Source organism: Pseudohaliea rubra DSM 19751, from assembly GCF_000764025.1.
Classification (GTDB): Bacteria; Pseudomonadota; Gammaproteobacteria; order Pseudomonadales; family Halieaceae; genus Pseudohaliea; species Pseudohaliea rubra.
The window spans coordinates 1-56853 of sequence record NZ_KN234760.1; the positions used below are offsets into that span (position 1 = coordinate 1).

At 68.2% G+C, this 56853-nt stretch carries 56 protein-coding genes and 2 pseudogenes; 22 read left to right on the forward strand and 36 right to left on the reverse strand.

Annotated elements, in window-relative coordinates; translation table 11 throughout:
* Positions 1–729: pseudogene (locus tag HRUBRA_RS15405) on the forward strand (hypothetical protein); the annotation flags it as partial.
* A 23-nt stretch (positions 730–752) separates the two neighbouring features.
* On the opposite strand, the gene HRUBRA_RS07490 reads toward HRUBRA_RS15405, so the two are convergent.
* The 13 genes from HRUBRA_RS07490 to gyrA all read right to left on the reverse strand — a co-directional run bounded on the left by HRUBRA_RS07490 (position 753) and on the right by gyrA (position 17070).
* Positions 753–1367, reverse strand: a complete 615-nt coding sequence (locus tag HRUBRA_RS07490) for a class I SAM-dependent methyltransferase (protein WP_035516019.1) — start codon at positions 1365–1367, stop codon at positions 753–755.
* A gap of 19 nt (positions 1368–1386) precedes the next feature.
* A complete protein-coding gene (locus HRUBRA_RS15815; RefSeq protein WP_035516020.1) occupies positions 1387–1863 on the reverse strand; it encodes a cold-shock protein in 477 nt (158 codons plus the stop codon).
* A 136-nt stretch (positions 1864–1999) separates the two neighbouring features.
* Positions 2000–2212, reverse strand: a complete 213-nt coding sequence (locus HRUBRA_RS07500; protein ID WP_035516021.1) for a cold-shock protein — start codon at positions 2210–2212, stop codon at positions 2000–2002.
* A gap of 71 nt (positions 2213–2283) precedes the next feature.
* Positions 2284–5052 (reverse strand): valine--tRNA ligase, encoded by a 2769-nt coding sequence (locus HRUBRA_RS07505; RefSeq protein WP_035516022.1) that lies wholly within the window; start codon positions 5050–5052, stop codon positions 2284–2286.
* Between the two features lie 48 nt (positions 5053–5100).
* Positions 5101–5520 carry a DNA polymerase III subunit chi gene (locus tag HRUBRA_RS07510; protein ID WP_035516023.1) on the reverse strand — a complete coding sequence of 140 codons (420 nt, stop codon included), beginning with the start codon at positions 5518–5520 and terminating at the stop codon, positions 5101–5103.
* Positions 5517–7013, reverse strand: a complete 1497-nt coding sequence (locus HRUBRA_RS07515) for a leucyl aminopeptidase (RefSeq protein ID WP_035516025.1) — start codon at positions 7011–7013, stop codon at positions 5517–5519. The genes HRUBRA_RS07510 and HRUBRA_RS07515 overlap by 4 nt, the downstream gene beginning before the upstream one ends.
* 439 nt (positions 7014–7452) lie before the next feature.
* Positions 7453–9126: a 30S ribosomal protein S1 gene (gene rpsA, locus HRUBRA_RS07520; protein WP_035516026.1), complete on the reverse strand. Its 1674-nt coding sequence runs from the start codon at positions 9124–9126 to the stop codon at positions 7453–7455.
* Between the two features lie 127 nt (positions 9127–9253).
* Positions 9254–9952: a (d)CMP kinase gene (gene cmk / locus HRUBRA_RS07525; RefSeq protein WP_035516027.1), complete on the reverse strand. Its 699-nt coding sequence runs from the start codon at positions 9950–9952 to the stop codon at positions 9254–9256.
* The gene (aroA, locus tag HRUBRA_RS15630) at positions 9949–11274 is read right to left on the reverse strand and encodes a 3-phosphoshikimate 1-carboxyvinyltransferase (protein ID WP_035516029.1); all 1326 of its coding nucleotides are present in this window, start codon (positions 11272–11274) and stop codon (positions 9949–9951) included. Before aroA ends, cmk begins: the two co-directional genes overlap by 4 nt.
* Positions 11275–11289: 15 nt before the next feature.
* A complete protein-coding gene (locus HRUBRA_RS15635; protein WP_035516031.1) occupies positions 11290–12198 on the reverse strand; it encodes a prephenate dehydrogenase in 909 nt (302 codons plus the stop codon).
* Positions 12199–12206: 8 nt separating this feature from the next.
* A complete protein-coding gene (gene pheA / locus HRUBRA_RS07540) occupies positions 12207–13325 on the reverse strand; it encodes a prephenate dehydratase (RefSeq protein WP_035516033.1) in 1119 nt (372 codons plus the stop codon).
* A 10-nt stretch (positions 13326–13335) separates the two neighbouring features.
* The gene (gene serC / locus HRUBRA_RS07545; protein WP_035516034.1) at positions 13336–14415 is read right to left on the reverse strand and encodes a 3-phosphoserine/phosphohydroxythreonine transaminase; all 1080 of its coding nucleotides are present in this window, start codon (positions 14413–14415) and stop codon (positions 13336–13338) included.
* Positions 14416–14433: 18 nt separating this feature from the next.
* Entirely contained in the window at positions 14434–17070 is a 2637-nt protein-coding gene (gyrA, locus tag HRUBRA_RS07550; RefSeq protein WP_035516036.1) for a DNA gyrase subunit A, read from the reverse strand.
* 279 nt (positions 17071–17349) lie between these two features.
* On the opposite strand from gyrA, the gene HRUBRA_RS07555 reads away from it, so the two are divergent.
* From HRUBRA_RS07555 to HRUBRA_RS07570, 4 genes are read left to right on the forward strand one after another with little or no spacing between them, the layout of a single operon-like run.
* Positions 17350–18717, forward strand: coding sequence for a TRZ/ATZ family hydrolase (locus HRUBRA_RS07555; protein WP_052094511.1), 1368 nt, complete (start codon positions 17350–17352; stop codon positions 18715–18717).
* Positions 18714–19424 (forward strand): bifunctional 2-polyprenyl-6-hydroxyphenol methylase/3-demethylubiquinol 3-O-methyltransferase UbiG, encoded by a 711-nt coding sequence (ubiG, locus tag HRUBRA_RS07560; protein ID WP_035516038.1) that lies wholly within the window; start codon positions 18714–18716, stop codon positions 19422–19424. Before HRUBRA_RS07555 ends, ubiG begins: the two co-directional genes overlap by 4 nt.
* Positions 19421–20122 carry an HAD family hydrolase gene (locus HRUBRA_RS07565; protein ID WP_035516039.1) on the forward strand — a complete coding sequence of 234 codons (702 nt, stop codon included), beginning with the start codon at positions 19421–19423 and terminating at the stop codon, positions 20120–20122. Before ubiG ends, HRUBRA_RS07565 begins: the two co-directional genes overlap by 4 nt.
* Positions 20119–20877 (forward strand): YciK family oxidoreductase, encoded by a 759-nt coding sequence (locus tag HRUBRA_RS07570; RefSeq protein ID WP_035516040.1) that lies wholly within the window; start codon positions 20119–20121, stop codon positions 20875–20877. The genes HRUBRA_RS07565 and HRUBRA_RS07570 overlap by 4 nt, the downstream gene beginning before the upstream one ends.
* Before the next feature lie 8 nt (positions 20878–20885).
* Here HRUBRA_RS07570 and rluB read toward each other — a convergent pair whose 3' ends face one another.
* The 5 genes from rluB to HRUBRA_RS07595 all read right to left on the reverse strand — a co-directional run bounded on the left by rluB (position 20886) and on the right by HRUBRA_RS07595 (position 25099).
* The gene (gene rluB, locus HRUBRA_RS07575; protein WP_052094512.1) at positions 20886–21839 is read right to left on the reverse strand and encodes a 23S rRNA pseudouridine(2605) synthase RluB; all 954 of its coding nucleotides are present in this window, start codon (positions 21837–21839) and stop codon (positions 20886–20888) included.
* Positions 21832–22602 carry an SMC-Scp complex subunit ScpB gene (gene scpB / locus HRUBRA_RS07580; protein WP_035516041.1) on the reverse strand — a complete coding sequence of 257 codons (771 nt, stop codon included), beginning with the start codon at positions 22600–22602 and terminating at the stop codon, positions 21832–21834. Before scpB ends, rluB begins: the two co-directional genes overlap by 8 nt.
* Positions 22602–23456 carry a segregation and condensation protein A gene (locus HRUBRA_RS07585; protein WP_052094513.1) on the reverse strand — a complete coding sequence of 285 codons (855 nt, stop codon included), beginning with the start codon at positions 23454–23456 and terminating at the stop codon, positions 22602–22604. Before HRUBRA_RS07585 ends, scpB begins: the two co-directional genes overlap by 1 nt.
* A gap of 171 nt (positions 23457–23627) precedes the next feature.
* Positions 23628–24248: an L-threonylcarbamoyladenylate synthase gene (locus HRUBRA_RS07590; RefSeq protein ID WP_035516044.1), complete on the reverse strand. Its 621-nt coding sequence runs from the start codon at positions 24246–24248 to the stop codon at positions 23628–23630.
* On the reverse strand, positions 24245–25099 hold the full coding sequence (locus tag HRUBRA_RS07595) for a PHP domain-containing protein (RefSeq protein ID WP_084592526.1): 855 nt from the start codon (positions 25097–25099) through the stop codon (positions 24245–24247). Before HRUBRA_RS07595 ends, HRUBRA_RS07590 begins: the two co-directional genes overlap by 4 nt.
* Before the next feature lie 89 nt (positions 25100–25188).
* On the opposite strand from HRUBRA_RS07595, the gene HRUBRA_RS07600 reads away from it, so the two are divergent.
* The 6 genes from HRUBRA_RS07600 (at position 25189) to HRUBRA_RS07625 (ending at position 28926) form a co-directional block, all read left to right on the forward strand.
* Complete coding sequence (locus tag HRUBRA_RS07600; protein WP_035516046.1) at positions 25189–25803, forward strand: inner membrane-spanning protein YciB; 615 nt, start codon at positions 25189–25191, stop codon at positions 25801–25803.
* 16 nt (positions 25804–25819) lie between these two features.
* Positions 25820–26119 (forward strand): YciI family protein, encoded by a 300-nt coding sequence (locus HRUBRA_RS07605; RefSeq protein ID WP_035516048.1) that lies wholly within the window; start codon positions 25820–25822, stop codon positions 26117–26119.
* 70 nt (positions 26120–26189) lie between these two features.
* Complete coding sequence (locus HRUBRA_RS07610) at positions 26190–26867, forward strand: TIGR04211 family SH3 domain-containing protein (RefSeq protein WP_236629812.1); 678 nt, start codon at positions 26190–26192, stop codon at positions 26865–26867.
* Positions 26868–26896: 29 nt separating this feature from the next.
* Positions 26897–27478: a peptidylprolyl isomerase gene (locus tag HRUBRA_RS07615; protein WP_035516050.1), complete on the forward strand. Its 582-nt coding sequence runs from the start codon at positions 26897–26899 to the stop codon at positions 27476–27478.
* Positions 27475–28242, forward strand: coding sequence for a pyridoxine 5'-phosphate synthase (locus HRUBRA_RS07620; protein ID WP_035516051.1), 768 nt, complete (start codon positions 27475–27477; stop codon positions 28240–28242). The genes HRUBRA_RS07615 and HRUBRA_RS07620 overlap by 4 nt, the downstream gene beginning before the upstream one ends.
* 24 nt (positions 28243–28266) lie before the next feature.
* The gene (locus HRUBRA_RS07625) at positions 28267–28926 is read left to right on the forward strand and encodes a pseudouridine synthase (protein ID WP_035516053.1); all 660 of its coding nucleotides are present in this window, start codon (positions 28267–28269) and stop codon (positions 28924–28926) included.
* Positions 28927–29056: 130 nt separating this feature from the next.
* Here HRUBRA_RS07625 and HRUBRA_RS07630 read toward each other — a convergent pair whose 3' ends face one another.
* On the reverse strand, positions 29057–29866 hold the full coding sequence (locus HRUBRA_RS07630; RefSeq protein WP_035516055.1) for a sulfurtransferase: 810 nt from the start codon (positions 29864–29866) through the stop codon (positions 29057–29059).
* A gap of 74 nt (positions 29867–29940) precedes the next feature.
* On the opposite strand from HRUBRA_RS07630, the gene HRUBRA_RS07635 reads away from it, so the two are divergent.
* The 4 genes from HRUBRA_RS07635 (at position 29941) to HRUBRA_RS07650 (ending at position 33123) form a co-directional block, all read left to right on the forward strand.
* Positions 29941–30444, forward strand: coding sequence for a DUF2244 domain-containing protein (locus HRUBRA_RS07635; protein WP_035516057.1), 504 nt, complete (start codon positions 29941–29943; stop codon positions 30442–30444).
* Between the two features lie 82 nt (positions 30445–30526).
* Entirely contained in the window at positions 30527–31840 is a 1314-nt protein-coding gene (gene rimO / locus HRUBRA_RS07640; protein WP_035516058.1) for a 30S ribosomal protein S12 methylthiotransferase RimO, read from the forward strand.
* A gap of 22 nt (positions 31841–31862) precedes the next feature.
* Positions 31863–32582, forward strand: a complete 720-nt coding sequence (locus HRUBRA_RS07645; protein WP_035516059.1) for a 16S rRNA (uracil(1498)-N(3))-methyltransferase — start codon at positions 31863–31865, stop codon at positions 32580–32582.
* A gap of 88 nt (positions 32583–32670) precedes the next feature.
* Positions 32671–33123 carry a CBS domain-containing protein gene (locus HRUBRA_RS07650; RefSeq protein ID WP_035516060.1) on the forward strand — a complete coding sequence of 151 codons (453 nt, stop codon included), beginning with the start codon at positions 32671–32673 and terminating at the stop codon, positions 33121–33123.
* 24 nt (positions 33124–33147) lie between these two features.
* Here HRUBRA_RS07650 and msrA read toward each other — a convergent pair whose 3' ends face one another.
* Entirely contained in the window at positions 33148–33810 is a 663-nt protein-coding gene (msrA, locus tag HRUBRA_RS07655; RefSeq protein ID WP_035516061.1) for a peptide-methionine (S)-S-oxide reductase MsrA, read from the reverse strand.
* A gap of 132 nt (positions 33811–33942) precedes the next feature.
* Between msrA and HRUBRA_RS07660 the strand changes: the two genes are divergently transcribed.
* The 7 genes from HRUBRA_RS07660 (at position 33943) to cls (ending at position 40201) form a co-directional block, all read left to right on the forward strand.
* Entirely contained in the window at positions 33943–34629 is a 687-nt protein-coding gene (locus tag HRUBRA_RS07660) for a hypothetical protein (protein ID WP_035516062.1), read from the forward strand.
* 7 nt (positions 34630–34636) lie between these two features.
* Positions 34637–35377: a J domain-containing protein gene (locus tag HRUBRA_RS07665; RefSeq protein WP_035516063.1), complete on the forward strand. Its 741-nt coding sequence runs from the start codon at positions 34637–34639 to the stop codon at positions 35375–35377.
* A 38-nt stretch (positions 35378–35415) separates the two neighbouring features.
* The gene (locus HRUBRA_RS07670) at positions 35416–35655 is read left to right on the forward strand and encodes a hypothetical protein (RefSeq protein WP_035516064.1); all 240 of its coding nucleotides are present in this window, start codon (positions 35416–35418) and stop codon (positions 35653–35655) included.
* A 73-nt stretch (positions 35656–35728) separates the two neighbouring features.
* Positions 35729–36613, forward strand: a complete 885-nt coding sequence (gene htpX / locus HRUBRA_RS07675) for a protease HtpX (RefSeq protein ID WP_035516095.1) — start codon at positions 35729–35731, stop codon at positions 36611–36613.
* Positions 36610–37329, forward strand: a complete 720-nt coding sequence (locus HRUBRA_RS07680; protein ID WP_035516065.1) for a DUF1499 domain-containing protein — start codon at positions 36610–36612, stop codon at positions 37327–37329. Before htpX ends, HRUBRA_RS07680 begins: the two co-directional genes overlap by 4 nt.
* Before the next feature lies 1 nt (position 37330).
* Positions 37331–38392 carry a S1C family serine protease gene (locus tag HRUBRA_RS07685; RefSeq protein ID WP_035516066.1) on the forward strand — a complete coding sequence of 354 codons (1062 nt, stop codon included), beginning with the start codon at positions 37331–37333 and terminating at the stop codon, positions 38390–38392.
* A 354-nt stretch (positions 38393–38746) separates the two neighbouring features.
* The gene (gene cls, locus HRUBRA_RS07690; protein WP_236629813.1) at positions 38747–40201 is read left to right on the forward strand and encodes a cardiolipin synthase; all 1455 of its coding nucleotides are present in this window, start codon (positions 38747–38749) and stop codon (positions 40199–40201) included.
* Between the two features lie 20 nt (positions 40202–40221).
* Here cls and HRUBRA_RS07695 read toward each other — a convergent pair whose 3' ends face one another.
* From HRUBRA_RS07695 to gspC, 16 genes and pseudogenes are all read right to left on the reverse strand, one after another.
* Positions 40222–41619, reverse strand: coding sequence for an alanine/glycine:cation symporter family protein (locus HRUBRA_RS07695; protein ID WP_035516068.1), 1398 nt, complete (start codon positions 41617–41619; stop codon positions 40222–40224).
* A 2-nt stretch (positions 41620–41621) separates the two neighbouring features.
* Positions 41622–42977 (reverse strand): sodium-dependent transporter, encoded by a 1356-nt coding sequence (locus HRUBRA_RS07700; protein ID WP_035516070.1) that lies wholly within the window; start codon positions 42975–42977, stop codon positions 41622–41624.
* A 94-nt stretch (positions 42978–43071) separates the two neighbouring features.
* Positions 43072–44850 carry an aminopeptidase P family protein gene (locus HRUBRA_RS07705; protein ID WP_052094514.1) on the reverse strand — a complete coding sequence of 593 codons (1779 nt, stop codon included), beginning with the start codon at positions 44848–44850 and terminating at the stop codon, positions 43072–43074.
* A gap of 51 nt (positions 44851–44901) precedes the next feature.
* A pseudogene (locus tag HRUBRA_RS07710) lies at positions 44902–45075 on the reverse strand (rubredoxin); the annotation flags it as partial.
* Between the two features lie 22 nt (positions 45076–45097).
* Positions 45098–45838, reverse strand: a complete 741-nt coding sequence (gene gspN, locus HRUBRA_RS07715; RefSeq protein WP_052094515.1) for a type II secretion system protein N — start codon at positions 45836–45838, stop codon at positions 45098–45100.
* Between the two features lie 6 nt (positions 45839–45844).
* On the reverse strand, positions 45845–46315 hold the full coding sequence (gene gspM / locus HRUBRA_RS07720; RefSeq protein WP_035516074.1) for a type II secretion system protein GspM: 471 nt from the start codon (positions 46313–46315) through the stop codon (positions 45845–45847).
* A complete protein-coding gene (gene gspL / locus HRUBRA_RS07725) occupies positions 46315–47517 on the reverse strand; it encodes a type II secretion system protein GspL (RefSeq protein WP_035516076.1) in 1203 nt (400 codons plus the stop codon). The genes gspM and gspL overlap by 1 nt, the downstream gene beginning before the upstream one ends.
* 73 nt (positions 47518–47590) lie before the next feature.
* On the reverse strand, positions 47591–48613 hold the full coding sequence (gene gspK / locus HRUBRA_RS07730) for a type II secretion system minor pseudopilin GspK (protein ID WP_161787606.1): 1023 nt from the start codon (positions 48611–48613) through the stop codon (positions 47591–47593).
* Positions 48594–49256, reverse strand: coding sequence for a type II secretion system minor pseudopilin GspJ (gene gspJ, locus HRUBRA_RS07735; protein ID WP_035516077.1), 663 nt, complete (start codon positions 49254–49256; stop codon positions 48594–48596). Before gspJ ends, gspK begins: the two co-directional genes overlap by 20 nt.
* The gene (gene gspI, locus HRUBRA_RS07740; protein ID WP_052094516.1) at positions 49240–49647 is read right to left on the reverse strand and encodes a type II secretion system minor pseudopilin GspI; all 408 of its coding nucleotides are present in this window, start codon (positions 49645–49647) and stop codon (positions 49240–49242) included. Before gspI ends, gspJ begins: the two co-directional genes overlap by 17 nt.
* Positions 49640–50251 (reverse strand): prepilin-type N-terminal cleavage/methylation domain-containing protein, encoded by a 612-nt coding sequence (locus HRUBRA_RS07745; protein ID WP_035516078.1) that lies wholly within the window; start codon positions 50249–50251, stop codon positions 49640–49642. Before HRUBRA_RS07745 ends, gspI begins: the two co-directional genes overlap by 8 nt.
* 2 nt (positions 50252–50253) lie before the next feature.
* On the reverse strand, positions 50254–50727 hold the full coding sequence (gene gspG, locus HRUBRA_RS07750) for a type II secretion system major pseudopilin GspG (RefSeq protein ID WP_052094517.1): 474 nt from the start codon (positions 50725–50727) through the stop codon (positions 50254–50256).
* Positions 50728–50731: 4 nt separating this feature from the next.
* A complete protein-coding gene (gene gspF, locus HRUBRA_RS07755) occupies positions 50732–51964 on the reverse strand; it encodes a type II secretion system inner membrane protein GspF (RefSeq protein ID WP_035516080.1) in 1233 nt (410 codons plus the stop codon).
* A gap of 7 nt (positions 51965–51971) precedes the next feature.
* Entirely contained in the window at positions 51972–53498 is a 1527-nt protein-coding gene (gene gspE, locus HRUBRA_RS07760; RefSeq protein WP_035516081.1) for a type II secretion system ATPase GspE, read from the reverse strand.
* On the reverse strand, positions 53485–55509 hold the full coding sequence (gene gspD / locus HRUBRA_RS07765; RefSeq protein WP_035516082.1) for a type II secretion system secretin GspD: 2025 nt from the start codon (positions 55507–55509) through the stop codon (positions 53485–53487). Before gspD ends, gspE begins: the two co-directional genes overlap by 14 nt.
* The gene (gene gspC / locus HRUBRA_RS07770; RefSeq protein ID WP_052094518.1) at positions 55509–56564 is read right to left on the reverse strand and encodes a type II secretion system protein GspC; all 1056 of its coding nucleotides are present in this window, start codon (positions 56562–56564) and stop codon (positions 55509–55511) included. Before gspC ends, gspD begins: the two co-directional genes overlap by 1 nt.
* Positions 56565–56853: the final 289 nt, after the last annotated feature.

A 56853-nucleotide genomic window follows, 5' to 3' on the forward strand; every position in this document is an offset into this window, starting at 1 on the left:
GGCGATGGCAGCCGGCGCCTGCTCGCGCTACTCGATGACGGCGGAGCGCTCCTCGACCGTGCCGCCGAAGACCCGGCGGCGGCCTGGCCGGCCCGCCGCGACCTGGCGCTTTCACAGCTGCGCAACCTGTACCTGCTGGAGGAGCGCGTAGCGCCGCCACTCGAAGACTACCGGGGGCTGCGCAATCCCGATCCCTACCGGCGCAACGAATTGTTCACCGGAGACCCGCAGCTGGACCGGCTGCAGACGCTGCGGCGCACGGCGCAGGGGGATGGAAGCCGCCTGCTGGAGGAGCTGGCCGCCTCGGCTCCGGCTCCCGAGGCCCGGGCGGAGGTGCTGGTGGCTCTCGGCGACTGGCAGCAATGGCACGGCCGCGAGGGGCCTGCGCGGGCTGCCTGGCAACAGGCTGTCGCTGCCCTCGAGGCTGCCGGTGCCCCGGAGCGTATTGCGGCGTTTTTCGGGGAGCCGCGGGAATTACCGGATAACGGTGTGTTCTGGCAGCCACCGGACGCCGATCTGCAGGCGCCCCGGCCGCTGGTAACCGCGCGTTTCGAGGTCAACGCCCGGGGTCAGGCGAGGCAGGTAGACGCACAGACCGCGAGCGGACGGGAGAGCGCCTATATCGGCGTGGCCCGCGCTCTGCGGCGGTTGCGCTTCCGCCCGCGTTTTACCGGCGGGGAGCCAGTGGCGACGCCGGGCGTGGAGCGCCGCTACGAGGTCTATGACTAGGGTCCGCTGCCCGCTGAAGGGCACTAGCGGTTGTTAATGTGCAGCAGCGTGCCCCGGGCGGCGAGAGCACCGCGGGTGCGCCACTCGAGCAACTCGCCACCATGACGGTTGATGCAGCGCTCGGCCATTGTCAGGAACGGCGCGCGCTCCGGATCGCCGATAAGAAGCTCCCCGACGCCCGCCTTGAGAGCCCGGTTCACGAGGTTGGCGACGGGGGCAGCCAGTTCGTCCCAGAAGCAGATATCGGCGCCGATGAGCAGGTCGTAGCCTGCGAGCTCCCGGGTGCTGATGCGCTCGAAGCGCCGTATCAGATGCTCCGTGCGCACCCCGTTCAGGTCGGCGACCACGTCGAGGTAGGGGAAGACATTCGGGTCTGCGTCCACGGAAGTGACCGCAGCGCCGAAGCGCTTCGCACACCAGATACCGCCGATGCCCCAGCCGCAGCCCACATCAAGGACCCGCTGGCAGCTCTCCGGTGGATGACGGTGCAGGTAGTCGATGACCAGGCAGCTGGACTTCCACAGCTTGTTGCCATGGATCGCCGGTGCATCACTGCGCCGGCGCACGGCGCGGATGGCCGGGTGGGCCGCCGTTGGGAAGAGGGCGCCGCGGAAGCGGCGCGTGTGCTTGACGGCCATGGGCTGCCCTCGCGACGGTTCAGTCCAGGGGGTCGACGTCTTCGGCCTGTGGGCCCTTGTCGGTATCGGCGACGATAAAGCTCACGCGCTGCCCATCGCGCAGGCTGCGGCGGCCCTCGCCACGGATCGAGCGGAAGTGAACGAAAACTTCCCGACCGTCCTCCAGCGTGAGGAAACCGAAGCCCTTGGCGGCGTTGAACCACTTGACGCTGCCCTCCTGTCGCGGACCTGCGGAAGGGGCGGGGGCGGGCTTCTTCGCCTTTGGCGCCGCAGCTTTTTCGCGCCGCGGTGCCTGCCGGCCCTCGGGGCGCGCCGCGGGCGCAGTGGCCGGGGCGGCGAGAGGACGGTGGGTTGCCAGGGCTGTACCTGTTGTTGCGACAACAAAGAGTGCCGCGAGCAGTGGGTTGAAGGTGCCGCTCCCGGTGAGAAGGGCCGCGATGACGGCCGCGACGAGGCCTATGGCAATGGCGATGACAAGTTTACCGGCGATGGACATGGTACTCCTCATTTGATGACGTACTAACGATTGGACCGGTCGCCTCGCGACCGGCCGGGAGAGAGGCGGCCTGACGTCGGCGACCGGCCGCCCTTGGCGATGCTCCGGGAGACTCCCGGAGCGCCGGGAGAGGTCGCTAGACTTTGGCGACGTCCTCGGCCTGGAGCCCTTTCGGGCCCTCCACCAGGGTGAATTCTACCGCCTGGCCCTCATCAAGGGTGCGATAGCCGTCGCCCTGGATCGAGCGAAAGTGCACGAATACGTCACCTTCGCCTTCTTCTCTGGTAATGAATCCGAACCCCTTGGCGTTGTTGAACCACTTCACCGTGCCGCTGACACGTTCGTCCATACCACTTCCCTCGGTGTTTTCTTTCTTATTGTCCGGCAGCCTCAGATGCCGCCACCTATGAGCGCTGCGCGCTACATGTCTTCCAGAGCCTGACGCTGTGCCTCGAGACGGGCCTGCGCCTGTTCCTGTGCCGCCAGCTTCTCGCGCTCCCGCTCGACCACCTCGGCAGGCGCCTTGGCGACAAAGCCCGGGTTGTCGAGCTTGCCGCGCAGGCGCTTCAGCTCTCCTTCAATTCTGTTCAGTTCGCGCGTCAGCCGGCCCAGCTCAGCCTCCCGGTCAATGAGCCCGGCAAGGGGAACGAAAATCTCCAGATCACCCGCAAGAGCGGTTGCTGCGGCGGGAGCGCTCTCGCCGTCTGCCAGAAAGCGTATGCTACCGAGCCTGGCGAGTTGCATAAGGAAAGTTTGATTATCGAGCAGCCGTTTTTTATCGTTCTCTGTGCCGTTGCGCAGCAGCGCGTCAACTGTTTTCCCGGGGGCGACGTTCATCTCACCCCGGATATTGCGCACGCCCAGCACAATAATCTTCAACCATTCTAGCTCTGCGCTTGCGGCCTTGTCCACGCTGCTCGGGTCCACCTCCGGATAGGGCTGGCGCATGATCGTGGCACCACGGACGCCGACGAGGGGTGCAACAGATTGCCAGCTTTCCTCGGTGATAAAGGGCATGAAGGGGTGTAGCAGGCGCAGCACGCTCTCGAGCACCTGGACCAGGGTTTGTCGTGTTCCGCGCCGGGCGGCGTCATCGCCGGTCGGATCGCGCAGGGCTACCTTGGACAGTTCCAGGTACCAGTCGCAATACTCGTTCCAGACGAAGTCGTAGAGCACCTGCGCGGCAAGGTCGAAGCGGTAATTGTCGAGCGCGCGGTGTACCTCCCCGATCGTTTCCTGCAGGCGGCTGCGGATCCAGCGGTCCACGAGGTGGTAGCTTACCGGCGCCTCCGGGTCCTGGCCGCAGTCCTCGCCCTCGGCGTTCATCAGCACATAGCGGGCCGCGTTCCAGAGCTTGTTGCAGAAATTGCGGTACCCCTCGATACGGCCGAGGTCGAACTTGATATCGCGTCCGGTAGAAGCCAGCGAGTAAAAAGTGAAGCGCAGCGCGTCGGTGCCGTAGGCACTGATGCCCTCGGGGTAGTGTTGGCGCGTCGCTTTTTCGATTTTCTCAGCAAGCCGCGGCTGCATCATGCCAGCGGTGCGCTTGGCTACGAGGTCCTCAAGATCGATACCGTCGATGAGATCGATGGGGTCCAGCACGTTGCCCTTGGATTTCGACATCTTCTGCCCCTCGCTGTCACGCACCAGCCCGTGTACATAGACGGTGTGAAAGGGCACCTCTCCGCGAAAGTGCAGGGTCATCATGATCATGCGCGCGACCCAGAAGAAGATGATGTCGAAGCCTGTGACCAGCACCGAGGTCGGGTGATAGCGCGCAAGCTCCGGGGTGTCTTCCGGCCAGCCAAGGGTGGAAAAGGTCCACAGGGCCGAGGAAAACCAGGTATCGAGGACGTCTTCGTCCCGGTGCAGGGGGAGGTTATCGCTGAGGCCGTGCTCTGCACGCACTGATGCCTCGTCTTCGCCGACGTAGACATTTCCCTCAGGGTCATACCAGGCGGGGATGCGGTGCCCCCACCAGAGCTGGCGACTGATACACCAGTCCTGAAGATCGCGCATCCAGGAAAAATAGGTGTTTTCCCACTGCTTCGGCACAAACGCGATGGCGCCGCTCTCCACGGCCTCGATCGCCGGGGCGGCGAGCTTCTTCGCGTCTACGTACCACTGGGGCGTCAGCCAGGGTTCGATGACCACGCCGCTGCGGTCGCCGCGGGGGACTTTCAGTGTGTGGTCTTCGACCTTCTCCAGAAGCCCCAGCTGTTCAAGGTCCGCGACCACGCGCTCCCGGGCAGTGAAACGGTCCAGCCCCCGGTAGAACTCGGGCACGGCGTCGGAAAGTGTCGCGTCGGCGTTGAGAATGTTGATCAGCGGCAGGCCGTGTCGCTGGCCGAGGGCGTAGTCGTTGAAGTCGTGTGCCGGTGTGATCTTCACGCAGCCGGTGCCGAAGTCGCGGTCGACGTAATCGTCGGCGACGATGGGGAGCTGCCTGCCCACCAGCGGCAGGTCGACCGTCTTGCCGACGAGCTGCGCGTAGCGCTCGTCTTCCGGGTGTACTGCGATGGCCGCATCGCCGAGCATGGTTTCCGGGCGTGTGGTCGCCACCGTGAGGTGGCCGCTGCCGTCGGAAAGCGGGTAGCGAAAGTGCCAGAGGTGGCCCTGCTCCTCCTCGGCGATGACCTCCAGATCGGAGATGGCCGTATGCAGGGACGGGTCCCAATTGACCAGCCGCTGGCCGCGATAGATCAGCCCCTCCCGGTACAGGCGGATGAACACTTCCTGCACGGCCCGGGACAGGCCCTCGTCCATCGTGAAGCGCTCCCGGGACCAGTCCGGCGAGGTGCCGAGGCGCCGCAGCTGCCGGGTGATGTTGCCGCCGGACTCACCTTTCCACTGCCACACGCGCTCGATGAACGCCTCGCGCCCCAGTTCGTGCCGATCTCTGCCCTCGGCCTCGAGCTGCCGCTCGACCACCATCTGCGTTGCAATGCCGGCGTGGTCTGTGCCCACCTGCCAGAGCGTGTCGTTGCCCAGCATGCGGTGATAGCGGATCAGTGCATCCATGAGCGTCTGCTGGAAGCCGTGGCCCATGTGCAGACTACCGGTCACATTGGGCGGCGGAATCATGATGCAGTAGGGGTCGCCGCTGCCGCCGGGGGCGAAATAGCCGCTCTCTTCCCAATGCGCGTACCAGCGCTTCTCGATCTCGGCGGGTTTGAAGGTCTTGTCCATCAGAGCGTGGGTCCGGTCAGGGCGCTGGGAAGCCGGCGATTATACGCGTCACAGATCGTGCTTTTCCAACGCGTAGCCGCGCTCCCGGTAGAACTGCCAGGCCGCGCGCAGCGCCTGCAGGCTGGTCTCGTCCCGGGTGACGACTTCAGCAACGCGATGAAAGCGGGGAAAGAACGGGGGCGGCGTGAGATCCAGGTTGATCAGGAGGTCGTCGTGGTCGGCCGGGTCCTGGCCCCAGCCGATGAGCACGGTCTCGCCCCGGTGGTCCTCGACCAGGGCGTGGGGGAGAAAGGCATCCGGACGAAAGTTCCAGAGCAGCTCGTCGAGCCCCCGCGCCTGGGTCTCGTCGGCGCAGTGGAGAAAGACCCGGTGACCGCGCCCCGCGGCCTTGTGGGCGAGCCGGCACGCGATCAGGGGCCGCCGGCCGGCATCGCCGTCGCTGACCACATAAAAGCCGACCCGCGTCACCGGTTCCCGGCGCGGTCGCGCAGGTAGCGGGTGAGCAATGCTACCGGCCGCCCGGTGGCGCCTTTCGGCGAGCTGTTCCAGGCGGCACCGGCGATGTCGAGGTGTGCCCAGCGGTAATCCTCAGCGAAGCGCGCAAGGAAGCAGGCGGCAGTGACACTGCCGGCCTCGGGGCCACCGATGTTGGCAACGTCCGCGAAATTGCTGGACAGCTGCTTCTGGTAGTCCTCCCAGAGCGGCATGCGCCAGGCGCGGTCGTGTGCAGTGGTACCGGCCGCCAGCAGTTCCCCGGCGAGCTCGTCGTCGTTCGCATAAAGGCCGGCGGCGTGCGAGCCCAGGGCCACCACGCAGGCTCCCGTAAGCGTGGCGATATCCACCACCGCCAGGGGCTTGTAGCGGCCGACGTAGGTGAGCGCGTCGCAGAGCACCAGGCGGCCCTCGGCATCGGTGTTGAGCACCTCAATGGTCTTACCGGCCATGGAGGTGACGACATCGCCGGGCTTGGTGGCGCCGCCGCTGGGCATGTTCTCCGCAGCGGCGACCACGGCTACGGTGTTGATGGGCAGCTCCAGCTCGCACAGGGCGTGCATGGTACCGAACACACTGGCGGCACCGCCCATGTCGTACTTCATCTCGTCCATCTTGGCGCCGGGCTTCAGGGAGATGCCGCCGCTGTCAAAGGTAATGCCTTTGCCGACCAGGGCGTAGGGTTTTGCGCTCTTGCTGCCGCCCTTGTACTCCATGACGATGAGCTGCGCCTGTTCATCACTGCCGGCGGAGACCGATAGCAGCGAGCCCATGCCGAGTTCTTTCATCTGTTTTTCAGACAGGACTTTCACGGCAAGCTTCGGATACCGGCGCGCGAGCTTGCGCGCCTCCCGGGCGAGGTAGCCAGGCGTGCAGATGTTCCCCGGCAGGTTCGCCAGCTCGCGCGCCGTGTTAACCCCCAGCCCGGTGGCGAGGCCTGCTTCCAGGGCTGCTTTGGCGCGCGCCGGAGACAGGGCCCTGCCGGTATTGACGGCGAGGCGTTTGAGCTTTGCTTCCGCCGCCGGCTTGCTCAGGGTCTGGCGGTAGCGGTAGAGGCCGGTGATCACGCTGCGAGCGAGAAAGTCGCAGAGCCACTCGCTGTCTGCTTCCTCGAGGGCCAGCTCGCCGGTGTAGACCAGGGCGTCTGCGGCCTTGCTCTCGCGCAGGGTGCGGCCGATTGCCTCGCAGAAGGCGATCTGAGCCGGGCGGTCGAAGCTGCGGGCTTCGCCGCAGCCCACGAGCAGCACCCGCTTGATGGCGCCGTTGCCCGGCAGCAGCAGGGTTTTCCCTTTCTCCGCGCTGAAGTCTCCGAGGTCCAGGGCGCTCTTGATGATGCCGCCGAGGACCTTGTCGAGTTCCCGTGCAGTGGCGGTGGGCTGTTTGCCGGCGAAAACCGGCAGGACGGCGCACTGGGTGCGCGCGCTACCTGCGTCGCTGACCTGGCGGGCGGAGACACTCAAGGTGGCCATGGCTGTTCCTTTTTCTGATGAAGTCAGGGGCGGTAGTGTACGGCTAACGCCGGTGCAACTGAACCGTAAGCAGTGGTTCGTCCGGTCAGCTGGATGCGCGTCGCCGCATTCCGGTGCGGCTGCTGGAGAGTGCCCCCGTCGCTCTCCGTTTCACGCTTTGTGGGGGCACTCTCCAGCAGCACCCCCCCCTACCGCTGCGCATAGTCGGCTGTATTGGATACATGCGAGGCGGCAGGGGCGAGGGCGGGAGTCTTCTCTCACAAAGCGTGTATCGGGGAGCGACTGAGAGAAGACTCCCGCCCTCGCCCCGGAACAAAACCGAACGAAACGAAACGGCGGCCGCAGACAAGCTGCAAGTGCTGTCGCGGCAAGCAGCAAAAAAAACCGCGGCCGGAGCCGCGGTTTTGCAGACTGCGCGGGCGGCGGTCGCCGCCCCGCATCAGTTGTTGTTCATCTGCTGCTTGATCAGGTCGCCGATGGTGCCGGGCGACGATGACTCTTCCTGGTCCTTCAGAGACTTGACCGCTTCCTTCTCGTCATCGAAGTCCTTGGCCTTGATGGACAGGGCCAGGCTGCGGTTCTTGCGGTCCACAGACACGATCTTGGCTTCCACGGTATCGCCTACCTTGTAGCTTGCGCGCGCGTCCTCGACACGGTCCCGGCTGATGTCAGAGGCCTTGAGGATGCCCTCGACCTCTTCCGCCAGCTTGATCGTGACGGCCTTCGGTTCCACGTCGATGACTTCGCCGGTCACGATGGTGCCGCGATCGTTGATGGCCACGTAGTTGGAGAAGGGATCATCCTCGAGCTGCTTGATGCCCAGAGAAATGCGCTCGCGCTCCGGATCGATGGACAGGATAACCGTCTCGATCTCGTCGCCTTTCTTGTAGCTGCGCACCGCTTCCTCGCCGGTCTCGTTCCAGCTGATGTCAGACAGGTGGACCAGACCGTCGATGTTGCCCTCAAGACCGATAAAGATACCGAAGTCCGTGATCGACTTGATGGTGCCGGCAATGCGATCGCCCTTGCTGTGGGTTGCGGCGAAAGCGTCCCAGGGATTCTGCTGACACTGTTTGATCCCCAGGGAGATGCGGCGGCGCTCCTCGTCGATGTCAAGCACCATGACCTCGACCTCGTCCCCTACCTGAACCACCTTGGACGGGTGGACGTTCTTGTTGGTCCAGTCCATCTCGGAGACGTGCACCAGACCTTCCACACCCTCTTCGATCTCGGCAAAGCAGCCGTAATCGGTAAGGTTCGTGACCCGCGCCATGACGCGGCTGCCCTCCGGGTAGCGACCGGTGATCTCGACCCACGGATCCTCACCGAGCTGCTTGAGGCCGAGGGAGACGCGGTTGCGCTCGCGATCGAACTTGAGGACCTTGACATCGAGCTCCTGGCCCACTTCGACAATCTCGGAGGGGTGCTTGATACGCTTCCAGGCCATGTCGGTGATGTGCAGCAGGCCGTCGACGCCACCGAGGTCGACGAAGGCGCCGTAGTCGGTGAGGTTCTTGACGATGCCCTTGATGCTCATGCCTTCCTGCAGGCTCTCCAGCAGCGCTTCGCGCTCTACGCTGTTGGCGGCTTCCATGACCGCACGGCGGGAGACAACCACATTGTTGCGCTTCTGATCGAGCTTGATGACCTTGAAGTCGAGGTCCTTGTTCTCGAGGTGCGTGGTGTCGCGCACCGGGCGGACGTCCACGAGGGAACCGGGCAGGAAGGCGCGGATGCCCTTGATATCGACGGTGAAACCGCCCTTGACCTTGCCATTGATGATGCCGGAAACGACCTCGTCGGCCGCGTGGGCCGCCTCGAGTTCCTTCCAGGCCTCTGCGCGCTTGGCTTTTTCCCGGGACAGCCGGGTCTCGCCGAAACCATCCTCGACGGTCTCCAGCGCGACTTGAACCTCGTCGCCGATACTCAGGGTGCACTCGCCGCCGGCGTCCATGAACTGGGAGCGCGGAATCACGCCCTCGGACTTCAGGCCGGCGTGGACCGTGACCCACTCGTTGTCGATGTCGATAACCACGCCGGTGACGATGGCGCCCGGCTGCATGTCGACGGTTTTCAGACTTTCTTCAAAAAGATCGGCGAAGGATTCGCTCATTACACAGGTACCTGTTTACGTTTGCGGCGCCTTGGCGCCTCAGCCGTCCCTCCAGCCGGGCCGGGTCACATGAAAAAAAACCGCGCACGCCGTCGAGGCTGGCTGGGACGGCGCGAGCGGGCTGTTACTACTCCTCGAGGCGGTCCGCCGGGCAGAGCCCGCGCTCTACCGCGACCCGCAACACCCGGCGGACTACGCCGGCTACGGGGATCGACGTGCTGTCTACGTGAAGCGCGTCGTCGGCGGGCATCAGGGGGGCCACGGCGCGACGGCTGTCGCGGGCGTCCCGCTCCCGGATGTCCTCAAGAAGGCGCGGGAGACTAACACTTTCACCTTTTTCCAGCAACTGCAGGTGACGCCGCCGGGCACGCTCTTCGGCACTGGCCGTAAGGAAGATTTTCAGGGGGGCGTCGGGGAAGACGACGGTGCCCATGTCGCGGCCGTCGGCGACCAGTCCCGGGGCCCGGCGGAAAGCCCGCTGCCGGTCGAGCAGCGCGCTGCGGACCTGCGGGTAGGCGGCGACCATGGACGCGCCGCGGCCGCCCTCCTCCGTGCGGATCGCCCGGCTGACGTCCTCGCCGCCGAGCAGCACGGAGACGGCGCCTTCCGGCGCCGGACGGAAGACCACGTCGAGGGCCATGGCGATGGCGGCGGCGCCGGCCTCGTCTTCCCAGGCCACGCCGGCCTGCAGGCAGGCCTGGGCCGTGACCCGGTAGAGCGCACCGCTGTCGAGGAGGTGCCAGCCGAGGTGCCGGGCCAGCAGGTGGCAGAGCGTCCCCTTGCCGGCACCGCCGGGGCCGTCGACGGTGATCACCGGCGCGGTCACGCGCGCTCCCCGTCCTCGCCGCCGGCGCGGGTGGAGATCTGCAGGCCAAGGCCCCGCGCGAGGGCATCGAAGCCGGGAAAGGAGGTGGCGACGTGGTCGCAGTCCAGGACGCGAATCTCGCTTTCGGCACGCAGGGCGGCGATAGCAAAGGCCATGGCGATGCGATGGTCCAGGTGAGTACGGATCACGCCGCCACCGAGACGGCCGCCCTCGATGATGATGCCGTCCTCGAGCACTTCATTGGCAATCCCCAGGGTCGCCAGACCCTCGGCCATGGCGGCGATGCGGTCGCTTTCCTTGACGCGCAGTTCCCCGGCCCCGCGCAGCACCGTGCGCCCCTCGGCACAGGCAGCGGCGATGAACAGCGCCGGGAACTCGTCGATCGCCAGGGGCACCTGGTCCTCGGGGATTTCGATGCCGCGCAGCGGCGCATAGCGCACCAGCAGATCCGCTACCGGCTCGCCGCCGATCTCGCGCTCGTCCTGAACGGTGATATCCGCGCCCATGAGGGTCAGGATATTGATCACGCCGGTGCGCGTCGGGTTCATGCCGACGTGGGTAAGAAGCAGCTCCGACCCCGGGGCGATGCTGGCGGCAACCAGAAAAAAGGCCGCCGAGGAGATGTCTGCCGGCACGTCGATGGCCGTGCCCCGGAGGCTGCCGCCGCCGCGCAGAAGGATGACATCGTTGTCCCGACGCACCTCGTAGCCAAAACCCTGGAGCATGCGCTCGGTATGGTCCCGGGTCGGCGCCGGCTCTGTCACTGTCGTGGTGCCCTCGGCATAGAGGCCGGCCAGGAGCACACAGGATTTGACCTGGGCACTGGCTACCGGCAGGTCGTAGTGGATGCCCTCGAGAGTCTGGCCGCCGCGCACAAGGAGCGGTGGCGTTTCGCCGGCAGCGGCTTCAATGCGCGCCCCCATGAGCGCCAGGGGGCGCATGACGCGGCCCATGGGTCGGCGGCAGAGCGAGGCGTCGCCGGAAAGGCGGCTGTCAAAGGGCTGGCCGGCGAGTATGCCTGTGAGCAGGCGGATGCTGGTGCCGGAGTTGCCCATGTCGAGGGTGGCGCCGGCAGCCTTCAGGCCGTGGAGGCCAACGCCGTGTACACGCAACCCGCCGTCTTCGGGGCCCTCGATGCGCACACCCAGCGCGCGAAACGCCGCGACGGTGGCCAGGGCGTCCTCACCCTCGAGGAAGCCGTTGATCCGGGTCTCACCCTCGGCGAGGGCACCGAGCATCACAGCGCGATGGGAGATGGACTTATCGCCCGGCACCCGCGCCTCACCGCTGATGACGCCGCCGGGGAGCAGCTTGAATTCCATGATCTGTGTCCCGTATCAGAATGGGCGCCGGCGGGCTTCGCGACCGGCAGAAGCCTGTTGTTCGGCAAAGGCATCGCGGGCCGTTTTCGCCGCGCTGAAGGTGGCCTCGAGGCGCACCCCGTCACCGCTGGCGATCGCCTCACGCAACGCCGCCAGGCGCGCGCTGAACTCGTCGACAGCTTCCAGCAGGGCGTCGCGGTTGGCAAGGGCCACGTCGCGCCACATGACCGGGTCGCTCGAGGCGATGCGGGTGAAGTCGCGGAAGCCGCCGGCGGCAAAGCGGAACAGGGCCTCCCGCCGCGGCGATGCGGCGAGGTCGTCGACGAGGCAGTAGGCGAGCACGTGCGGCAGGTGGCTCGTGGCCGCAAGCACCGCGTCGTGCTCCGCGACCCCCATGCACACGACGTCGGCCCCGGCGCTCTCCCAGAGGCGCCGTACCAGCGCGAGGGCGTCACCGTCCTGCTCCGGCAGCGGCGTGAGAATGACCCGGTGCTGCTGAAAGAGCGCGCCATTGGCGGCGCCTACGCCGCTGCGCTCGGAGCCGGCGATGGGGTGGCCGGGCACAAAGCGCGGCGCCGGACCACCGCGCGCCGCGGCAGCGGCGAGGTTGCCCTTGACGCTGGCGACATCCGTCAGCACGGGCCCCTCATGGCCGTGGGCTGTGCGCGCAAGCAGCTCCTCGAGCAACGCGGCCGCGGCCACATTGGGAACAGCGATCACAACAATGTCCGCGGCCAGCGCTGCGTCGAGGTCCTCACAGGCGCTGTCGATAACACCGGCTTCCAGCCCGGCGGCGAGGGCGCCCGGATCGCGGTCGTAGCCAAGGACCCGGCTGGCGAAGCCGGCTGCCTTCAGCGCCAGCGCCAGGGAGCCGCCGATCATGCCGAGGCCTAGGACGGCCACACTGCAAGGCTGCGCTGCCACGGGATCGCTCAGAGCACGGCCCGGGGGTAGGAACCCAGGGGTTTCAGGAGAATGGACTGCTCTTCGAGCTCGCGCAGGATCGCCGCGACGTTCTCGTCCTGCAGATGGCCTTCAAACTCGATAAAGAACACGTAAGCCCACTTTTCTGTGCGCGAGGGCCGGGTATCAATACGGGTGAGACTGACGCCGCCGCGGCGGAAGGGATCGAGGAGTGCAAACAGCGCGCCGGGTTTGTTGCGGCTCGAGACAATGATGGAGGTCTTGTCGCGACCGCTCGGCGCCACTTCCTGGCGACCGATGACGAGGAAGCGGGTGGTGTTGTCGCGACGGTCCTCAATATGCTCGGCGATCCGCTCCAGGTTGTACTGCTCCGCAGCCATATCACCGGCGACCGCGGCCACGCCGCCCTCTCCGGCGGCCAGCCGCGCCGCCTCGCCATTGCTGGAGACGGCCTCACGCTCCACCTGGGGCCAGTGGGCATCCAGCCAGTTGCGGCACTGGGCGAGGGCCTGCTGGTGGGCGCAGATGCGGGTGACCGCGGCCGGCTCCGTCCCCGGTGCGACCAGCAGGTGGTGGGTAATGCGCAGTTCCACCTCACCGGCAATGCACAGGGGCGAGTCGAGGAAGCTGTCGAGCGTGTGGCTGACCATGCCCTCCGTGGAGTTCTCCACGGGCACCACGCCGTAATTGCAGGCGCCGGATTCCACCTGGGTGAACACGCCGTCGATGGTGGCCTGGGAGACGCAGACGGCGCCGTGACCGAAATGCTTCAGGGCCGCGGCCTGGGTAAACGTGCCCTCGGGGCCCAGATAGGCCACCCGCAGCGGCTGCTCGAGGGCGAGGCAGGCGGACATGAGCTCGCGGAAGATATAGGCCACGTTCTCCGCCGGCAGCGGCCCCTCATTGCGCTCGACGATGCGCGCAAGCACCTGCGCCTCGCGCTCCGGGCGGTAGAAAACGACCTCTCCCGGGTCTTCGCCGCGCTCCCGGGCCGCATGCTGCTCGCCGAGCTTGATTTCCGCCACCTGCTGGGCACAGCGGGCACGGCGGTTTATGAGGGTCTGGATCTCGCGGTCGATGCCGTCGATTTCCTCCCGGACCGCCCCCAGGTCCTGCTCGTCAGACATCCCGGTGTCCTCAGCCGCAGCGGCGTTCGAAGTCGGCCATGAAGACCACGAGGTCGTCCACCGCGGCCTGGGGTACGGCGTTGTAAAGGCTGGCGCGCATGCCGCCGACGGAGCGGTGTCCCTTGAGGTTGAGCAGCCCGGCGGCCTCGGCCTCCTCGAGGAAGCGCTTGTCGAGGCCGTCGTCGGCGAGCACGAAGGGCACGTTCATCCAGGACCGCCAGGGCGGGTCTACCGGGTTTGCATAGAAGGCGCTGTTATCGATGAAGCCATAGAGCGTCTCTGCCTTGCGCCGGTTGCGCTCGGCCATGGCCGGTAGGCCACCGAGCCCTTCGAGCCACTCGAAAACAAGCGCCGCCAGGTAAAGGGCGAAGGTCGGCGGCGTGTTGTACATGGAGTCAGCGGCCGCTGCCGTTTCCCAATTGAGCATGGCCGGGCACTCGGGCCGCGCCCGGCCGAGGAGATCCCGGCGCACGATCACCAGGGTCAGGCCTGCGGGGCCGATGTTCTTCTGCGCCCCGGCGTAGATGACGCCATAGTGGCTGACGTCCAGGGGGCGCGAAAGCAGCGTCGACGACAGGTCGGCGACCAGCGGCGCCGGCGCCACCGGGGCCTCGGTAAACTCGACGCCGCCGATGGTCTCGTTCGGGGTCAGGTGCAGGTAGGCCGCGTCTTCGCGAAGCTGCCAGCTGTCCCTCGGCGGCACAGTGCGATAGTTGCCCGCGGCGTCGCTGGCAACGACGCCCACATCGGCGTAACGACGCCCCTCGGCAATGGCCTTCTTTGACCACTGCCCCGTGTCGAGGTAATCGGCGGGGCCGCCCGGCGCGGCGAGGTTCAGCGGCACGGCCGCGAACTGCGTGCTCGCCCCGCCCTGCAGGAACAGCACGGCGTAGTCGTCGCCGATAGCCAGGAGCCGGCGCAGGCAGGCCTCGGCCTCCTCCACCACGCCCACCACTTCCGGGGAGCGGTGGCTCATCTCCATAAAGGACAGGCCTCTGCCGTGCCAGTCGAGCATTTCCTCGGCAGCGCGGGTGAGCACTGCCTCGGGGAGCGCGGCAGGGCCGGCACAGAAGTTCCAGGCGCGGGCCATCAGCAGGCGCTCCCGTTGTCAGGCGTCATCGTCATGTTCCCCGGCGGTGCCGTCATCGGACTCCGGTGGCGCCGAGGGCGCCTCTGCCACCGGAAGATCCCCGTCGGCAACGGCAGTGTCGTCGACTTCCGGCTCGTCGATCTGGGCGACGCGCACCAGCTGTTCACCGTCCTTGCAGCGCACAATGCGCACGCCCTGGGTATTACGGCTGAGCATGGACACCTCGTCCGCGCGGGTACGCACCAGGGTACCGAGGTTGGAGATGAGCATGAGCTCGTCGCCGTCGAAGACCTGCACCGCACCGACGAGCTCGCCGTTGCGCTCGGACTGGGCCATGGCGATGACGCCCATGTTGCCCCGCCCCTTGGTCGGAAATTCCACCACGTCCGTACGCTTGCCGTAGCCTTTTTCGCTCACCGTGAGGATGCGGCCATCCTCCCGGGGAATGACCAGCGAGATCATCTGCTGCCCGCCGGCCAGGCGGATGCCGCGCACCCCGCGAGCGGTCCGGCCCATGGGGCGGACGTCGTCCTCGCTGAAGCGGGCGACCTTGCCGCCGCTGGAAAAGAGCATCACGTCGCAGTTGCCGTCGGTAATCGCCGTGCCGATGAGCACGTCGCCCTCATCCAGTTCGAGGGCGCGCAGACCTACGCTGCGCGGGCGGGCGAAATTCGTGAGCGGCGTCTTCTTGACGGTGCCGCCGGCGGTAGCCATGAAGATGAAGTGCCCCGGCGTGTACTCCTCCACCGGCAGGATGGAGGTCACGCGCTCTCCGGGCTCCAGCGGCAGCAGGTTCACCAGGGGCCGCCCGCGGGAGCCACGCCCGGCGAGGGGTATCTGGTAGACCTTGAGCCAGTAGACCTTGCCGAGGCTCGAGAAACAGAGAATGGTGGCGTGGGTGCTCGCCACCAGCAGGTGCTCGACGAAATCCTCGTCCTTCACGGACAGGGCCGCCCGCCCCATGCCGCCACGGCGCTGGGCCTGGTAGTCGGTGAGCGGCTGGGTCTTGGCATAGCCCAGGTGGGAGATGGTCACCACCCGGTCCTCCTCGGTGATCAGGTCCTCTACCGTAAGGTCGTGCTGGGATGCGGAGATTTCCGTACGCCGGGCGTCGCCGAACTCCTGGGCCACTTCCTCGAGCTCTTCCCGGATCACCTGCAGCAGACGCTCCGGATCGCCGAGGATATCGAGGTAGTCGGCAATCTCGGTAAGCTTTTCCTGGTATTCGTTAAGCAGCTTCTCGTGCTCGAGACCCGTGAGCCGGTGCAGGCGCAGCTCGAGGATCGCCTGAGCCTGCGCGGGGGAAAGCTGGTAGGCGTCGCCGTGCAGGCCGTAGTGGGGCTCGAGGCCGTCCGGGCGGCAGGCCTCCGCACCGGCGCGCTCCAGCATGGCCAGCACCTCGCCGGGCGGCCAGGTGCGGGCGAGCAGCGCCTCCCGGGCCTCGGACGCGCTCGGCGATGCCTTGATCAGTTCGATCACCGGGTCGATGTTGGCCAGCGCAATCGCCAGCCCCTCGAGGATATGGCCGCGCTCCCGGGCCTTGCGCAGCAGATAGACGGTGCGACGGGTGACCACCTCGCGGCGGTGGCGGATGAATGCCTCGAGGATCTCCTTGAGATTGAGAACCTTCGGCTGGCCGTCCACCAGCGCCACCATGTTGATGCCGAAGACCGATTGCAGGTTGGTCTGCGCGTAAAGGTTGTTGAGGACGACATCGCCGAGCTCGCCGCGGCGCAGCTCAATGACGATACGCAGGCCGTCCTTGTCGGACTCGTCGCGAAGCTCGCTGATGCCCTCGATTTTCTTTTCTTTTACCAGCTCGGCGATGCGCTCGATGAGCCGCGCCTTGTTCAGCTGGTAGGGAATTTCGTGGACGATGATGACGTCGCGGCCACGCTTCTCGTCGGTGATGACCTCGGCCTTGGCCCGCACATAGATGCGGCCGCGGCCGCTGCGATAGGCCTGAATGATACCGGCGCGGCCGTTGATCATGGCGCCGGTGGGAAAATCCGGACCGGGGATGTGCTCCATGAGCTCATCGACGGTGATCTCCGGGTTCTTCATGAGCGCCAGGCAGCCGCTCACCACCTCCGTGAGGTTGTGCGGCGGAATGTTGGTTGCCATGCCCACGGCGATGCCGGCGGAGCCGTTCACAAGCAGGTTCGGCACCCGTGCCGGCAGCACCGAGGGAATGCGCTCAGTGCCGTCGTAATTATCGACGAAATCGACGGTTTCCTTGTCGAGATCCGCGAGCATCGCGTGCGCGATCTTCTGCATGCGGATTTCGGTGTAGCGCATGGCCGCGGCGGAATCGCCGTCGATGGAACCGAAATTGCCCTGGCCGTCGACCAGCATGTAGCGCATGGAGAATTCCTGGGCCATACGCACGATGGTGTCGTAAACGGCAGAATCGCCGTGGGGGTGATACTTGCCGATGACGTCACCGACGACCCGCGCCGACTTCTTGTAGGGCTTGTTCCAGTCGTTGTTGAGCTCGTTCATGGCGAAGAGCACGCGCCGGTGTACCGGCTTGAGACCATCACGGACATCCGGCAAAGCGCGGCCGACAATGACGCTCATGGCGTAATCGAGGTAGGACTGCTTCAGCTCGTCCTCGATATTGACCGGGAGGATTTCCCTGGCGATTTCACCCATCTGGCATTTCCTGTGCGACTCGGAGCGGTGCAGGGCCCGCGACGCCGCCAGGGCGGCCCACGGCAACCCTCGCATGCGCTGCGCAGAACCGCCGGCAGCTCCGTCATGGAAGCCTGCCAGTGTACCGACTGCAGCCCGTTTTCGCCATGTTTTTAACTACTTAGCAGGGGGTGCGGCACACCCGGCGAGGGGACCCCGCCGGGGACATTTACGGTTATACTGCCCGCCCCCAAGGGACCGGCCGCCGGCGGCGGCCCCGGCTGACAGGAAACAGCGCCCATGACGACAGGGACGACAGCGGCAGACCTCCTGATTCATCCTCGCTGGATCGTACCGGTGGTGCCCGAAGGGCAGGTGCTGGAGCAGCACAGCCTGGCGATCCGCGACGGCGTCATCATCGCCATCGTGCCGCGGGCCGAGGCGGCGGGCATCGAGGCCGCCGAGCAGCTCGAGCTCCCGTGCCACGCGCTCCTTCCAGGCCTCGTCAACGCCCACGGCCATGCCGCCATGGCACTGCTGCGCGGCTATGCCGACGACCTGCCGCTCATGCCCTGGCTCCAGGAGCACATCTGGCCCGCCGAGGGCGCCTGGGTGAGCGATGCCTTCGTCCGCGACGGCGTACGCCTGGCAGCCCTGGAGATGCTCGAGAGCGGCACCACCACCTGCTCGGACATGTATTTCTTCCCGGAAGTCGCCGCCCGCGAGTACCTTGCCACCGGGCTCCGGGCGCAGCTGGCGTTTCCGATCTTCGATTTCCCCACCGCCTGGGGCAGCGGGCCGGACGATTATCTGGCCAAGGGCCTGGCGCTGCGCGACGAGCTGCGCCACGAGGACCGCATCACTGTCGTCTTCGGCCCCCACGCCCCCTACACCGTGGGCGAAGACACCCTGGCCCGTATCGCCACCCTCGCCGCAGAGCTCGACGTGCCGGTACACATCCACCTGCACGAAACCACCGCCGAGGTGCTCCAGGCCGTGGAGGCGACCGGCGAGCGCCCCGTAGATACGCTGCAGCGCATCGGCCTCCTCGGGCCGCGCACCCAGTGCGTGCACATGACCGACGCGGGGCGCCAGGACATCGAGCTCCTCGCCGCCACCGGCGCGCACGTGGTGCATTGCCCGCAGTCGAACATGAAGCTGGCCTCCGGCGCCTGCCCGGTAACGCGGCTGCTGGACGCCGGCGTAAACGTCGCCCTGGGCACGGATGGCGCCGCCAGTAACAATGATCTCAACCTCTTCAATGAAATGCACAGCGCGGCCCTGCTGGCCAAGCTGAGTACCGGCGACGCCTCCGCCCTGCCCGCAGCCCGGGTGCTGACCATGGCCACCCTGGGCGGCGCCCGCGCCCTCGGCCTCGAGCAGCGCATCGGCAGCGTGGAACCGGGCAAGCAGGCCGACCTGATTGCCGTGGACCTCAGCGGCCCGGCGCAGCAACCGGTCTACAACCCGCTGTCCACGCTCGTCTATGCCTGCACCGGTGGCGAAGTGAGCCACAGCTGGGTCGCCGGCCGGGCCGTGCTCGCCAACGGCCGCCCCCTGCAGCTGGACCGGCGCGCCGTGCTGTCACGCGCGGAAGACTGGCGCGCGAGGATACAGGCCGGGCCGCGCCAGGGCGGGCCGGGGAACGCTGACAAGGAGACGTCATGACCACACGCAGCAACGTCGATCGCCAGGAGATCGCCAAGTTCGAGGCCCTCGCCGCGCGCTGGTGGGACATGGACGGCGAATTCCGCCCCCTGCACGAGATCAATCCGCTGCGGGGCAATTTCATTGACGGCCTGTCGCCCGTTGCCGATCGCGACCTCGTCGATGTCGGCTGTGGCGGCGGCATCCTCGCCGAGGCCATGGCCCGGCGTGGTGCAGCGGTCACCGGCATCGACATGGGCGAGGCGCCGCTCTCCGTGGCGCGGTTGCACCAGCTCGAGTCGGGGCTGGACATCAACTACCGGCAGGCCACAGCGGAAGAACTTGCCGCGGAACAGCCCGGGGCCTACGACGTGGTCTGCTGCCTCGAGATGCTCGAGCACGTGCCGGACCCGGGCGCCGTGGTCGCGGCCTGCGCCGCCCTGGCGCGACCCGGCGCGTCGCTCTACTTCTCGACCATCAACCGCAACCCGAAGGCCTTCCTCTTTGCCATCGTCGGCGCCGAACACATCCTGCGGCTGCTCCCGGCGGGCACCCACGAGTACGACAAGTTCATCAAGCCCTCGGAGCTGGCCGGCTGGGTGCGTGATGCAGGGCTCGTGCTGCGGGAGATGACCGGGCTTACCTACAGCCCGCTGACGAAACGCTATCGCCTGAACGACCGGGACCTGTCCGTGAACTACATGCTGCGCGCCGAGAAGCCCGCGTGAACCACCCGGGCCGACGCCTGGCAGCGGTTTTCTTCGACCTCGACGGTACCCTTGCCGATACCGCCGGCGACTTCATCCCGGTGGTGCAGACGCTGCGGGCCGAGGCCGGCCTCGCGCCGCTGCCCCCCGAGCGTATCCGCGCCAGCGTCTCCAATGGCGCCCGGGGTCTGGTCACGCTCGCCCTGGGGCTCGGCGAGGATGATGACGGCTTCGAACGCTGGCGCCAGCGGCTGCTGACGCTCTACGGCGGCCTCCTCGGCACCCACGCCACCGTGTTTCCAGGCCTTCGCGAACTCATCGCGCAGCTCGACAGCGCCGGCATTGCCTGGGGCATCGCCACCAACAAGCCCCGCGCCTACACGGCACCGCTGCTCGAGCGCCTCGCCATCGACCCGCCGCCGGCCAGCGTGGTCTGCCCGGAGGACGTCCGCGAGCGCAAGCCACACCCGGAGAGCCTCGAGCGGAACTGCCGGGAAGCGGGCTGCAGCCCGGCGCAGGCCATCTATGTAGGCGACCATCGCCGCGACATCGAGGCGGGGCAGCGCGCCGGCCTCTACACCGTAGCCGCCGCCTACGGCTACATCGAACCCGGCGACGACCCGGCCCGCTGGGGCGCCGACGGGCTGGTCAGCAACAGCGAGGCGCTGGCGGCGCAGCTGCTGCCGCCCCTGGAAGACACCGTGGAGGGCCTCTCATGAGCACCACAGCCATACCCGCCGGCTACCGGCCATCGCCAACACTCCTCGCCGGACGCACGGTGCTGGTCACCGGCGCCGGGGACGGCATCGGCCGTGCCGCCGCCCTCGCCTATGCGGCGCACGGGGCCACGGTCATACTCCTCGGGCGTACCGTGGAAAAACTGGAGGCCGTCTACGACGCCATCGAGGAGGCCGGCGGCGCACAGCCGGCGATCTTCCCCATGGACCTGTCGAGTGCACCGGAAGCGGACTACGAAGGCCTTGCCAAGGCCATCGGCGAGACCTTCGGGCGTCTTGACGGCCTGCTCCACAACGCCAGCGTCCTCGGCGAGCGCCGGCCCGTCGCGAACACCACCTGGAAAGCCTGGGAAACGGTGATGCAGGTGAACGTGAACGCAACCTTCCTGCTCACCCGGGCCATGCTGCCGCTGCTGCAGGCCGCCCCGCGCGCCAGCGTGCTGTTCACGTCCTCGGGCGTGGGACGCAAAGGCCGCGCCTACTGGGGTGCCTATGCGGTATCGAAGTTCGCCACCGAGGGCCTGATGCAGGTGCTTGCCGACGAGCTCGAGAACACCAGCGCGGTGCGGGTGAACAGCCTCAATCCCGGCGCTACCAACACGGCCATGCGCCGCGCCGCCTACCCGGGGGAAGAACCCACGGGCAACCCCTCGCCGGAAGCCATCATGCCGGCCTACCTCTACCTGATGGGCGATGACAGCCTGACCGTGCACGGCCAGGCGCTGAACGCACAGTAGCCGGGCGGCTACCGGCGGGGGCCGCTTCTGGCGCTGCCCAGGTCCTTGCCGCCGCGCTCCTTACCACCCCGCTTCTTCTCGGCACCCTTGCCGAACTTGCCGGCTTTTTCCGGCCGCCGGTCGCGGCCCTTCTTGCGCAGCTGGCGCTCCTGAATCCTGCGCTCGTCGACGGTGGCCCGGTCCAGAGACTTCGCCGGCAGCCCGGCCATGCGGTAGAGCGCCTTGACCTCTTTCTCGGTCATTTCCATCCACTGCCCCTTCTTGACCCGGGACGGGATAAAGATCTCGCCGTAGCGCACTCGCTTCAGCCGGGAGACGGTCAGGCCCTGGGATTCCCACAGGCGTCGTACCTCGCGGTTGCGCCCTTCCATGATCACCACGTAGTACCAGTGGTTGACCCCGTCGCCATCGTTGCCGCCGGGCTGGATATCAGTAAAGCGGGCGACACCATCCTCGAGCATAACCCCTTCGAGCATGCGTTCCAGAACCTCGGGCTGGGCCTGGCCAAGCACACGCACGGCGTATTCGCGGTCGATATTCGTCGAGGGATGCATGAGCGCGTTGGCCAGCTCGCCATCCGTGGTGAACAGCAGCAGCCCCGAGGTGTTGTAGTCGAGGCGGCCGATGGAGATCCAGCGCCCCTGGCGGAGCTTCGGCAGGCTGTCAAACACCGTGCGCCGGCCCTCGGGGTCGTTGCGGGAGCAGACCTCGCCCGTGGGCTTGTTATAGAGAAGGCAGCGCACGCCACTGCTGACCGCAGCTTCCAGAGGCCTGCCGTCGACAGCCAGGCGATGGCCGGGGTGCACACGATCACCGAGCTGCGCCGGCCGGTCGTCGATGCTGACCCGACCCTGTTCGATCCAGCGCTCCATCTCCCGCCGGGAGCCGAGACCGGTGCGGGCGAGTACCTTCTGCAGCTTTTCGCCGCTCTTGCCCTTGTCCCTGTCCTTTGCCTCAGCCATCGGACCGCTGTGCACCGGCGGCCGCGTCTTCGTTGCGGTCTTCGCTGCAGTCTTCGCTGCGGTCTTCACTGAAGTCTTCGATGAGGTCTTCGCCGTTGTCTTCGGCGTGGGTCTGGCGGTTGTCTTCCCTGGTGTCTTCACTGTTCTCCTGGCTGGCGGCCCCGGCCTGCTCCCCGGCGGCGTCGTTCGCTGCGCTGACCAGGGGCTCACTGAAGCCGAGCTCGGCGTTCAGGGTCTCAAGGTCGCGGATCTCCGCGAGGGCTGGAAGCTGGTCGAGACTCTTCAGATTGAAATAGTCGAGAAACTGGCGCGTGGTGGCGTACATGGCGGGGCGTCCGGGGACGTCCCGGTGCCCGACCACGCGAAGCCACTCACGCTCTTGCAGCGTCTTGATGATGTTCGAGCTCACGGCCACACCACGGATCTCCTCGATCTCACCGCGGGTGATGGGCTGGCGGTAGGCCACCAGAGCCAGCGTTTCCAGCAGGGCCCGGGAGTACTTCGGCGGCCGCTCGTGCCAGAGCCGGGCCACCCAGGGGCTGAGCGTCTGGCGCACCTGGAAGCGGAAGCCGCTGGCGACCTCCTTGAGCTCGAAGCCGCGATCCTCGCAGCGCGCGGCAACCTCCTCCAGGGCCGCGCGGATGTCGTCCTTCGCCGGCTGCTCACCCTCTTCGAAAAGCTCCGCCAGCTGCGCTACCGTGAGCGGCTTGCCGGCGGCGAGCAGCGCGCCCTCGATGATCTGTATCAGGCCCGTCTCTGCCACTACTCGACCCTCGCCTTGACGTGGATCGGCGCGAAGGGCTCGCTCTGAACAATTTCCACCAGGGACTCCTTGATCAGTTCCATCACCGCCAGGAAGGTAACCACCACCCCCAGGCGCCCTTCCTTCGGATCGAACAGGGTAACGAAAGGCACGAACTGCCGCCCGGCCAGGGCCTCGAGCACCTGGGACATGCGCTCGCGCGTGGACAGCGCCTCGCGCTGGATGTGGTGGTGCTCGTACATGTCGGCCCGGCGCAGGACTTCCGAGAGGGCAAGGAGCACTTCGCGCATCTCGACCTCCGGCTCCGGCCGGGCCCGCTGCAGATCCGGCGGCTCGGCGCTGGCCACGAAGGTATCGCGCTCGTTGCGCGGCAGCTCCTCGATGTCCTCGGCAGCCTTCTTGAAGCGCTCGTACTCCTGCAGGCGGCGAATCAACTGAGCCCGCGGGTCCTCTTCCTCGTCGTCGACATCCACGGAGCGCGGCAACAGCATGCGCGATTTGATCTCGGCAAGGACGGCCGCCATAAGCAGGTACTCCGCAGCGAGCTCGAACTGCATGGCGTCCATGAGCTCAACGTACTTCATGTATTGCTCGGTGATCTGGGAGACATCGATCTCGAGGATGTCGAGGTTCTGGCGGCGGATCAGGTAAAGGAGCAGATCAAGAGGGCCCTCGAAGGCGGCGAGGATCACTTCCAGCGCCCGCGGCGGGATGTACAGGTCCTTGGGCAGCTCGGTCATGGCCTTGCCCATGACGATGGCGAAGGGCATCTCGCCCTGCTCCGGCGTCGCCATCGGCGGGGCCAGCGGGCGGGGGGCCTCGCCGGCGGGGCTGCGTTCTTCGGAAGTGCTCACGCGCGGTCCTGTATCGCTCTTCGCGCGAGTATACCTGAGGCCGTTACGCAACGCTGCAGGCGCAGCGCCCCGCCGCTACCGCCGCCGCCAGCACGGACAGAAAGCCGGTCAACAAACCGGTCAACAAACCACGGCGTCACGGGACACTTGCGCCGGGGCGGCGCAGAAACGCTATTCGAAAGGTGCGACGTCGCCTTTGCCCACCCGGAGCACCAGGGGCAGGTCGTCGGCAAGGTCGATCACTGAAGTCGGCTCCATGCCGCAGTAGCCCCCGTCGATAACAAGGTCCACAGCGCGCTCGAGGCTGTCGCGGATCTCGTAGGGGTCGATAAGCGGCAGGTCATCCCCGGGAAGAATAAGGGTCACGCTCATGAGCGGCTCGCCGAGATCGCCCAGCAGCGCCTGGGCGACATTGTTCTCGGGCACACGCAGGCCGACGGTCTTGCGCTTGGCGTGCATGAGCCGCCGCGGCACCTCGGAGGTGGCCTTGAGAATGAAGGTATACGGCCCGGGCGTGTTGTTGCGCAGGAGCCGGTACTGGGTGTTGTCCACCCGGGCGTAGGTGGCGAGCTCGGACAGGTCGCGGCAGACAAGAGTGAAGTTATGGTCCGCGTCGAGGCGGCGGATGCGCCGGATCCGGTCCAGCGCGGCCTTGTCGCCGATACGGCAGCCCAGGGCGTAGGCCGAATCGGTCGGATACACAATAACGCCGCCGCCGCGGAGGATATCCACGGCCTGGCGTACAAGACGCGCTTGAGGATTCTCGGGGTGGATCTGGAAAAACTGACTCACGGTGCTGTCGCCTCCCTGGGGCCTGCGGGGGCCGCCAGCCGCGACCACACGTTGGGCTGACCGGCGAAGGGCGCCGATGGTACCCCAAGGCGCGGCCCGTGGGTGCTGTCGGCATGAAAATCGCTGCCGACAGAGACCGCAAGGTCGAAGTCTGCGGCCAGCTGCGCCAGGCCTCCTGCGAGCCCCGGGGCCTGGCGTCCGCTCACGACCTCCAGGGCGCCACCGCCGGCGCGGGCGAAATCGGTGAGCAGCCGGCGCAGCTTCATGCGGGTGAACTTGTAGTGCAGCGGGTGGGCGAGCACGGCGATGCCCCCGGCAGCGGTGATCCAGCCGGTGACCTCGGCGAGCGCTGGCCAGAAGGCTTTGACGTCCCCGGGCTTGTTGCGGCCGAGGTAACGCTTGAAGGCCGTCGCCTCATCGGCCAGATGCCCGGCCTGCACGAGCCAGCGCGCGAAGTGCGGCCGACCCAGCTGACTGTTGCCGGCGATGGCCCGGGCGCCTTCGAGGGCGCCGGGAAAACCGCGGCTCGCCAGGCGTTCGGCGATGGTCCGGGCCCGCGCCTGCCGTGCGGCACCGAGGGTGGCCAGGCCCGTGACCAGGGTCGGATCATCGACAGCGACACCCAGCCCCACCACATGGATCGTCGCACCGCTCCACTGGCAGGACAGCTCGACCCCCGCGTGCAACACCAGCTCCCCGGCCAGGGGCACGGCCGCACGGTAACCGGCGAGCGTGTCGTGGTCAGTGATCGCAAGCTCCGCAAGACCCGCCGCGCGGGCGCGCTCGATGAGCGTCGCCGGCGCCAGGGCGCCGTCAGAGGCCGTTGTATGGGTGTGGAAGTCGACCAGCACAGTTCGCTACCATTGCGCTCTTGCCCGGAGCCGGGCGCCCACCGCCGCGGCTGGCCGGCGAGCTTAGCACGGAAGGAAGCCCCCACCCCATGCGGCAACTGCTCGAATTCATCCCCATTGCCCTCTTCTTCATCGTCTACCAGCTCGACGGGGAGACGGTAAGCCTGGGCAGCTGGGCCTACACCGTGGACGGCATCTTCACCGCCACCGCCGTGCTTATGGTCGCTACGGCGCTGCAGTTCCTGGTGAGTTCGCTGCTGTCGCGCCACGTGGAAAAACGGGCCCTGTGGACCTTTGTCGCCGTACTCGTGTTCGGTGGTGCCACGCTGCTGCTGCGCGACCAGACCTTCATTCAGTGGAAGCCGACAATCTTCAACTGGGCCCTGGCCATCGCCTTCATCCTGTTCCGTTATGTTGGCGAGCGCACGCTTATGGAGCGTACCCTCGGTACCCAGCTGCAGCTGCCCCACGCGGTCTGGCTGCGGCTTAACGCTGTCTGGGTAGGCAACTTCCTGTTCGTCGGCGCCCTCAACCTGTACGTCGCCTACAGCTACAGTGAGGCCACCTGGGTCAGCTACAAGCTCTACTCGGCGATCGGCTTCACGCTGCTGCTGACCGTGCTGACGGCCCTGCTGATCAGCCCCCATCTCAAGGACGATGACGACGGGGGCCCGGACGCCCGAGCCGCCAGCGACGACGCCTGACCCGGAGGACCGGAGCATGTACTACGCCATCATCGCCGAAGATGCACCCGACACGCTGGCTGCGCGTCGAGCGGCGCGCCCCGCACACCTGAAGCGCATCCAGGCTCTGGTCGACGCCGGCCGGGTGCTCCTCGCGGGCCCCCACCCGGCTCTCGACACCCGGGATCCCGGCGAGGCGGGCTTCAGCGGCAGCCTCATCGTCGCCGAGTTCGACAGCCTGGCGGACGCGAAGGCCTGGGCCGCCGGGGACCCGTACACCGAGGCCGGCGTGTTCGCGCGGGTCGACGTCAAGCCCTTTCTGCCTGTGCTGCCCTGACGGCACCGCGTGCTATTCTGTGCCGCCCCAAGACCCTGCCGGGAATGCCATGCCTAGAGGAGATCGTTCCGTGAACGCGCTGGCTCGCCTGTTATCCGCCATCGCCTGCGCCGTCTGTGTGACCGGCGCCGTTGCTCAGGACACCGCCTGGGTTGGCGACGAGGTGTACATAGTCCTGCACGCAGGCCCCGGCACCGACTATCGCTGGGTCGCCAAGCTCAACCCGGGCACTGGGCTCTCACCCCGGGGCACCGCCGAGGACGGCGCCTGGACCGAAGTCACCACAGACCGCGGCACCGACGGCTGGGTGCGCAGCGAGTTCCTGACCCGCGAACCCCCGGCCCAGGTGCGGCTGCCCGCGGCCGAGGAGCGCAGTGAGCGCCTCGCGGCGAAGGTGCAGACGCTCGAGGGCAGGCTGGAGGCCCTGCGCAGCGCCGAGGCCGATACCAGCGGCAGCCTCGCCGCCACGGAGGCACGCCTCGCCGAAGCCAGCGAAGAACTGACGCGCATCAAGCAGGTGTCCGGGCGCGCCCTGGCCCTCGACCAGGAGAACCGGCAGCTCGCCGAGAACGTGGAGACCCTGCGCTCGGAGGTGGACGTGCTGCAGGCGGATAACCAGCGCCTGAAGGACAAGCTGCAGAGCAGCGCCTTCCTCGACGGCGCCCTCGCCGTCCTCCTCGGGGTGGTGATCACCCTCGTGGTGCCGCGGCTCTGGCCACGCCGCCGCAGCAGTTCAAGCTGGGCCTGAGTGCCTCACAACCCCCCGGGAGCCTGACTATGAAGCCAATTTTCCAACGCCTGTTCCTGCCCCTGCTGGCCGTGCTCCTCGCTCTGCCCGCCGGCGCCGGGAATTCCCAGCCCAATCCGCAGGTGGTCATCGAGACCACCCAGGGCGACATCACCGTACGCCTGTTCCGCGACAAGGCGCCGGCGACCGTGGAAAACTTCCTCCAGTACGTGGACGACGGCTTCTACGACGGCACGATCTTCCACCGGGTCATCCCGAACTTCATGATCCAGGGCGGCGGCTTCCTCCCGGACATGACAGAAAAGCCCACCGGCGCTCCGGTGCTGAACGAGTCGCGCAACCGTCTGCACAACATCCGCGGCACCCTGGCCATGGCCCGCACTTCGGACCCGGATTCCGCCACCGCACAGTTCTTCATCAACCAGCGCACCAACCTGAAGCTCGACTGGATGCCCGGCCAGCCCGGCTACACGGTCTTCGGCGAGGTGACCGACGGCATGAGTGTGGTGGATTTCATTGCCACGGCCCCGGTGCAGCAAGTGGACGGCCACGGGGACGTCCCCGTGGAGCCGATCATCATCGAGCGTATCCGCAGGAAGTCCCTGCTTTGACCGCCTTGAGCGTCAACCTGAACAAGATCGCGCTGATCCGCAACTCCCGGGACACGCGCTCGCCGGATGTGCCCGGCCACGCCCAGCTGTGCATCGACGCAGGCGCCGACGGCATTACCGTGCACCCGCGACCCGACCAGCGACACATCCGCGCGAGCGACTGCCGGGAGCTTGCGGCCATGCTCACGGTGGAATTCAACATCGAGGGCAACCCCTTTGCCGGCCCGCGGCGCAGCGACCGCGCCGGCGTGGATGACTACCCGGGCTTCCTGCCCCTGGTCCGCGAGACGCGGCCGGCGCAGTGCACCCTGGTGCCCGACGGCGACGCGCAGCTCACCTCGGACCACGGCTTCGACCTCACCCGTGACGGCGAACGGCTGGCCCCCCTGATAGCCGAGCTCAAAGGTCTTGGCATCCGCGTGAGCCTGTTCATGGACCCGGAGCCAGCCCAGCTGGCCCTGGCGGCCGAGGTCGGTGCCGACCGCATCGAACTCTACACGGAGAGCTATGCCCGCGCCTTCGCCACCGGGGATGACAGCGCTGCGGTGCTCGGCCGCTTTCGCGCGGCGGCGGAGGCGGCGCTCGACGCCGGCCTGGGCGTCAACGCCGGCCACGACCTGAACCTCGAGAACCTGCCGTCCTTCTGCGCGGCGATCCCCGAGCTCCTCGAGGTCTCCATCGGTCACGCGCTCACCGTGGATGCCCTGCGCCTGGGCCTTGCCGAGACCGTGCACGCCTACCAGCGGGCCCTCGGCAAGGACTGAACCGACGGACCCGCGGGAGCCTCCGTGTCCACAACACCCTACCTCGTCCCTCACAGCCAGGAGCCCATCGACATCCTGCACCGGGACGGGCACCTGCTGCTCGTGCGCAAGCCGCACCTGCTGCTCTCGGTACCGGGCAAGCACCCGCTGAACAAGGACTGCCTGGTCACGCGGCTGCAGGTCGACTACCCGTCGGCACGGACCGTGCACCGGCTCGATCTGGACACCTCCGGCATCATGGTGCTCGCCCTGACCCGGCGGGCCGAGTCGGGGCTGGGGCGCCTGTTCCAGGAACGGCGGGTGGAGAAGGATTATCTTGCGGTCGTCGACGGCATCGTCGCCGACGATGCGGGGGAGATCGACCTTCCGCTGGCGCCGGACTGGGAGCGCCGGCCACGGCAGAAGGTCTGCCACAGTGAGGGCCGGGCGGCCCTGACCCGCTACCGCGTGCTGGCGCGGGAGGGCGATCGCACGCGGCTGCTGCTGAGCCCGGTGACGGGACGCTCCCACCAGCTGCGGCTGCACCTGGCGGCGGTGGGCCACCCGATCATCGGCTGCGACCTCTACGCGCCGCCGGCCGTCGAGGCGCGCTCACCACGCCTGCTGCTGCACGCCAGCCGCCTGGCGTTCCCGCATCCGGTGAGCGGCGCCTGGCTGGAGCGCCGCTGCCCGGCGACTTTCTGAGTCCTGGCCGGTCCTGGCGGGACCGGCTGCTGCGCCGGCCGGGGACGCGCCTCCCGGGCGCTTCCTGCATACCTCCGCGGTGCTTCCTGCGTCCGCCCCGGGTACCTCCTGCATCCCTTCTGCGCGCCCCTCAGAGATACGAACACCAGTCGCTCCAGCTGCCGGCGTAAAGCTGCGCGTCGCTCCGGCCGAGACGGGCCAGGGTGAACAGGTTGATGCAGGTAGAGACACCGGAGCCGCAGTAGCCCACCAGTCGCTCCGCCTCGAGCAGGTCGCCCCAGTGCGCGGCGAGGGCTGCGTCGTCAAGGAGGCGTCCGCCGTCATCGGTCACCGCGCCCCAGAAGCGGTTCTCGGCGCCGGGGATATGACCGGCGACCGGGTCCATGGTCTCGTTCTCGCCGCGGTAGCGATCGGCGGCGCGGGCGTCCACCAGCGTGGCGCCGGCCGCCTGGGCTGCGCACACGTCGTCGATAGCCAGCCGGCCGGCGTAGTCGCCGACGGCGGGCACCGCGCAAGGCGTGGCGGCAACCTCACCGGTCTCGGGCTGCCCACCGGCGGCGAGCCAGTCGTCGTAGCCACCGTTGAGCAGCGCCGGCGGCCGGTAGCCAAGGGCGCGCATCATCCACCAGAGCCGTCCGGCGAAGGCAAAACAGGACGCATCGTAGACGATGACCGGGGTGTCCAAGCCGATGCCGCAGCGGGCAAGGGTCGCCGCGAAAATCGCCGGCGGCGGCAGCGGATGGCGGCCGCCGTGCTCCCCCCGGGGCGCCGAAAGGTCACGATCGAGGTCCAGGTAGTGCGCTCCGGGGATATGCCCGGCAAGGAAGGCCTCGCGTCCGGCCGCGGGCCGGGCCAGATCGAAGCGGCAGTCCACGACCACAGCGCCGGCACCGGCGACCTCCGCCGCTTCGACCAGGATTGCTTCCGCGTGTACCGCCATCGCTGCTGCTCCCACGCCCGCTGGGCGCTTCCCGGAAAGTTGGCTAGAATTCTGCCACAGGAAAAGGAGAAAGCGTGGTCACCAGCGAGCGCTCAACGACCGGCCTGCGCATTATCGCGCGGCCCAATCACTCGTCGTCCTGGCAGGCAAACCAGCTGGTGCTGCTGGCGCTTGCGGTCCCATCCCTGGGTGTCGGGGTGATTCTGGCGTTTTACGGCGCCTGGCTCGTGCTGCCCTTTGCGGGGCTGGAGCTGTCGGCCCTGGGCTGGGCGCTCTACCGGGTCAACCACAAGCTGCAGTTCCGGCAGGTCATCACCCTGAACGACCTCGACGTGCAGATCGACGAGGGACGCAGTGCCCCGGTGCGCTCCTGGCGCCTCGCGCGGCAGGGCACTGCGCTGGCCGTGACCCCGGAACAGCACCCCTGGGAAGGGCCGCGCCTCGCGGTCTACAGCAGCGATCACCGGGTACCGGTGGGCGACTTCCTTAACCGGGACGACGTGCTCTCCCTCCTGGGCCTGTTACGGGCGGAGATTCGCGTGGGCACCAGCAGCCCCATGGCGCAGCGACGGCTCTGACGGCGCACTGCGCCAGACCGCCGTGCACGGGGCCCCGCAGCGGCCGTATAATCGCCGCCACATCCACGACCAGGCATCTGCCATGAGCAACAAGGTCGGCTTCATCAGCCTCGGCTGTCCCAAGGCGCTGGTCGATTCCGAGCGCATCCTCACCCAGCTCAAGCTGGACGGCTACGACATCGTGCCCACCTACGCCGATGCGGACGTGGTCGTGGTCAACACCTGTGGCTTCATCGACAGCGCCAAGCAGGAGTCCCTCGACGCCATCAGTGAGGCGGTGGCGGAAAACGGCCGGGTGATCGTGACCGGCTGCATGGGCCGCGGCGAGGATGCCGAGCGCATCCGCACGGCCAACCCCTCGGTACTCTCCGTCACCGGCCCTGCGGCCTATGAGGAGGTGGTGGGGGCCGTGCATGAATACGTGCCGCCGACACGGGAGCGGGATCCCTTTATCGACCTGGTGCCCGGCACCGGCCTGCGCCTGACGCCCCGCCACTACGCCTACCTGAAAATTTCCGAGGGCTGCAACCACCGCTGCCGCTTCTGCATCATCCCGTCCATGCGCGGCGACCTGGTCAGCCGGCCCATCGGCGACGTCATGGCCGAGGCCGAGGGCCTGGTGCGCAGCGGCGTCCGGGAACTGCTGGTGATCTCCCAGGACACCAGCGCCTACGGCGTGGACCTCAAGTACCGCAGCGGTTTCTGGGACGGCCGCCCGCTGAAGACCAACCTTCATTCCCTGTGCAACGCCCTCGGCGAGCTCGGTGCGTGGGTACGCCTGCACTACGTGTATCCCTACCCGCACGTGGACGACATCATCCCGCTCATGGCCGAGGGCCGCATCCTCCCCTATCTGGACATTCCCTTTCAGCACGGCAGCCCGGCGGTACTCAAGCGCATGCGCCGCCCCGCGGCCGCCGAGAAAGTGCTGGACCGCATCGCCCGCTGGCGCAGCACCGTGCCCGATCTCACGCTGCGCAGCACCTTTATCGTCGGCTTCCCCGGAGAGACCGAGGCCGAGTTTGAGGAACTCCTCGCCTTCCTGCGCGAGGCCCGCCTCGACCGGGTCGGCTGCTTCCAGTACTCGCCGGTGGCCGGCGCCGCCGCCAACGACCTCCCGGACCCGGTGCCAGAGGCCGTGAAGGAGGAGCGCTGGGCCCGCTTCATGGAAGTGCAGCAGGCGATCAGCGAGGAGAAGCAGCAGGCAAAGGTCGGCCGGTGGGTCGAGGTACTCATCGACGAGGTAGACGAGAACGGCGCCGTAGGTCGCTCCCGCGGCGACGCGCCGGAGATCGATGGCCGGGTCTTCCTCGACGGCGTCACCGGTCTTTCCCCCGGTGACCTGGTGGAGGCCGAGGTCACGGCGGCGGACGCCTACGACCTCTGGGCCGGCTAGCCGTCGCGCGCCGGCCCGCGCCGTGAATCTTCTGCTCTTTGCCGGCAGCGAGCGGGAGGGGACCGACCGGGTGCGCATCCGCGGCCGCCGGGTGAGGCACCTGCGCGAGGTGTTCGGCGCAGCGCCGGGGCACGCGCTGCCGGTGGGCGAAATCGGCGGGCGCCTGGGCCGGGGCACGCTGCTCAGCCTGGACGGCGCGGAAGCCCTGCTCAAGGTCACCCTCGAGCGCGACCCGCCGCCGCGGCTGCCCCTGGTGCTCGTCCTCGCCCTGCCCCGGCCCAAGATGCTGCGCAGGCTCCTGCGCGCCGTGGCCGAATTCGGTGTCAGCGAACTGATCCTGGTCAACAGCGAGCGCGTGGAGAAGAGCTTCTGGCAGTCGGAGCTGCTCAGCGACCAGGCCCTTCACGACTACCTCCTTGCCGGGGCGGAACAGGCCCGCGACACGCGGCTGCCGGCGGTGGCTCTGCGCCGCCGCTTCCGCCCCTTTGCCGAGGACGAGCTGCCGGCACTCTGCCGGGGCCGCCGGGCCCTGGTGGCCCATCCGGGGGCCGCAAAGCCCTGCCCGGCGTCTCCGGCCGGGCCCCTGCTTATCGCCATCGGCCCCGAGGCCGGCTTCAACGACTTCGAAATCGGACTGCTGCAGGCCGCGGGGTGCACCCCGGTTTCCCTCGGCACACGCACGCTGCGGGCCGAAACGGCGCTGGTGGCCGCCCTCGGCCGCCTCGGCGCCCCGGCGGAATGATTGGTGACAACAGTTGATTGGTATCAAGGAAAGCCTGCGGCCGGCCCAGTAACGTCGAGGTCCACAACAATCTGAAAATGGAACTACCATGCTGAGCGTCGCCGAGATCATGACCCGGGAGCCCTACACCCTCGGCCCCGATGACACCCTGGCCGACGCGCGTCGCCTCATGAACGCGCACCACATCCGCCATATTCCGGTGGTGAGCGCCGAACGCACCATTATCGGCCTCGTCTCCCACCGCGACGTGCTTGCAGCCAGTGACTCAACCCTGGAGAGCCACCGGGAGGACCACGCGGCCGTGCCGCTGTCGGCGGTCATGAGCACGCCGGTGCAGACGGTGGACGAGCACGCCAGCCTGCGCGGCGTCGCCCTGCACCTGCAGCAGCACCGCATGGGCTGCCTGCCCGTGACCCGCGACGGTGCCCTCATCGGCATCATCACCGACTCGGACTTCGTCTCCATCGCCATTCACCTGATGGAACAGCTCGAACTCGTCGAACCCGAGGAGAGCGTCGTGGAGGCAGACGAGGACTTCTAGCGCAGCGGGCGCCCCCGGCCCGCCTCAGCCGGCCACCTCGAGCCCTGCCGGGCAGCTCACACCCGTGCCGCCCAGGCCGCAATAGCCACCGGGATTCTTCGCCAGGTATTGCTGGTGGTAATCCTCGGCATAGTAGAAGAAGCCGGCCGCAGCGATTTCCGTGGTGATCTCGCCGTGCCCCGCCGCCGTCAGCGCCTGCTGGTACTGCGTCCGGGAAGCCTCTGCTGCTGCAAGCTGGGCCGCGTCGGCCGTGTAGATCGCTGACCGGTACTGGGTACCCAGATCATTACCCTGACGCATGCCCTGGGTCGGATCGTGCCCCTCCCAGAACAGCCGCAGCACCGCATCGAGGCCCAGGACCGCCGGGTCGAAGACCACCAGCACAGCCTCCGTGTGGCCGGTATTGCCGGAGCAGACCTCGCGGTAGGTGGGGTTAGGGGTATGACCGCCGGCGTAGCCAACGGCCGTGCTGTAGACGCCGGCCTGCTCCCAGAAGCAGCGCTCGGCGCCCCAGAAACAGCCCATGCCGACCACCAGCTGCTCTAGGGGGGCTGGAAAAGGGCCGCAGAGCGGTGTGCCGAGAACGGCGTGGCGCTCCGGCACCGCGAGGGCCTCGGCGCGCCCCGGGAGGGCCTCTTCAGCCGTCGGCAGGGCGTGCTTTTTGCGGATGGAAAACAGACTGGCCATGGGTCACTCCTGGCTTGTGGCAGGCGTCCGGATGAAGGGGACGCAGCTGCTGCAAGTGTAGCGCGTCAGGAGCGTTCTTGGAGCCTCCGGCCCCCGGCGCTAAGATCAGGCCATGAAAAGGATGCATGCCGCATGAGCCGCCCCCCCGCAAAACCCGCTGGTGCCGGTGAGATCGCCCGCTTTCTGGACAAGCGGCGCCAGCTGCAGGTCTTTGCCGAGCGCAGCCCCCGGCTGCTCTTCGCGATCGACGCCACGGCCAGCCGCCAGCCCACCTGGGACCTGGCCTGCCAGCTGCAGGGGGAGATGTTCCTGGCCACCGAGCGGCTGGCCAGCCTGTCGGTGCAGCTTTGTTACTACCGCGGCCTCGGAGAGTTCGAGGCCACCCCCTGGACCAGCAGCGCCAGCGCCCTGGCCCGGGCCATGAGCCGCGTCCACTGCGCCGCCGGGCAGACGCAGCTCACCCGCGTTCTGCGCCACGCCCTGGCAGAACACCGGCGGCAGCCGGTTCGCGCTGTGGTCTTTATCGGCGACGCCATGGAGGAACGGGCGGGCCGCCTGGCAGAGCTCGCCGGCGAGTGCGGGCTTCGGCAGTTGCCCCTGTTTCTGTTCCAGGAGGGCGGACAACCGGCCGTGACGGCCTGCTTCGAACAGCTTGCCGGCCTCAGCGGCGGCGCCCGCCTCGACTTCGACCGATCCAGCGCCGACCGCCTGGCGAGCCTCCTCGGCGCCGTGGCCTGCTACGCCGCCGGCGGCCGCGAGGCGCTGGAGAACAGCGCCTCGCAGGGTGCTAGACTCCTGCTCGAAAAACTCAAGCCCTGAGGTCCCCGTGCCCCGACTGATCCTGCTTCTGGCAGTGCTTGCCACGGCCTACCTGCTCTATCGCCGGGTGCAGGCCCTGCCGCCGCACAAGCGCCGCGCCGAACTGCTGCGCCTAGCTGTGATCGTCGCCGCGGTAGCGGCGGTGCTGCTGACGCTGGCGGGGAAAATGCACTGGATCGGCGCCGCCCTCACGGGCCTGCTGGTGGCCGCGCGGCGGGCACTGCCCCTGCTCCTGCGCCTGTTCCCCTTTCTGACCCAGCTGCGCCAGCAATCCGCCACGGCCCAGCCCGCCGGCGGCGGCGGCCAGTCCACCGTGAAGACACGGACCCTGGCCATGCACCTCGAGCACGACAGCGGCGCGCTCTCCGGCGAGGTGCTGGCGGGCCCCTGGCAGGACTGGCGCCTCGACGACATGGAACGGGCACAGCTGGCCGAGCTGCGCCGCTGGTGCAGCGCCGAGGACCCGGAGGCCGTGCAGCTTCTGGACAGCTATCTCGAGCAGCGCTTTCCCGGCGAGGCGCCCGGCGACGGCGACGGCGACAGCGAGGGAGCGCAGGCAGACACACAGCGCGACGGCACCATGACCCGCAGCGAGGCCCTGGCGGTCCTTGGCCTCGGCGAGGATGCGGACCGGGAAGACATCATCGCCGCGCACCGGCGCCTCATGCAGAAACTGCACCCGGACCGCGGCGGCAACGACTACCTCGCCGCCAAGGTCAACGAAGCAAAAGACTTCTTGCTGCGCTAGCATAGGCAGCCACCCGTAAGCAGACACAGGCAGGAGCCATGGAGCAGGAGGTCTACGTCATTCGCAACCAGCAGGGCGCCTACTGGAGCAAGGGCAAGGAGTGGGTCGACGGCCGCGATGCGCGGCAGGTAGCCCGCTACCGGCACCACGACGAGGCGGTGAACACGCTCGTGGAGCTGAGCTCGAAAAACGTGGAGCTGCGTGGCCGCATTGAAGCTGCGGCCCTCAGCGAGCGTGGCGAGCCGACCCTGAAGCCGGCACCGGCCAGCGCCGCCTGACCCCTTGAACCCCGGCCAGACGCCCCCATCTTCCGGGCGTTGACAAGCCTTCGGAAGGACTTCCGTCATGCCCATGCGCATCCTGCTGTTTCTGGCCACCAACCTCGCCGTGCTGGTACTGGTCGGCACGATTTTCAATCTGCTCGGCTTCCGCGGCATCCTGGCCGCGAACGGCGTCGACCTGAACCTGCAGGCCCTGCTCGTCTTTTGCGGCCTCTTCGGCATGGGTGGCGCTCTCATATCGCTGCTGCTGTCCAAGTGGATGGCCAAGCGGGCCACCGGCGCCTACCTCATCGAGCAGCCGCGCAACGCCACCGAACAGTGGCTCGTGGCGACCGTCGGCGAGCTGGCAAAGGACGCCGGCATCGCCATGCCGGAGGTCGCGATCTTCCCCTCGGAGCAGCCGAACGCCTTTGCCACCGGCTGGAACCGCAACGCCGCCCTGGTCGCCGTGAGCGCCGGCATGCTGCGGCACTTCCCCCGGGACGAAGTCCGTGCGGTCATGGCGCACGAGATCGGCCACGTCGCCAACGGCGATATGGTCACCCTGACCCTCATCCAGGGCGTCGTGAACACCTTTGTCATGTTCTTCGCCCGTATCATCGGCCACACCGTGGACCGGGTGGTGTTCAAGACCGAGCGCGGCTATGGTATCGGCTACTTTCTGGTCACCATCGTCGCCGAGATCGTCCTCGGCATCCTGGCCAGCATGATCGTCGCCCGCTTCTCGCGCTGGCGCGAATACCGTGCCGATGCCGCCGGGGCCCGCCTGGCCGGCACCGGCGCCATGGTCGGCGCCCTGGAGCGTCTGCGGGCGGGGCAGGCAAAGCAGGATGATCTGCCCGGCGAACTCACAGCCTTCGGCATCAGCGAGGGCGTCAAAGGAGGACTCATGCGACTACTGGCCAGCCACCCCCCCCTGGAGGATCGCATCCGCGCCCTGCGGGGTGGTGCATGAACGCCGGGTCTCTGCCCGCTCTGCTGCGCTGGCCCGGCTACCTGGCCTGGGCCTTCCTGACGCTCATCGCCCTGGCGGTGCTCACGGTGCGCGCCGGGCAGTGGCAGCAGGGCCTGCTGCTCTACGCTCTCGCCTGCCTGGCAAGCCTGCTGGTACTGGTCTGGTACGCCGCGGCCGTGCTGCTGCCGCGCAACGGCAGCCGCCGCGGCGCCATCGCCCTGCGCGCCCTGCCGGCCCTGCCGGGCGCCCTGCTGCTGGTCAGCGCCATGGCCACCCGGGACGTGCCGCCGATCCACGACATCACCACCGATCTCGAGGACCCGCCGCGCTTCGAGGCGGTGATCGAGGCCCGCGGCCCGAAGGCCAACAGCCTCGCCATCGATCCGGAGGTTCAGGCACAGCAGGCCGCGGCCTACCCGGAGCTCGCTACGCTCTACAGCAGCGCACCCTACGGCGAGACCTTCGACCGCGCCGAGGCCATCGCCCGGGCGCTGGGCTGGGAACTGCTGCGCAGCGACCGGAACGCCGGCTTCATCGAGGCCGTGGACACCACAGCGATCATGGCCTTCAAGGACGATATCGTGATCCGCGTACGCAGCGGGGAGAACGGCAGCAGCGTCGACCTCCGCTCGGCCTCCCGGGTCGGCGTCAGTGACCTCGGCGCCAACGCGGCGCGGCTGCGCGCTTTCGCCGAGCGCTTCCAGGCGGGTACCTGAGGTGTCGGCAGCGGTCCGCCTGCTGGCACTGCTGCTCGCCCTCGTCGCGGCGTCCGGCTGCGGCGCCGATGACCAGGTGGACTACCTGAGCTTCGCCACCGAGGACGAAGCCAACACCATGGAGATTTTCACTGCGGCCAGCCCGGCGGTGGTCTACGTCACCAGCACGGCGCTGCGGCGCAATCTGTTCACCCTCAATGTCGAAGAGATTCCCCGGGGCTCCGGCACCGGCTTCATCTGGGATGAGAGCGGCCTCGTGGTGACCAATTTTCATGTCATTGCCGGGGCCCAGCGTCTCACCGTGACGCTGCAGGACCGCAGCGAGCACGAGGCCGAGGTGATCGGCATCGCACCGGAGAAAGACCTTGCCGTGCTGCGGCTCCTGGAGCCACCGGCAGGCCTCGCCAGCCTGCCCCTCGGCGATTCCTCGGAGCTCTCCGTAGGCCGCAAGGTCCTCGCCATCGGCAACCCCTTCGGCCTCGACACCACGCTGACGACCGGCGTGGTCAGCGCCCTTGGCCGGGAGATCAGGGCACCGAGCAGCCGGCGGATCCGCGGCGTGATCCAGACCGACGCCGCCATCAACCCGGGCAATTCCGGCGGCCCGCTGCTCAATTCCCTCGGCCAGCTCGTGGGCGTGAATACCGCCATCTACAGCCCCTCGGGCGCCAGCGCCGGCATCGGCTTCGCCATTCCCGTAAACACTGTGAAGGATGTGGTACCCCAGCTCATCAGCTACGGGCGGATGCTGCGGCCGATCATGGGCGTGGAGCTCGCGAGCGACCGCTGGATCCGCCGCTATGGCATCGAGGGCGTGCCCGTCGTCCGCGTCTACCCGGAGCTGCCCGCCGACGAGGCCGGCCTGAGGGGCGCCTTCCGCAGCGCCCGCGGGGAGATCGTACTCGGCGATATCATCGTCGCCATCGACGGCAAGCCGGTGCGAAGCAACGATGATTTCCTCGCCATCCTCGAGAAGCGCAAGGTCGGCGACCGCATTACGGTCACCGTGCGCCGCGGCGACGACGAGGAGGATCTCGACATCACCCTGTCGGAATCACAATGAGGGTGACACGATGAGCGGCAAGACCTGGAAATGGCTCGCCGTGGCGCTGTTTCTTGTTCTCATGGGCGTGATCCAGTTTATCCCCGGTTAAGGGCAGACGCGCGATTCTCGCTTGTCTCACCTTTCCGGGGCGAGGGCGGGAAGTCGTCTCTCAATCGGTAGCGACCGGGACGGTCCCCGATAGACAGCTGTCGTCGCTTTCCGGGGCGGCTGCCGGGGGATACCCCCAGTCGCTCCCCGTTTCACGCTTTGTGGGGGCATCCCCGGGCAGCCGCCCCTACCGCCCTGGAAGTCCGACCCCGCTGGGAGTATGCGGGGGCGCCAGGGGCGCCAGGAGCGGCCGGCACGGCCGCGGTGTACACTAGCCTCGCCATGCCCGCCCTGCCCTACAGTGAGCTCATCGCCGTCGCCGTGGTGCTCTTCTACCTGCTGGCCATCGGCTCGGCCATCGAGGCCGTGATGACCGTCCGCACGGCCCAGGGCGCCATCGCCTGGGTCATCTCGTTGCTGACCCTGCCTTACCTTTCCGTGCCCCTCTACCTTGTGTTCGGCCGCAATCGCTTCAACGGCTACTTCGAGCAGCGGGCGGAGGTCGAGGCACAGACCGAAGCGCTCTCCGAGGACACGCTCGCCGCCGTGCGCCAGCACATCCTCCCGGCGAGCGACGAACTGCCCATCTACAACAGCCTGCGCCGGCTCGCGCGGCTGCCGGCCACCGGTGGCAACCGGGTCGAGCTGCTGATCAACGGCCACGCGACCTTCCGCAGCATCATGGCCGGCATGGAAGGCGCACAGCGCTATATCCTGTTCCAGTTCTACATCATCCGCGACGACAGCCTCGGGGCGCGCATCGGCGACATCCTGGCGCGCAAGGCCACCGCCGGCGTCCGCGTCTATCTGCTTTACGACGAGATCGGATCACCCCGTTTCAACCGCACGCCCCTGTATCGGCGCCTGCAGCGCGCCGGGGTGCGCCTGGCGGCCTTCAATACCACCCAGGGCCGGCGCAACCGTTTCCAGCTCAACTTCCGCAACCACCGCAAGATCGTGGTGGTGGACGGCGCCTGCGCCTGGATCGGCGGCCACAACGTCGGTGACGAGTACCTGGGGCTCAGCCAGCGGGGGCACTGGCGGGATACCCACCTGCGCCTCGAGGGCCCCGGCGTCATGGGCGCGGAGCTGGCCTTCGCCACGGACTGGCGCTGGGCGACACAGCACGGCATCGACCTTAAATGGCGCTTCCGCGGTGACGTGCCCGGCAGCAGCGCCGTGCTCATCTTCCCCTCGGACCCGGCGAGCGACTTCGAGGAAGCGGGGCTCATGTACCACGAGGTCATCGCCTCGGCCCGCCGCCGCATCTGGATCGCCAGCCCCTATTTCGTGCCCGACCGCAGCATTGTCTCTGCCCTGCAGCTCGCCGCGTTGCGCGGCGTGGATGTGCGCGTGCTGATTCCGGACCGGCCGGACAAGCTGGTGGTGGGCATGGCGAACTGGGCCTTCACCCGGGAGCTGCTGCCCGCGGGCATCCGCATCTACCGCTATCGGGATGGTTTTCTGCACCAGAAGGTGTTTCTCATGGACGACCGCCTGGCCGGCGTGGGCACCGCCAATTTTGACAATCGCAGCTTCCGGCTCAACTTCGAGATCACGGCGCTGGTCCACGACCCGGGCTTCTGCGCCGAGGTGGAGGCGATGCTGGTGACCGATTTCGCCGACTCGCGGCTGGTAGAGGCTGCGGAGCTCGCCGGTAAGCCCTTCTGGTTCCCCTTCGCCATGGGAGCGGCGCGGCTGCTGGCCCCGGTCCTCTAGAAGAGCCGTCGCAGAAGGGCTCAGTCGCGCCAGGCCGCCGGGTCGATATCGACATCGCGCCAGGCTGCCGGGTCGAGCCGGGGCTCCCCACCGGCGGCGAGCTGCGCGTCGTAGTCGCGCAGAAGGCGCATGGCCAGCGGGTACATCCATAGAAGCCCGGCGAGATTGACCAGGCCGAGCAGCCCCATGGTGAGGTCAGCGAAGCCGAAGACGGTGCCCAGATCCTGGGCAGCGCCCCAGAACACAAGGCAGAGCACCGCTACGCGAAAGACCGTGAACAGGCGCTGATCCTCCTCGCGGAAGAAGTTCAGGCTGTTCTCGCCCAGGTAGTAGTTGTACATGATCGAGCTGAAGGCAAAGAGCACAAGGCACACGGACAGAAACTGCGCGCCCCAGGGGCCGAGGTGGCTGGCCAGGGCGTTCTGGGTCAGTACCACACCCTCCACGGCGACATCGCCGGGGACGTAGAGGTCCGAGAGCAGGATGATCAACGCCGTACAGCTGCACATGATCAGGGTGTCAATGAAGACGCTGAGGGCCTGCACCACGCCCTGGTTGGCCGGATGCGGCACGTGGGCCACGGCGGCGACATTCGGAGCACTGCCCAGACCCGCCTCGTTACTGAACAGGCCCCGCTTGACCCCCTGCATCACCGCCACGCCCAGGCCGCCGCCGACAGCCGGCTCCAGGCCGAAAGCGCTCTTGAAGATAAGCACGAATACACCGGGCACCTCATCGAGATGCAGGCCGATGACCACCAGCGCGGCGAGCAGGTAGCTGAGCGCCATCACCGGGACCACCACCTCGGCGACCCGGGCGATACGCTTGATGCCACCGAAGATGGTAACGCCGAGGATGAGCACCAGGGCGCCGCCGGCAGCCCAGGGCGGCACGCCGAAGGACGCCTCCAGGGAGGTGGCCACCACGTAGGACTGCACTGCGTTGAAGCCCAGACCGAAGGTCAACAGCAGCAACACCGAGTAGACCACCGCGAGGCCGCGCTGGCCAACGCCGTGCACGAGATAATAGGCGGGCCCGCCGCGATAGGTGCCATCGGGCTCGTGACGCTTGAACAGCTGGGCCAGGGAGCACTCGAAGAAGCTGGTGGCCATGCCCATGAGGCCGATGACCCACATCCAGAAGACTGCCCCCGGGCCGCCGAGGGTGATCGCCACGGCGACCCCGGCAATGTTGCCGCCGCCGACCCGGCCGGCCACGCTCACCATCAGCGCCTGGAAGGAACTGACGTGCCCTCCCTCGTGGCGCAGGCCGCCGGCGAGGACACCGAACATGCGCCGGAAGTAGCGGAACTGCACCCCGCGGGACGCGATCGTGAAGGTGAGGCCCACGCCCACCAGCACCACGAGCAGGAGCTGCCCCCAGAGGAAATCGTTCGCAGCAAGGAGAACGGGCGGCACGGTTACTCGGTGACGCCCATGATGAAGATCACCGCCAGCGCCGGCGGCACCACGTAGCGCACCGCGAGGTACCACAGCCGGTGGCCGGTGGGCGACAGGGTCGTGAGCTCATCCCGGCTCTCATCCTTCAGCATGAACCAGCCCGCGAACAGGGCGATGAACAGCCCACCCAGGGGCAGCAGGATCTGGTTCGAGAAGTAGTCCATGGTGTCGTTGAAATTGCGGCCGCCAATGCGCAGCTCGCCGAGCACGTTGTAGGACAGGATGCTGAGGATGCTGAGCACCGCCACGCTGCCGACAACGAACAGTGCGCTCTTGTGCCGGGCGATACCGTACTGCTCCTCGATCCAGGCGTTCACGGACTCGATGAGGCCGACCATGGAAGTGATCGCAGCCACCGAGAGCATCACGAAGAAGAGCACGCTGAACAGGTAGCCCCCGGGCATCTGCGCGAAGGCCACAGGCAGGGTCTGGAAAATCAGCCCGGCGCCGGCCCCGGGATCGAGACCGAAGCGGAACACCGCCGGGAAGATCACCAGGCCGGCGAGCAGCGCGACCAGCGTATCGGCGATGACCACGATGAACACGGAGTTGGTGATGCTGATGCTCCGGGGCAGGTAGGAGCCGTAGGTCATCATGCCGCCCATGGCGACGCCGATGGAGAAAAAGGCCTGGCCGATCGCCGCGAGCAGCGTACCGGAGCCGACCTTGCTCCAGTCCGGCGCGAAGAGCCAGGCCAGGGCCTCCGTGAAGCCGTCGGAGAAGGCATTGAAGATAGCGAGGAACACCAGCAGCGCGAACATCAGCGGCATCATGATGGTGACGGCGCGCTCGATGCCGTCCTTGACCCCGGCATAAATGATCAGTCCGGTGATGGCGAGGCCGGCGAGGGTCCAGAAGAGCATGCCGTTGTTGCTGGCCAGCACCGAGGCAAACTGGGCCTCGGCGTTGGCCGTATCGATACCCGCAAAGCCCGTGGTGATCGCCTTGAACAGGTACCAGAGTACCCAGCCGGCCACCACCGAGTAGACCACCTCGATGCTGAAAGCCGCGAGCAACCCCATGCCGCCGACAAGCCCCCAGGACCGGGAGCGGCCGCTGCGCTCGGCAACCCGCGCCATGGCGATGGGCGGCGCGGCGTCACCGCGGCGGCCGATAAGCAGCTCCGCCATGAGCACCGGAACACCGATAACGAAAACACAGACCAGGTAGATGATCACGAAGGCCGAGCCGCCGTTCTCGCCGGCGACGTAGGGGAAGCGCCAGATATTGCCGAGGCCGACGGCGAAACCCACCGAAGCCATAAGGAAACCAAAGCGGGATGACCAGTGCGCATGGGCACCGCCGGTTGCTGCCATCGAGGGGCTCCAGGGTTGTGCTGCTACCGCGCGAGTCTACACAAATCGCCCCCCCGGTGCAGCGCTCCCGCCCTGCCCCGGGAGAGAGAAAACGCTAGCTGCCAAGGGGGCGCGTGGCCTCGGCGAGCCAGGCGGCAGTGGCTGCATCGAGTTCCGGCGCCAGGGTGTCGCGCACCCGCCCGTGATAACGGTCCAGCCAGCCACGCTCCTCCGCCGTGAGCAGCTCCGGCACCACCAGGCGCAGATCGAAGGGCGCCAGCGTCAGCGCCGCGAAGCCGAGCATCGGCTTCTCGAAGGCCGGGTTGTCCAGGGCCCGGACTTCCACGAGGTTTTCACAGCGCATGCCAAAGGCGTCGTCCCGGTAGTAACCCGGCTCATTGCTCACGATCATGCCCGGTGCCAGGGCCGTGTCGTTCCAGGCGCGGGCGATGCGCTGCGGCCCCTCATGCACACTGAGAAAAGCACCGACGCCGTGGCCGGTACCGTGGTCGTAGTCACAGCCGGCCTGCCAGAGGAACTGACGGGCGAGCGCATCCAGATGCGTGCCCGTGGTGCCCGGCGGGAACACGGCGGTGTCCAGGGCGATGTGCCCCTTGAGCACGCGGGTGAACAACCGGCGCACAGCGTCCCCGGGGTCGCCGATGGCGACCGTACGGGTGATATCCGTGGTGCCGTCGAGGTACTGGCCGCCGCTGTCCACGAGGTAAACGCTGTCGGCTTCCAGGGACGCCGGCCTGTTGTCCCGGTGGTTGTAGTGGCACATGGCGGCGTTGGCGCCGGCGGCGGAAATCGTGTCGAAGGACGGCTGGCGGAACAGCGGCTGCTCGCGGCGGAAGGCGAGCAGCTGGTCGGCAAGGCGCGCTTCATCGTGCAGCCGCCCCGCCGCCACCTCACCATCGAGCCAGGCGAGGAAACGCACCACGGCCAGTCCGTCGCGGCGGTGCGCGTCCCGGGCACCGGCCAGCTCCGCCGCGTTCTTGCAGGCCTTGGGCAGGAGCGCCGGATCGTCCCCGGCGGTAAGCGTGGCGCCGGCCTCGCGAAGGGCGCGCTGGGTCCAGGCATTCGCCGTGACCGGATCGGCGAGCACGGTCTTGCCGGCGCAGGCGCCGAGCACCTGTCCCGCATCGGCCTCGGCGTAGACGGCAACGCCCTCGCCGACGTGCTCGTGGAAGCCCTCCGGCAGGCGCCCCGGGTGGCAGACAAGATCGAGCTCGCCCGAGCCGTGAAGCATACCCCAGGCCTGCAGCACCGGTGTGCGCGGGACGTCCTCGCCGCGCACGTTCAGGAGCCAGCTCACCGAGTCCGGCGCAAAGACCAGGGCGGCATCGGCGCCGGCACGGGCCAGCGTAGCGCCGATGCGCCGGCGCCGCGTCGGGCTGTCCTCGCCCGTGTAGCGGGTGTCGAGGAGCAGCGCCGGCGCCACCACCGGCGTCGGACGATCAGCCCAGGCAGCGTCAATGAGGTTATCGGCATCGGCAACCAGGGTGATGCCGGCTTCGCTAAGCTGCCGCTCCGTAGCCTCGAACCAGGCCAGACTGTGCAGCCGCGGGTCGCAGGCCACCCGGGCGCCCGGCGCCAGCTGTGCCGACAGCCAGGCGACCGGCGGCTCGTCGATGAGATGGTGCAGGGAGAAGGCGGCGCTGTCGACCTGGCGGCGCACCTGGACCGTGTAGCGGCCGTCGACGAACAGTGCGGCGCGGTCCGCCAGGACCACGGCAACCCCCGCCGAGCCCGTGAAACCGGTGAGCCAGCGCAGGCGCTCGTTGTGGGCCGGCAGGTACTCGCCGAGGTGCTCGTCGGCACGGGGAACGACCAGTGCATCGTAGCCTTTCCCGACGAGGAATGGACGCAGGGCGTTGAGGGCATCAGTCATGGCGACCTCGGGTCAGGGAAACGGTATCTGAAAGTGATGGTGCGATAATCAATCGAGGCGATCGAAATCTTCCTTGCCGACACCGCAGTCCGGGCAGAGCCAGTCCTCCGGCAGCTCTTCCCAGCGGGTCCCCGGGGGAATGCCTTCCTCCGGCAGACCCTCGGCCTCGTCGTAAATAAAGCCACAGACGATGCACTCGTACTTGTGGTAGGCGTTATCCGTCATGGGTTCCTCCGGGCTATGGGGGTTACAGTTCGCCGTCCAGGACCAGGCGGAAACCGCGGTCTGTCGGCGTCGCAAGCAGCGACAGGGCATTCGCCAGGGGCCCGGGCAGGGGCCGATCGCTGGTCAGGGCAAGATCGATGCGGTAGCGGCGCTCTGCCAGGGCAAGGGTGCCTGTGGCCTCCAGGGGGCCCGCGAGGGTCAGCACCGAGCCCTGCACCGCCGCCTCCGACGGGACGAAGTCTACCGCGTAGCTGCCAAGGGCAAAACTGTTGCCGGGCGCAGCCCAGGCCGCCCGCTCCCAGGTCAGGCGGCCGGTGAGGGCCCGGGGCGTGCCATCGACCAGCAGCAGGCGCTCCAGGTCACCGCCCAGGCGCCCGCGCAGCGCCACCGGGGCGATTTCCCTGACCAGGGCGGCATCGACCGTGAAGCGCACATCGCGCAGCTGCAGCCTGCCGTTACCGCGCCAGCGCACGGTGCCGGCAAGACGCTGATCCGCCCAGGCGGCCTCCACGGTGGCCGCCGGGCGCGCCAGGAGCAGGGACAGGGGCGACAGCTCCCAGCGCAGGCCGCCCAGGTGAAAGTAACCGCCCGGTGTCGCTACCAGAGCCCGGGCCGCCCGGCCGCGCCAGAGCGTGCCGGCGTAGCCGTCCGCAGCGATCACTGCCGGCGGCAGCACCCAGCCGGCCATCCGGGCCGGCAGCAATACGACCGCCGCGAACAGGAAACCGGCGGCAAACAGACAAAGGAGGAGACCGCGACGCACGACGCCTCAGGCACCCTGGCCGAGGCGCACGGTGGCGTTGACGCGCCCCGGCGTGCCGGCGCGGCTGATGGCGACCTCGGCGACGAGTATGCCCTCCTCGCTCTCCAGGCGATGGAGCCAGGCGAAGAGGTCATCAAAGGCCGCGGCCTCAAAGCGCACCTGTACCTCGCCGCGGCTGTTCGGCTGCAGGCGGCTGACCGCGAGGCCAGCGGCCGCCGTGCTGCGATTGATCAGCGACACCAGATTGCCGCGCTGGCCGGTGGCGCCGCCGTCGGCGCGCAGGGCAAGGATCTCCGAGACCATGGCGTCAACCCGCTGCAGCACCACCGCCGTGGCGTCGTTGCGCAGAGCCATCTCGTTACGGGCATCGCGGAGCGGCATCCACAGCAGCATCCAGCCGGCCCAGGCGATCACGGCCAGCCCCATTAGCAACAGACTCAGCTGCTCGCGCGGAGTAAAGCGTTCGAGCCAGCGCATCAGCTGCGGCCCCCGACGCGCAGCCGCGCGCGCACGCCGTCACCGTCGTTGGTGCTGCTCTCCATGATCGCGTCCACCCCGGCAGCGGCAAGCCCCGAACGGACCCGCTCAACCGCACCGAAATCCGGTGCGCGGATATTCAGGCGCAGCTCGCTGCCGCGCTGACTGTAGTTGAGGCTTTCGATCGCCGTGCCGCGCTGCCCATGGACCACCGCGCCGACGCGGGCGAGAAGACGGGTGAAGCCGCTGCTCTGGCCCGAACCCTTGAGGGCTTCGAGCTGGCGCCGCAGCTGGGTCTCCGCGTCGACCACAGCCCCCCGCGGGTAGGCCTCCCGGTAGCGGGTCTGGATGGCCTCGCGCAGGGAGAGGTTAACGCCGCGCAGCTGCCGGTAATCGGCGGCGGTGGCCGCAAGCTGGAGCGCGAAGGCGACCCCGAGCACCACGGCCACCCGCTGCCACTGGGTCCACCAGCGGCCGAGGGGCAGCCGTGGGGCGTACTCACCCTGGCGCAGGTTAGGCCGCTCGCCGTCCTCCGTCAGCCACAGCGCCTGGGCAAAGCCGCCGCGGCGCCACTGGCAGCGCCCGGCGAGGGCCGCCGGCAACAGCGCTGTGTCCGCAGTCTGGTCCTCGCCGTAGACCACCAGCGCGTCCGGTGTCTCGCCGCCGGCCAGGAGCGCTTCAAGGAGCGGCGGCAGCAGGTCTCGCTCCACGGCCGTGCCGGCGCCGGCGCCGTGGCGCAGCAGCGCCCGGTCGCCCTCCACAAGCAGGCACCACTCCCCCGCCCGCCAGGGCAGCAGCAGCGGCTCCGGCGTCCAGCAGCGGACCGGGGGCAGCACCGCAAGGGCCTCGGCCCAGGCGGCCATGCACGCGTGGCGGCAGAGCATGGCCGTGTACGCGAGGTCGCCGCGGTGGTGCCCGGCCACATGCAGTGCCTCGATATCCTCGGCGACGGCCTCCTCGAGCATGAACGGCAGCGAGGCGCTCAGGTGTTTTTTCTCCTCGGCGGTGACCGTGAGCGCCACCAGGCGCACGTCCTCCCCGGGAGCGGCGAAGACCACCGCTTCCCGGCGCTCGGCGAGAAGCCCGGCGAGACGCCCGGCCACGCCGGGGTCACTCACGGGCTCGGGCGCACCGGTGCTTCCGGCGCGATACCAGCGGAGTTCGCCGCCGACGAGGCGGAGCACGTTCAGGTTTTCGCTCACAGGCTGATCTTCACAGGCTTGTCTTCAAGGGGCTGGCTTCACGGGCTCGGAAAAGGGGTTCAACCACGGCTGGTCACAGGCTCCCGCTGGCGCGCATGACACTGCGCACGGCGCGGGCTTCACGGTGCAGGACACTGTACAAGCGCTGCTCACGGTCGGCAATCTCGACCCGGGCGGCGAGGAGGAACCAGTTCGAGGATTCACCGAGGAGCGTCCCCACGCGTTCCAGGGTGGCGCCGCCGAAGACCGGATCCTGGAGGAAGGCGCGCTTGTCTGCAAAGCCGGTGCTTCGGCGCTGCTCCAGGAGCGCCTCGACATCGGCCTCCGGCAGTGGCTCGAGACTGCCGTCCCGGTTTACAGCACGCAGCAGCGCCGGCGGCATGGTGTGGATATTGAGCCCCCCGGGGGCCTCCGGCCACACCGTCACCAGGGGCTCCAGGCGGGCGTAGAGCGCCGCCGTGACGCCGGCCACCGCGCGCAGCTCGCTCACGCTCACCATGGGCCGGTTGGCGGCGCGGTAGGCCGGGGTGCGCACAAGGTAGCTGTCATCTTCAGCGCCGTTAGCCCGCGGCATCTGATCTGCGTCCAGCCAGTCGCCGATGGCCTCGGTCACGGCAATGGCGGTCGTCTGGTCCACGGCCAGGTCCTCGAAGCTGACGAGCAGCCGGATGAAAAACGCCTGCGCCGGGGTCCAGCTCGGCAGCCCGCCGGCCCCGGCAGTTTCACCGCGCGCCGCGAGCAGGTTCAGGTTGAAGCGACCCTGCAGGTCCTGAAGATCACCCATGAGCCAGCCGCCCTCGTCCAGGGCATAGGGTGCGGACTCCTGGGCCCAGAGCTCGCTGAGATCGTCCCGGGGTGCCTCGCGCTGCTGGTCGAGCTCGTAATCCCGCGCCAGCGCCAGCGCGGCCAGCGCCTCGGCGCCGCGCAGGTACGCCCAGGACTGCTCGGCAAGGAGCTGGTTGCCGGCGCGGCGGTAAAAGAGGCTGAACTCGCGCTGCAGCGCCACCAGGAGCACTGCCGCGAGCGCAAAGACCAGTAGCGCCACCACCAGGGCAACGCCGTCCTGGCGCCCGCCCCTAAAGCTGCGGCAGCGCATAGACCCTCCGCAGTTCACCGAGGGAGGCGATGGTCAGGCGCAGCTCGACGGCCGCCGGGGGCGGCGGCAGCGGCGTGTCGACGCCCACCTCGCGGATCCAGCTGCGCTCCCAGTCCCGGCTGTCGATGTCGCTGCCGCGGCCGGCGGTGAGCGCGTCGAGGCGCTCGAGAAAGCGCAGCTCCAGGCGCTCCACACCGTCGAGGAGACGCACCCGCTGCGGCTCCCCGGCGCTCGCCCGGTCCAGCACCGGCCAGGACAGCCGCCAGAGCGCCTCGTCCTCGAGGTAATAGCTCACGCGCTCCAGATGGCTGCGCGGCTGCCCGGCGCTGGGGTGCCAGCCGCTGCGGGTGAGGGTCAGCGCAAAAGGCGCGAGGGGGCCACCGCTCAAGGCCGGCTCAGGCTCACCGAACTCGTCGCGCACCGGGCGCGGCGCGAACTGGCGCAGGTCCCGGGAGAGAATCATCAAGGTGCGGTTCAGATCTTCCGTGCGCCGCGCCACAGCGCGGGTCCCCTCGACCCCGTCGATCACCGCCGCCAGGCCCGCGTAGGCGGCCGCAGCGACAAAGGCGGTGACCGCCAGGGCAAGCAGCACCTCCACGAGCGTAAAACCCCGGCGCCGGCGGGGGCTAGGGGGCCGGTTCATCGCCGCCTCCCGGATCATCGAGGTAACCCACCAGCGTGACCAGGCTGTTAGCGTCGTCACCGGGACTGAGGCTCACGCGCACGGTGATGCGGTTGAAGCCGGGAACCTCCGTACTGCTGCTGTCGAGCCACCAGTACCAGTCGCGACCGGCGAGGCGCTCTTCACCGCTTTCGCTGCCGCGCAGCAGCTGGCCGCGGGCCCCGGCGAGGAGGCGTACTTCCGTGAGCTTGTTGCTTGCCACCAGCCGGGCGAGGGACTTGTCGCGCAGGTAGGCGGTGCCGTCCACCTGCTGATCCAGGGCGAACAGCAGCGCAGGCAGGGAAAGGGCAACCACGGCAAGGGCGACCAGCACCTCCACGAGGGTGAAGCCGCGGGCGCGCTGCTCAGGCATCGCCGGCCCCCAGCGGGTCGTCGGTGATCTCGCTGCGGCCGAGGAGATCCCAGCGCAGTTCCCAGAGAAAGTCACCGGTGGCCGCCTGGCGGAACACCAGGGTTCCCGGGGTCGCCTCGCCGCTGGCGTAGAAGATCACCTGGGGCACACCGCCGGTCGCGGCCTCCTGCCGATGACCGCCGCGGTCGAGCGCCACCGGAACGCCCTCGATCGCCAGTTCGATGTCCAGCGACGCGGGAAATACCAGCGGCTCGAACAGTTCGGCGTCGCCGCGCGGGCGCTCCCAAAGCGGCCCGTCGGCAGCGTCTTCGTCCCCCGGCATCGCCTCGCGCTCGCCGGGAAGGCGCCGCTCGCGGAACCGCAGCACCGTGACCCGCTCGCCCCCACGCAGCTCCTCGCCGACGAGCAGACCGAAGTCGCGGCCGCTGAAGGCCGCCTCGTCGCGCGCGTAAGCGGCAATGTCAGCGAGGAAGCGCACCTCTTCGGCCAGGCGGCGCTCCTCGGCACCGCTGCCCGTGTTGAGGCTGGCCAGGGAAACGATCACCACCACCACCAGCAGCACCACGAGCATTTCCAGCAGGCTGAAGCCACGCTGGCGGCACACGGCTAGTCCTCGTCGCGCCAGTTACCGATGTCGGCATTCTGGCCTTCGCCGCCGGAGAGACCGTCGGCGCCGAGGGTGTAGATGTCCACCTCGCCGCGCTCGCCGGGACTCAGGTACAGGTAGGGCCGGCCCCAGGGATCCGTGGGCACCTCGGCGAGGTAGCCGCCCTCCTTGAAGTTGCGCGGCTCCGGATCGAGGGTACTCGGCGCCACCAGCGCCTCCAGTCCCTGCTCTGTCGTCGGGTAGACGTAGTTGTCGAGACGGTAGATCTTCAGCGCCGTTTCGATGGCCTTGAAGTCAGCCTGCGCTTTCTGCACCCGCGCCTCATCGGCCCGGTTGAGCACCGTGGGCGCCACCACGCTGATGAGCAGGCCCATGATCACCAGTACCACCAGGATCTCTACCAGGGAGAAACCGGCAGCGCGGGGGCGCCGGGGGCGCCGCAGGGTTCGTGGAGCCAGGGTCTGTCGCGTCATGTCGTTACCTTACCATTGTGTTCAGATCAAAGATCGGCAGCAGGATCGCCAGCACAATCACCAGTACCAGGCCCCCCATGACCACCACCATCAGGGGCTCGAACAGTCCCATGGCGGTCCCCAGGGTCATTTCCAGCTCCCGCTCCTGGTTGCCGGCGCTGCGCTCGAGCATGGTCTCGAGCTCGCCGCTGGCCTCACCGCTGGCCACCATATGCACCATCATCGGCGGGAACAGGCCGCTCTGCCCGAGGGCCTTGCTCAGGCTCGCCCCCTCCTGCACCCGTTCGGCCACGCGCAGGCTCTCCTCGCGCAGCATCAGGTTGGAGAGTACCTGCCCGGCGATGCGCAGCGCCTCGAGGAGGGGCACCCCGCTGGCCATGAGGATACTCAAGGTCGAGGCAAAACGCGCCGTATCCACCGCCACCAGCAGCCGCGAGAGCCCCGGCACACGGAGCAGCCAGCGATGCCAGGCCTTGCGCCGGGCCGGCGCGCGCAGCAGGCGCCGCAGGCCGACGGCCAGCGCCACCAGCATCAGCAGCAGCGCTGCGCCCCAGGCCTCGAGAAACCCGCTGGTGGCGATGAGTCCCCGGGTCAGCAGCGGCAGCTCGCGGTTGCTGTGGGCAAAGATACCGATCAGCTCCGGCACCACGAACACCAGCAGCGCCGTCACCACGGCCACCGCCACGGCGAGAAGAATCACCGGGTAGATCATCGCCATCTTCAGTTTCTGCGCCGTGTACTGGCGCTGCTCAGCGTAGTCGGCCAGCTGCGCCAGCACCGGGCCCAGGAAGCCCGCGTGCTCGCCAGCGTTGACCATGGCCCGGTACATCTCGCTGAACACCTGCGGGAACTCGCCGAGCGCATAGGCCAGGGTGTGGCCCTCGGCCACCCGCGAGCGCACCTGCAGCAATAGCGCCTTTGTGCCCGGCTTGCGGCTCTGCTCCGCCGCCGCCTGCAGACACTCGGCGAGGGGCAGGTTGGACAACACCAGCGTGGCCAGCTGGCGGGTCAGCAGCGACAGGTCCCCGGGGCTGACCCGCGGCCGGCCCAGGCCCAGCCCGGAGCCCAGGCGCGAGCGAGCTCCCTGGACTGGTGCGCGGTTGGCTGCGCTCACCTCCACCGGGCGCAGACTTTGCGTGCGCAGCTGCTGGCGGATGGCGCGCTCCGAATCGCCCTCGAGCACGCCCCGCACCAACTTGCCGGCAGGGTTCAGGGCGCGGTAGCGAAAGGCGGGCACGGGCGCCTCAGACCAGCGCGGTAACGCGCATGACTTCCTCGAGGCTGGTCTGCCCCGAGAGCACCCGCTGGCGTCCGTCGTCCTCGATACTGGGGTACTCGCGGCGCGCCTCGCCGAGCATCTCCTGCTCGCTGGCGCCCTCGTGGATCATCGCCCGCAGCCGGTCGCGCACCTCGATGAGTTCGTAGATGCCCATGCGTCCGCGGTAACCGCTCTGGTTGCAGTGCTCACAGCCCACTGGACGGAAGACACTGCGGCCGCGGCTGGCCTCGCCGCCGAGGAGCGCCGCCTCGCTGTCGCTGAGCAGGTGCGGCGTCTTGCAGTGCTCGCAGAGCACGCGCACCAGGCGCTGAGCCATGACCCCGAGAAGACTGGAAGAGAGCAGGAAGGGTTCGATGCCCATATCCTGGAGCCGGGTCACCGCACCGATGGCGGTGTTTGTGTGCAGCGTGGACAGCACTAGGTGCCCCGTGAGCGAGGCCTGCACAGCGATTTCCGCCGTCTCCAGATCTCGAATTTCGCCGACCATGACCACGTCCGGGTCCTGGCGGAGGATCGCGCGCAGACCGCGGGCAAAGGTCATCTCGACCTTCGGATTGACCTGGGTCTGACCGACGCCGGGGAGCATGTACTCGATCGGGTCCTCGATAGTCAGGATGTTGCGCTCGGTGTCGTTGATGGCGTCGAGGCCCGCGTAGAGCGTGGTGGTCTTGCCGGAACCCGTGGGGCCGGTCACGAGAATAATGCCGTGGGGGCTCTGCAGGGCCCGCCGGAAGCCGCTGTGCACGCGCTCCGGCATGGCCAGCTGGGCAAGCTCCAGCTGCCCGGCCTGCTTGTCGAGAAGGCGCAGCACCACGCGCTCGCCATAGGCCGAGGGGATCGTGGACATGCGGATGTCTACCGCGTGGCCGGCGATGCGGATGGAAATCCGCCCGTCCTGGGGCACCCGCTTCTCGGCGATGTCGAGGCGCGCCATCACCTTCAGCCGCGACACGAGCAGCGGCCCGAGCATGCGCTTCGGCGAGAGCACCTCGCTGAGCACCCCGTCGATGCGGAAACGCACGGAGAGACGGTGCTCGAAGGTCTCGATATGGATATCGGAGGCCTGCTCGCGCACCGCCTGGGACAGGATCGCGTTGATCAGGCGGATGATCGGCGCGTCGTCCTCGGCCTCCATGAGGTCGCCGGCGTCCGGGATTTCCTCCGCAAGGCGGCCCAGGTCCACGTCGGCGCTGATGTCTTCGGCCATCTGCACGGCTTCGCTGTTATCGCGCTGGTAGGCCTGGCTCAGGCGCTGCTGGAAGGCAGCCTCCTCAAGCGGCCGCAGGCGGAAGGGCCCGCCGATCACCCGGCGCAACTCCACCAGCACGTCATAGGCAGGCGGGCCCAGATGGTAGATCACCGGCTCGTCGCCGTCTTCGAGGAGCACCCCGTAGTGCTGGGCGAAGGCAAAGGGCAGCCGTCGCGGTGCCGCGGGAGCGTCCGGGGCCGCGGTGGCCGGGCGCGGAGCGAAGGCGGCCTCAGCGCTGTCCATCGTCCTCTCCTGCCGACTCCTCGCGGAGCTCCTCGAGCTGCTGGATCTGGGCCTCCCATTCCGGCAGCACCGGGAAGTCGGCGTCGTCAATGAACATGAGCCCCTGCTCCCGGCGCTTGAGCTGCTGGTTGCGGATCTCCTTGTACTTGAGCGCCGTGGCTCCCTCCAGCGCCGCACTGTCGCGGATGATCGTCGGGCGGATGAAGATCAGCAGGTTGGTCTTGGTCACGTTCACGGAGTCGTTGCGGAACAGGCGCCCCAGGAGCGGGATGTCGCCGAGGATCGGTACCTTCTGCTGGGAATCCTGCACGTCGTCCTTGATCAGGCCGCCGAGGACGACGATGCGCTGATCCTCGGCGAGGACCTTGGTCTGGACCTTGCGCTCGTTGGTGATCAGGTCTGAGGCCATGGCCTGGGCGCCCGTGAGGCCCGTGAGGCTGGAGACTTCCTGCTCGATATCCAGCACCACCGCATCGCCCTCGTTAATATGGGGCTTGACCGCCAGGGTGATCCCGACATTCTGCCGCTCGATGGTCTGGAAGGGATTCTGGGCGCCGTTCGCCGTGCCGGTGTTGGTGAAGGAGCCGGTGACGAAAGGCACATTCTGGCCCACGGTGATGTAGGCCTCCTGGTTGTCGAGGGTCAGCAGCGACGGCGTGGAAAGAATGTTGGCGTTGGTGCGTTCGCGCAGGGCGTTGAGGATCACCGTCATGCTGAGGTTGTCATCGACCACACCCCAGCCGAGGGTCATGCCCGGAGACTGGGCCAGGGCGCCGGCCAGGGCGCCGACATTGAAATCGCCGGTGGTGTTAAGCGGCTGGGCCTCGGTACCGTCCGGGTTGAGAATGGCACCGGCGATATTCCTCGCCCGGGCATCGCCGGCGTTGACGTTGCTGCCGAAGACACCGTCATCGTTGGCGAACAGCCACTGCAGACCGAGGTCCGCGCCGTCGGTGATTTCCATCTCGACAATAATCGCCTCCACCAGCACCTGGGCGCGGCGGATATCGAGGCGGTGGATCACCGACTCCAGCGCCGCCATCTGATTCGGGTCCGCAGTGATAATAAGGCTGTTGGTGCCCTCATCGGCCTCGATGGTCGCCTCGCTGTTGCGCCCGCCCTTGCCATCGGGACTGTCGAGGCGGCTGATGTTCTGCATCACGCGGGTGAGCACCTCCGATACGTCCTTTGCCTGGGCGTACTCGAGGTAGACGACCTTGACGTTGCCGGTCTGCTGCAGCGGCGTGTCGAGGTAATCGATGAGGCGACGGATGCGCGCGCGCTGTATCTCATCGCCGTTGACCAGCACGCTGTTGGTGCGCTGGTCCGGCACCAGCAGCACCTCCGGCTCCGCTTCCCCGGCCTGCTTCTGCGCCGGGTCGTTGAGCTTCTTCAATATATCGACCACCTCGCCGGCGACGGCGTAGGTGAGGGCGATGACCTCCGTCTCCGCCGTGGCGGAACGATCCATGCGCTGGATGATATCGACCATGCGGCGGATGTTGGCCGCGGTATCCGAGATGATGATGGCGTTGCTCGGGGCGTAGGCCGCCATGTGCGCCTGCTGCGGCACCAGGGGCCGGAGCACCGGGATCAGCTTGGCCGCCGAGATGTTGTCGAGGCGGATAACCTGGGTCACGTACTCGTCGGACACGCGACCGCTGGCGTCCTCCACCGGCAGTGAGGCCGAGCGCGCGTCCTTGGACTGGATCACGCGGACCACCTCCCCGGAGCGCACCGCCGTGTAGCCGTGCACGTCGAGAATCGACAGAAACAGATCGTAGAGCTCGCTGCGGTTCACCGGGCGCGACGACACGACCTTCACCTTGCCCTTCACCGCCGGGTCCACGACGATCGTGGTGCCGGTGACCTCGGCGACGAACTGGATCAGCTCCTGGATATCCGTGTCTTTGAGGTTGACGGTAAAGTCCTGGGCGGAGGTCGCGGGAACACGCGCGAAGGCCAGGGCGAAGGCGAGGAGCAGGACAAGCAGGCGGGGCAGATGTTGCATCAATCGGTGTCTCCGGCGGCGGCCAGCCGCACGCTGAGCGACAGCGCCTCGCCGTCGCGCGTCAGGTCGAATACCGCCTCCCGGGCCTCGCGCATGGCCTGATAGAGGCGGACCGTGTTCGCCGGGTCCGTCAGCGCGAGGCCATTCACCCCGGTGACGATGTCCCCGGGCTCGAAGCCGAGGGCGGCGAAGTCCTCGCTGGCGCGGCCGGGGCTGACCCGGTAGCCGACGAGCTGGTCATCCTGGCGCACCGCGGTTATGCGCACCACGTCGGCCAGGGATTGCGGATCATTGTACAGGCGCTCGCGGTACTGCGTCGCAAGACCGCTGGCGCGGGGGGCAACACTCAACGTTTCCCGTTCCGGCGCCTCGCCGGCGGGCGCCGGGGCCCTCGCCGGAGTCGTCGACGGCGCGGCCCCCGCCAGCTGCGCGCCGAGTTCACTGGCCTCGAACAGCGTCAGGAGTTCATAGGTGCCGCCGTTGTCCAGCACGACCCGCTGCGGCAGCACCTTGGCGAGCACCACGCGCCCGCCCACGGGCAGCTCATCGCCGACGGCATAGACCTGCTGCGCACCGCGGTGCTCGATCATGGCAAAGCCAAGGCCGTCCTCGTCCGTAGCGACGATGCCGGTCAGGGTGAGAGCGAGGCGCGTTTCCCGGGCACCGTCCTCGATGCCGGCCTTCGGTTTTGCGGTTGTCGCCTGCTGCTGCGCAAGCTCGGCAAGGGCCTCTTCCGTGAGCGCGCCCGCTTCACCGAACAGGTGCCAGCTGACGGCGGCCTCGATGTCGACGGCGGGCCCGGCGGCCGGCGCCGCGGCACGGCTGGCCGGATTGACGAGGGCGCTCGCCGGGGGCATGGGGGCTGTGGGGGTCGGCAGGAAAGACCAGCCCAGGCGGGCCAGGGAGAAGCAGACCCAGGCGGCGAGGAGCACCAGCAGCGCCTGCTGCAGACGCCGCAGGCGCTCCGGCCGGGCCCAGTAGAGCACGACAGCCTGTCCCCGCTGACCGACACCGGCCAGGCCGGCCGTCAGGGTTTCCCGCCACGTTTGCGGCACGCACGTCCTCCGGACCTTCACCTGCGTTGCAGCCGCCGCGAGCACGGCGGTGCACCCCGCAGGGAGCACCCACGGGGGTGCCCATTGAATGGCAAAATTGTGACACTAATGTGAAAAGCCCGGCAACCGTGCCAGACCCCTGCCCTGCCGGCAGTACGCAAGGCGCCAGGGGTGAGTGCGGATACATCTCTCACAAGGCGTGTATCGGGGAGCGACCCGGCCGGGTCAGGCTGAGAGAAGTATCCCGCACTCACCCCGGAACTCTACGAGCAACCCGGCTTCCGCCTGG

Coding starts and splice junctions, on each gene's coding strand:
- HRUBRA_RS15815 (WP_035516020.1), bottom strand. CDS start 1,863: ATGTCCATCGCCGGTAAACTTGTCATCGCCATTGCCATAGGCCTCGTC.
- ubiG (WP_035516038.1), top strand. CDS start 18,714: ATGACCACACGCAGCAACGTCGATCGCCAGGAGATCGCCAAGTTCGAG.
- htpX (WP_035516095.1), top strand. CDS start 35,729: ATGCGCATCCTGCTGTTTCTGGCCACCAACCTCGCCGTGCTGGTACTG.
- gspI (WP_052094516.1), bottom strand. CDS start 49,647: ATGCCTGAGCAGCGCGCCCGCGGCTTCACCCTCGTGGAGGTGCTGGTC.
- HRUBRA_RS07605 (WP_035516048.1), top strand. CDS start 25,820: ATGTACTACGCCATCATCGCCGAAGATGCACCCGACACGCTGGCTGCG.
- HRUBRA_RS07515 (WP_035516025.1), bottom strand. CDS start 7,013: ATGGCCACCTTGAGTGTCTCCGCCCGCCAGGTCAGCGACGCAGGTAGC.
- HRUBRA_RS07505 (WP_035516022.1), bottom strand. CDS start 5,052: ATGGACAAGACCTTCAAACCCGCCGAGATCGAGAAGCGCTGGTACGCG.
- gspD (WP_035516082.1), bottom strand. CDS start 55,509: ATGCAACATCTGCCCCGCCTGCTTGTCCTGCTCCTCGCCTTCGCCCTG.
- pheA (WP_035516033.1), bottom strand. CDS start 13,325: ATGTCTGACGAGCAGGACCTGGGGGCGGTCCGGGAGGAAATCGACGGC.
- HRUBRA_RS07570 (WP_035516040.1), top strand. CDS start 20,119: ATGAGCACCACAGCCATACCCGCCGGCTACCGGCCATCGCCAACACTC.
- HRUBRA_RS07555 (WP_052094511.1), top strand. CDS start 17,350: ATGACGACAGGGACGACAGCGGCAGACCTCCTGATTCATCCTCGCTGG.
- HRUBRA_RS07490 (WP_035516019.1), bottom strand. CDS start 1,367: ATGGCCGTCAAGCACACGCGCCGCTTCCGCGGCGCCCTCTTCCCAACG.
- HRUBRA_RS07600 (WP_035516046.1), top strand. CDS start 25,189: ATGCGGCAACTGCTCGAATTCATCCCCATTGCCCTCTTCTTCATCGTC.
- HRUBRA_RS07670 (WP_035516064.1), top strand. CDS start 35,416: ATGGAGCAGGAGGTCTACGTCATTCGCAACCAGCAGGGCGCCTACTGG.
- HRUBRA_RS07680 (WP_035516065.1), top strand. CDS start 36,610: ATGAACGCCGGGTCTCTGCCCGCTCTGCTGCGCTGGCCCGGCTACCTG.
- gspK (WP_161787606.1), bottom strand. CDS start 48,613: ATGCGCTGCCGCAGCTTTAGGGGCGGGCGCCAGGACGGCGTTGCCCTG.
- gspE (WP_035516081.1), bottom strand. CDS start 53,498: ATGGACAGCGCTGAGGCCGCCTTCGCTCCGCGCCCGGCCACCGCGGCC.
- serC (WP_035516034.1), bottom strand. CDS start 14,415: ATGGCCCGCGCCTGGAACTTCTGTGCCGGCCCTGCCGCGCTCCCCGAG.
- HRUBRA_RS07660 (WP_035516062.1), top strand. CDS start 33,943: ATGAGCCGCCCCCCCGCAAAACCCGCTGGTGCCGGTGAGATCGCCCGC.
- HRUBRA_RS07630 (WP_035516055.1), bottom strand. CDS start 29,866: ATGGCGGTACACGCGGAAGCAATCCTGGTCGAAGCGGCGGAGGTCGCC.
- rpsA (WP_035516026.1), bottom strand. CDS start 9,126: ATGAGCGAATCCTTCGCCGATCTTTTTGAAGAAAGTCTGAAAACCGTC.
- aroA (WP_035516029.1), bottom strand. CDS start 11,274: ATGGAATTCAAGCTGCTCCCCGGCGGCGTCATCAGCGGTGAGGCGCGG.
- HRUBRA_RS07650 (WP_035516060.1), top strand. CDS start 32,671: ATGCTGAGCGTCGCCGAGATCATGACCCGGGAGCCCTACACCCTCGGC.
- gspG (WP_052094517.1), bottom strand. CDS start 50,727: ATGACGCGACAGACCCTGGCTCCACGAACCCTGCGGCGCCCCCGGCGC.
- HRUBRA_RS07705 (WP_052094514.1), bottom strand. CDS start 44,850: ATGACTGATGCCCTCAACGCCCTGCGTCCATTCCTCGTCGGGAAAGGC.
- HRUBRA_RS07500 (WP_035516021.1), bottom strand. CDS start 2,212: ATGGACGAACGTGTCAGCGGCACGGTGAAGTGGTTCAACAACGCCAAG.
- HRUBRA_RS07700 (WP_035516070.1), bottom strand. CDS start 42,977: ATGGCAGCAACCGGCGGTGCCCATGCGCACTGGTCATCCCGCTTTGGT.
- msrA (WP_035516061.1), bottom strand. CDS start 33,810: ATGGCCAGTCTGTTTTCCATCCGCAAAAAGCACGCCCTGCCGACGGCT.
- gspJ (WP_035516077.1), bottom strand. CDS start 49,256: ATGAACCGGCCCCCTAGCCCCCGCCGGCGCCGGGGTTTTACGCTCGTG.
- gspM (WP_035516074.1), bottom strand. CDS start 46,315: ATGCGCTGGCTCGAACGCTTTACTCCGCGCGAGCAGCTGAGTCTGTTG.
- gyrA (WP_035516036.1), bottom strand. CDS start 17,070: ATGGGTGAAATCGCCAGGGAAATCCTCCCGGTCAATATCGAGGACGAG.
- rimO (WP_035516058.1), top strand. CDS start 30,527: ATGAGCAACAAGGTCGGCTTCATCAGCCTCGGCTGTCCCAAGGCGCTG.
- rluB (WP_052094512.1), bottom strand. CDS start 21,839: ATGGCTGAGGCAAAGGACAGGGACAAGGGCAAGAGCGGCGAAAAGCTG.
- HRUBRA_RS07615 (WP_035516050.1), top strand. CDS start 26,897: ATGAAGCCAATTTTCCAACGCCTGTTCCTGCCCCTGCTGGCCGTGCTC.